This window comes from Streptomyces sp. ST2-7A, assembly GCF_021390475.1.
GTDB lineage: Bacteria > Actinomycetota > Actinomycetes > Streptomycetales > Streptomycetaceae > Streptomyces.
This window is the reverse complement of record NZ_JAJUWS010000045.1, coordinates 1-53,815: the sequence shown is the minus strand read 5'-3', so window position 1 is coordinate 53,815 and position 53,815 is coordinate 1. Positions and strand designations below refer to the sequence as shown.

46 protein-coding genes and 2 pseudogenes are annotated in these 53,815 nt (G+C 72.3%); 23 read left to right on the top strand and 25 right to left on the bottom strand.

Annotated features, from left to right (window positions below; translation table 11 throughout):
• Positions 1 to 80 precede the first annotated feature (80 nt).
• The 5 genes from LZF96_RS22255 (at position 81) to LZF96_RS22235 (ending at position 7,458) form a co-directional block, all read left to right on the top strand.
• Complete coding sequence (locus LZF96_RS22255) at positions 81 to 1,034, top strand: carbohydrate ABC transporter permease (RefSeq protein WP_233875847.1); 954 nt, start codon at positions 81 to 83, stop codon at positions 1,032 to 1,034.
• 236 nt (positions 1,035 to 1,270) lie between these two features.
• Positions 1,271 to 2,101, top strand: coding sequence for a carbohydrate ABC transporter permease (locus tag LZF96_RS22250; RefSeq protein WP_233875863.1), 831 nt, complete (start codon positions 1,271 to 1,273; stop codon positions 2,099 to 2,101).
• 8 nt (positions 2,102 to 2,109) lie between these two features.
• The gene (locus LZF96_RS22245) at positions 2,110 to 3,699 is read left to right on the top strand and encodes a glycoside hydrolase family 3 protein (protein ID WP_233875845.1); all 1,590 of its coding nucleotides are present in this window, start codon (positions 2,110 to 2,112) and stop codon (positions 3,697 to 3,699) included.
• Positions 3,700 to 4,165: 466 nt separating this feature from the next.
• Positions 4,166 to 5,191 (top strand): SIS domain-containing protein, encoded by a 1,026-nt coding sequence (locus tag LZF96_RS22240; protein ID WP_233875861.1) that lies wholly within the window; start codon positions 4,166 to 4,168, stop codon positions 5,189 to 5,191.
• 779 nt (positions 5,192 to 5,970) lie between these two features.
• Positions 5,971 to 7,458 carry a sensor histidine kinase gene (locus LZF96_RS22235; protein ID WP_233875859.1) on the top strand — a complete coding sequence of 496 codons (1,488 nt, stop codon included), beginning with the start codon at positions 5,971 to 5,973 and terminating at the stop codon, positions 7,456 to 7,458.
• Positions 7,459 to 7,702: 244 nt separating this feature from the next.
• Here LZF96_RS22235 and LZF96_RS22230 read toward each other — a convergent pair whose 3' ends face one another.
• A complete protein-coding gene (locus LZF96_RS22230) occupies positions 7,703 to 7,960 on the bottom strand; it encodes a WhiB family transcriptional regulator (protein ID WP_143622905.1) in 258 nt (85 codons plus the stop codon).
• Between the two features lie 330 nt (positions 7,961 to 8,290).
• A complete protein-coding gene (locus tag LZF96_RS22225) occupies positions 8,291 to 9,259 on the bottom strand; it encodes a diacylglycerol kinase family protein (RefSeq protein WP_233875844.1) in 969 nt (322 codons plus the stop codon).
• Between the two features lie 123 nt (positions 9,260 to 9,382).
• Between LZF96_RS22225 and LZF96_RS22220 the strand changes: the two genes are divergently transcribed.
• Positions 9,383 to 9,880: a hypothetical protein gene (locus LZF96_RS22220; protein ID WP_233875842.1), complete on the top strand. Its 498-nt coding sequence runs from the start codon at positions 9,383 to 9,385 to the stop codon at positions 9,878 to 9,880.
• A 108-nt stretch (positions 9,881 to 9,988) separates the two neighbouring features.
• Here the strand turns inward: LZF96_RS22220 and LZF96_RS22215 are convergent, their stop codons facing one another.
• The 5 genes from LZF96_RS22215 to LZF96_RS22195 form a co-directional block, all read right to left on the bottom strand.
• Complete coding sequence (locus LZF96_RS22215; protein WP_233875840.1) at positions 9,989 to 11,119, bottom strand: RNA polymerase sigma factor SigF; 1,131 nt, start codon at positions 11,117 to 11,119, stop codon at positions 9,989 to 9,991.
• Positions 11,008 to 11,421, bottom strand: a complete 414-nt coding sequence (locus LZF96_RS22210) for an anti-sigma regulatory factor (protein WP_233875838.1) — start codon at positions 11,419 to 11,421, stop codon at positions 11,008 to 11,010. Before LZF96_RS22210 ends, LZF96_RS22215 begins: the two co-directional genes overlap by 112 nt.
• 432 nt (positions 11,422 to 11,853) lie before the next feature.
• A complete protein-coding gene (locus tag LZF96_RS22205) occupies positions 11,854 to 12,855 on the bottom strand; it encodes a 1-aminocyclopropane-1-carboxylate deaminase/D-cysteine desulfhydrase (protein ID WP_233875836.1) in 1,002 nt (333 codons plus the stop codon).
• Positions 12,856 to 12,903: 48 nt separating this feature from the next.
• Entirely contained in the window at positions 12,904 to 13,869 is a 966-nt protein-coding gene (locus tag LZF96_RS22200) for a peptidoglycan DD-metalloendopeptidase family protein (RefSeq protein WP_233875834.1), read from the bottom strand.
• Between the two features lie 335 nt (positions 13,870 to 14,204).
• On the bottom strand, positions 14,205 to 15,347 hold the full coding sequence (locus tag LZF96_RS22195; RefSeq protein WP_233875819.1) for a hypothetical protein: 1,143 nt from the start codon (positions 15,345 to 15,347) through the stop codon (positions 14,205 to 14,207).
• Between LZF96_RS22195 and LZF96_RS22190 the strand changes: the two genes are divergently transcribed.
• The gene (locus tag LZF96_RS22190) at positions 15,319 to 15,552 is read left to right on the top strand and encodes a hypothetical protein (RefSeq protein ID WP_233875817.1); all 234 of its coding nucleotides are present in this window, start codon (positions 15,319 to 15,321) and stop codon (positions 15,550 to 15,552) included. The two genes, LZF96_RS22195 and LZF96_RS22190, sit on opposite strands and share 29 nt — an antisense overlap.
• Positions 15,553 to 15,861: 309 nt before the next feature.
• On the opposite strand, the gene LZF96_RS22185 is transcribed toward LZF96_RS22190, so the two are convergent.
• Positions 15,862 to 16,338 (bottom strand): NUDIX domain-containing protein, encoded by a 477-nt coding sequence (locus LZF96_RS22185; protein WP_267941238.1) that lies wholly within the window; start codon positions 16,336 to 16,338, stop codon positions 15,862 to 15,864.
• Positions 16,339 to 16,555: 217 nt separating this feature from the next.
• Positions 16,556 to 17,038 (bottom strand): peptidylprolyl isomerase, encoded by a 483-nt coding sequence (locus tag LZF96_RS22180; RefSeq protein ID WP_308294263.1) that lies wholly within the window; start codon positions 17,036 to 17,038, stop codon positions 16,556 to 16,558.
• Between the two features lie 718 nt (positions 17,039 to 17,756).
• Here LZF96_RS22180 and LZF96_RS22175 point away from each other — a divergent pair.
• A complete protein-coding gene (locus LZF96_RS22175) occupies positions 17,757 to 18,206 on the top strand; it encodes a VOC family protein (protein ID WP_233875813.1) in 450 nt (149 codons plus the stop codon).
• Here the strand turns inward: LZF96_RS22175 and LZF96_RS22170 are convergent.
• From LZF96_RS22170 to LZF96_RS22160, 3 genes are all read right to left on the bottom strand, one after another.
• Complete coding sequence (locus LZF96_RS22170) at positions 18,187 to 18,447, bottom strand: hypothetical protein (RefSeq protein WP_233875811.1); 261 nt, start codon at positions 18,445 to 18,447, stop codon at positions 18,187 to 18,189. The genes LZF96_RS22175 and LZF96_RS22170 overlap by 20 nt on opposite strands.
• A gap of 49 nt (positions 18,448 to 18,496) precedes the next feature.
• Positions 18,497 to 18,985, bottom strand: a complete 489-nt coding sequence (locus LZF96_RS22165; protein WP_233875809.1) for a hypothetical protein — start codon at positions 18,983 to 18,985, stop codon at positions 18,497 to 18,499.
• A 554-nt stretch (positions 18,986 to 19,539) separates the two neighbouring features.
• The gene (locus LZF96_RS22160) at positions 19,540 to 19,782 is read right to left on the bottom strand and encodes a hypothetical protein (protein ID WP_233875807.1); all 243 of its coding nucleotides are present in this window, start codon (positions 19,780 to 19,782) and stop codon (positions 19,540 to 19,542) included.
• A gap of 144 nt (positions 19,783 to 19,926) precedes the next feature.
• On the opposite strand from LZF96_RS22160, the gene LZF96_RS22155 reads away from it, so the two are divergent.
• Complete coding sequence (locus LZF96_RS22155) at positions 19,927 to 21,129, top strand: helix-turn-helix transcriptional regulator (RefSeq protein ID WP_233875805.1); 1,203 nt, start codon at positions 19,927 to 19,929, stop codon at positions 21,127 to 21,129.
• 327 nt (positions 21,130 to 21,456) lie between these two features.
• Positions 21,457 to 21,840, top strand: a complete 384-nt coding sequence (locus LZF96_RS22145) for a VOC family protein (protein ID WP_233875801.1) — start codon at positions 21,457 to 21,459, stop codon at positions 21,838 to 21,840.
• 22 nt (positions 21,841 to 21,862) lie between these two features.
• Here the strand turns inward: LZF96_RS22145 and LZF96_RS22140 are convergent, their stop codons facing one another.
• Entirely contained in the window at positions 21,863 to 22,645 is a 783-nt protein-coding gene (locus LZF96_RS22140; RefSeq protein ID WP_233875799.1) for a class I SAM-dependent methyltransferase, read from the bottom strand.
• Between the two features lie 179 nt (positions 22,646 to 22,824).
• Between LZF96_RS22140 and LZF96_RS22135 the strand changes: the two genes are divergently transcribed.
• The 6 genes from LZF96_RS22135 to LZF96_RS22110 all read left to right on the top strand — a co-directional run bounded on the left by LZF96_RS22135 (position 22,825) and on the right by LZF96_RS22110 (position 30,142).
• Positions 22,825 to 24,927, top strand: coding sequence for a SpoIIE family protein phosphatase (locus tag LZF96_RS22135; RefSeq protein ID WP_233875797.1), 2,103 nt, complete (start codon positions 22,825 to 22,827; stop codon positions 24,925 to 24,927).
• A 348-nt stretch (positions 24,928 to 25,275) separates the two neighbouring features.
• Positions 25,276 to 26,379 carry a sugar ABC transporter substrate-binding protein gene (locus LZF96_RS22130; protein ID WP_233875795.1) on the top strand — a complete coding sequence of 368 codons (1,104 nt, stop codon included), beginning with the start codon at positions 25,276 to 25,278 and terminating at the stop codon, positions 26,377 to 26,379.
• A gap of 96 nt (positions 26,380 to 26,475) precedes the next feature.
• Positions 26,476 to 27,252, top strand: coding sequence for an ATP-binding cassette domain-containing protein (locus tag LZF96_RS22125; RefSeq protein WP_233875792.1), 777 nt, complete (start codon positions 26,476 to 26,478; stop codon positions 27,250 to 27,252).
• Positions 27,249 to 28,502: a sugar ABC transporter permease gene (locus LZF96_RS22120; RefSeq protein WP_233875790.1), complete on the top strand. Its 1,254-nt coding sequence runs from the start codon at positions 27,249 to 27,251 to the stop codon at positions 28,500 to 28,502. The genes LZF96_RS22125 and LZF96_RS22120 overlap by 4 nt, the downstream gene beginning before the upstream one ends.
• A 12-nt stretch (positions 28,503 to 28,514) precedes the next feature.
• Entirely contained in the window at positions 28,515 to 29,729 is a 1,215-nt protein-coding gene (locus tag LZF96_RS22115) for an ROK family transcriptional regulator (RefSeq protein ID WP_233875788.1), read from the top strand.
• Positions 29,730 to 29,965: 236 nt separating this feature from the next.
• On the top strand, positions 29,966 to 30,142 hold the full coding sequence (locus LZF96_RS22110; protein ID WP_233875786.1) for a zinc-binding dehydrogenase: 177 nt from the start codon (positions 29,966 to 29,968) through the stop codon (positions 30,140 to 30,142).
• A gap of 162 nt (positions 30,143 to 30,304) precedes the next feature.
• On the opposite strand, the gene sodN is transcribed toward LZF96_RS22110, so the two are convergent.
• Positions 30,305 to 30,700, bottom strand: coding sequence for a superoxide dismutase, Ni (gene sodN, locus LZF96_RS22105; protein ID WP_233875784.1), 396 nt, complete (start codon positions 30,698 to 30,700; stop codon positions 30,305 to 30,307).
• A 241-nt stretch (positions 30,701 to 30,941) separates the two neighbouring features.
• Here sodN and LZF96_RS22100 point away from each other — a divergent pair.
• Positions 30,942 to 31,181: pseudogene (locus LZF96_RS22100) on the top strand (S24 family peptidase); the annotation flags it as partial.
• An 89-nt stretch (positions 31,182 to 31,270) separates the two neighbouring features.
• Here LZF96_RS22100 and LZF96_RS22095 read toward each other — a convergent pair.
• Complete coding sequence (locus LZF96_RS22095; protein ID WP_233875782.1) at positions 31,271 to 31,915, bottom strand: ABATE domain-containing protein; 645 nt, start codon at positions 31,913 to 31,915, stop codon at positions 31,271 to 31,273.
• A gap of 121 nt (positions 31,916 to 32,036) precedes the next feature.
• Between LZF96_RS22095 and LZF96_RS22090 the strand changes: the two genes are divergently transcribed.
• Positions 32,037 to 32,810 carry a trans-aconitate 2-methyltransferase gene (locus LZF96_RS22090; protein ID WP_233875780.1) on the top strand — a complete coding sequence of 258 codons (774 nt, stop codon included), beginning with the start codon at positions 32,037 to 32,039 and terminating at the stop codon, positions 32,808 to 32,810.
• Positions 32,811 to 33,179: 369 nt separating this feature from the next.
• Here LZF96_RS22090 and LZF96_RS22085 read toward each other — a convergent pair whose 3' ends face one another.
• A complete protein-coding gene (locus LZF96_RS22085; protein WP_233875855.1) occupies positions 33,180 to 34,346 on the bottom strand; it encodes an NADP-dependent malic enzyme in 1,167 nt (388 codons plus the stop codon).
• Positions 34,347 to 35,063: 717 nt separating this feature from the next.
• On the opposite strand from LZF96_RS22085, the gene LZF96_RS22080 reads away from it, so the two are divergent.
• The 3 genes from LZF96_RS22080 (at position 35,064) to LZF96_RS22070 (ending at position 37,989) form a co-directional block, all read left to right on the top strand.
• Positions 35,064 to 36,008 carry an ABC transporter substrate-binding protein gene (locus LZF96_RS22080; protein WP_233875776.1) on the top strand — a complete coding sequence of 315 codons (945 nt, stop codon included), beginning with the start codon at positions 35,064 to 35,066 and terminating at the stop codon, positions 36,006 to 36,008.
• A 281-nt stretch (positions 36,009 to 36,289) separates the two neighbouring features.
• Positions 36,290 to 37,177 carry an amino acid ABC transporter permease gene (locus tag LZF96_RS22075; protein WP_233875853.1) on the top strand — a complete coding sequence of 296 codons (888 nt, stop codon included), beginning with the start codon at positions 36,290 to 36,292 and terminating at the stop codon, positions 37,175 to 37,177.
• A gap of 59 nt (positions 37,178 to 37,236) precedes the next feature.
• Positions 37,237 to 37,989: an amino acid ABC transporter ATP-binding protein gene (locus tag LZF96_RS22070; protein ID WP_233875851.1), complete on the top strand. Its 753-nt coding sequence runs from the start codon at positions 37,237 to 37,239 to the stop codon at positions 37,987 to 37,989.
• 126 nt (positions 37,990 to 38,115) lie between these two features.
• Here the strand turns inward: LZF96_RS22070 and LZF96_RS22065 are convergent, their stop codons facing one another.
• A complete protein-coding gene (locus tag LZF96_RS22065) occupies positions 38,116 to 38,664 on the bottom strand; it encodes a GNAT family N-acetyltransferase (RefSeq protein WP_233875774.1) in 549 nt (182 codons plus the stop codon).
• A 219-nt stretch (positions 38,665 to 38,883) separates the two neighbouring features.
• Between LZF96_RS22065 and LZF96_RS22060 the strand changes: the two genes are divergently transcribed.
• Positions 38,884 to 39,846, top strand: a complete 963-nt coding sequence (locus LZF96_RS22060; protein WP_233875772.1) for a zinc-binding dehydrogenase — start codon at positions 38,884 to 38,886, stop codon at positions 39,844 to 39,846.
• Between the two features lie 193 nt (positions 39,847 to 40,039).
• Positions 40,040 to 42,913 (top strand): hypothetical protein, encoded by a 2,874-nt coding sequence (locus LZF96_RS22055; protein WP_233875770.1) that lies wholly within the window; start codon positions 40,040 to 40,042, stop codon positions 42,911 to 42,913.
• Between the two features lie 273 nt (positions 42,914 to 43,186).
• Here LZF96_RS22055 and LZF96_RS22050 read toward each other — a convergent pair whose 3' ends face one another.
• The 8 genes and pseudogenes from LZF96_RS22050 to LZF96_RS22015 form a co-directional block, all read right to left on the bottom strand.
• Positions 43,187 to 44,413 (bottom strand): PadR family transcriptional regulator, encoded by a 1,227-nt coding sequence (locus tag LZF96_RS22050; RefSeq protein ID WP_233875768.1) that lies wholly within the window; start codon positions 44,411 to 44,413, stop codon positions 43,187 to 43,189.
• A 1-nt stretch (position 44,414) separates the two neighbouring features.
• Entirely contained in the window at positions 44,415 to 45,314 is a 900-nt protein-coding gene (locus tag LZF96_RS22045; protein WP_233875766.1) for a DUF4097 domain-containing protein, read from the bottom strand.
• 243 nt (positions 45,315 to 45,557) lie between these two features.
• Positions 45,558 to 45,737 carry a DUF6104 family protein gene (locus LZF96_RS22040; RefSeq protein ID WP_233875764.1) on the bottom strand — a complete coding sequence of 60 codons (180 nt, stop codon included), beginning with the start codon at positions 45,735 to 45,737 and terminating at the stop codon, positions 45,558 to 45,560.
• 203 nt (positions 45,738 to 45,940) lie between these two features.
• Entirely contained in the window at positions 45,941 to 49,798 is a 3,858-nt protein-coding gene (locus LZF96_RS22035) for a multifunctional oxoglutarate decarboxylase/oxoglutarate dehydrogenase thiamine pyrophosphate-binding subunit/dihydrolipoyllysine-residue succinyltransferase subunit (RefSeq protein ID WP_233875762.1), read from the bottom strand.
• Positions 49,799 to 50,276: 478 nt separating this feature from the next.
• Positions 50,277 to 51,341 (bottom strand): ATP-binding protein, encoded by a 1,065-nt coding sequence (locus tag LZF96_RS22030; protein WP_374203306.1) that lies wholly within the window; start codon positions 51,339 to 51,341, stop codon positions 50,277 to 50,279.
• Between the two features lie 596 nt (positions 51,342 to 51,937).
• A complete protein-coding gene (locus tag LZF96_RS22025; protein WP_233875759.1) occupies positions 51,938 to 52,741 on the bottom strand; it encodes a response regulator transcription factor in 804 nt (267 codons plus the stop codon).
• Positions 52,738 to 53,628 carry a spermidine synthase gene (locus LZF96_RS22020; RefSeq protein ID WP_233875757.1) on the bottom strand — a complete coding sequence of 297 codons (891 nt, stop codon included), beginning with the start codon at positions 53,626 to 53,628 and terminating at the stop codon, positions 52,738 to 52,740. The genes LZF96_RS22025 and LZF96_RS22020 overlap by 4 nt, the downstream gene beginning before the upstream one ends.
• Positions 53,625 to 53,815, bottom strand: a pseudogene (locus LZF96_RS22015) (hypothetical protein); the annotation flags it as partial. The gene LZF96_RS22020 and the pseudogene LZF96_RS22015, both read right to left, overlap by 4 nt.

The window sequence follows — 53,815 nt, the reverse complement described above, 5'->3', positions numbered from 1 at the left end:
CGTGAGCCCGGCTGCGCCGCCGACCCCCCGCCGCGCCGGCGCAGCCGGGCTCACGACCGTCCGATCGCGAGGAAGACCCCATGACCACACCGGCCCGGGCAGCCGAGCCCGCGGCGCCGGCCGCCGCCACCGGCCGCCGGGTGCCCACCGGCTGGCTGCCCTACCTGCTCATCGCCCCGGCGCTGCTCTCCCTCGGTGTGGTCCTGGGATGGGCCCTGCTGAGGAACGTGCTGATCTCCTTCCAGGAGTTCGGGCGTCGTCAGCTGATCTCCCGCACCACCGAGTGGGCCGGCTTCGACAACTACGTCGAGGTCCTGAACAACCCCCGGTTCTGGGACACGCTGGTACGCACCTTCGTCTTCATGGCCGTCAACGTGGTCCTGATCATGGTGCTCGGCACACTGATCGGGCTGCTGCTCAACCGGCTCGGCAGGAGGATGAGGCTCACCCTCTCCATCGCGCTGGTGATGGCCTGGGCGATGCCGATCATCCCCAGCACGGTGCTGTTCTCCTGGATCTTCCACACCCAGTACGGCCTGATGAACTGGTTCATGGGCGCCCTGGGCTTCACCGGTTTCGAGCAGCACAACTGGTTCGGGACCGGTACCTCCACGCTGGCCATCGCCACCCTGCTCATCGTGTGGATGTCGATCCCCTTCGTGGCGCTGAACCTCTACGCCGGCCTGACCACCGTCAGCGGTGAGATCTACGAGGCCGCCCGCATGGACGGCGCCTCCGCCTGGCGGATCTTCCGGTCGATCGTCCTGCCGATCATGAAGCCGTTCTTCCTGATCACCACCTTCCTGGAGATCATCTGGGTCTTCAAGGCGTTCGCCCAGGTCTACGCCCTCAACGGCGGCGGACCCTCGCGCGCCTCGGAGACCCTGCCGGTCATGGCCTACATCGAGGGCATGGGGCAGCAGCAGTTCGGCGCCGCCGCCGCCATCTCCGTGCTCACCCTGCTCATCCTGCTGGGGGCCATGTCGTACTACTTCCACCTGATCCTCAAGCAGGAGAAGGAGCAGCAGTCATGAGCCAGGACACCACCGCAGCCGGTGCCGACGGCGGTTCCGGCTCCCCGGAGGTCAACGGCCCGGAGGGCCCCTCGCGCTCCACCGCCGCCGGACCCACCGGTGCCGCCGCCGGCGGGGTCGTCGGCCGCCTCGCCGAGGTCAACATCGCCGGCCCGCACGGTGCCCCGCCGCCCTCCGACCCGGTCCGGCAGACCGTCGCCGGCATCCCGCGCACCCCCGACGGGGGCCCCTCCCGGATGCCCTTCCGCCGTCGCTTCCAGCGGATCTGGCCCAACGCGGTGGCCCTGATCACCGCCGCCGTCTTCATCTTCCCCGTCTACTGGATGATCGCCAGCTCCCTCAAGCAGCGCGGCGACATCCTCACCCGGGACCCGGTCTTCCTCTTCACCCCCACCTTCGGGAACTACTCCACCGCGATGGGCGCGGACCTGTTCTGGACCTACGTCCGCAACAGCCTCGTCGTCACCGTCTGCGCCGTGCTGCTGGCCCTGCTGGTCGCACTCGCCGCCGGCTTCGCCATCGCCCGGATGGAGTTCAAGGGCCGTCGCGGCATGATCCTGGTGATCATGATGGCGCAGATGGCCCCGTGGGAGGTGCTCATCATCGTGATGTACCTCAACGCCCGGGACCTGGAGATGCTCAACAGCCTCCTCGCCCTGACCATCATCTACTTCGTGATGGCGCTGCCCTTCACCCTGTGGACGCTGCGCGGCTTCATCGCCGCCGTGCCCAAGGAACTGGAGGAGGCCGCCCTGATCGACGGCTGCTCCCGCACCCGCGCCTTCTTCAGCGTGATCTTCCCGCTGCTCGCCCCCGGCCTGATGGCCACCTCGATCTTCGGCTTCATCATGGCCTGGAACGAGTTCGCCATGGTCCTGGTGCTCAACAAGGCGCCAGAGGCCAAGACCCTCCCGGTGTGGCTGTCCAGCTTCCAGACCGCCTTCGGCAACGACTGGGGCGCCACCATGGCCGCCTCCACCCTCGTGACCATCCCGGTCCTGGTCCTCTTCCTGATCCTCCAGCGTCGGGTCACCGGCGGCATGGCCGCCGGTGCCGTGAAGGGATGACCCCCGACATGACCGCACCGACCACCGCGACCCGGGGGACGGACGGCCTCGAGCGCGACGCCCTCGCCGTCCTGCACCCCACCTTCCACGGCACCGACGCCCCGCCCGCCTGGCTGCTGCGACTCCTGGAGAGCGGCGGCATGACCGGTGTCGGCCTCTTCGGCCGCAACGTCGTCTCCGACGGGCAGGTCACCGACCTCACAGCCCGGCTGCACGAGGCCAACCCCGAGGTTCTCGTCGCCCTCGACGAGGAGGGCGGCGACGTCACCCGCCTGGAGGTGCGCACCGGCTCCTCCGTGCCCGGCTCCCTCGCCCTGGGCGCCGTCGACGACCCCGACCTCACCCGGGCGGTCGCCGCCGAGATCGGCCGCCGCCTGGTGGCCCGCGGCATCACCCTCAACTGGGCGCCGTCCGCGGACGTCAACTCCAACCCCGACAACCCCGTCATCGGCTCCCGCTCCTTCGGCGCCGACCCCGAACTGGTCGCCCGGCACACCGTCGCGTACGTCGAGGGCCTGCAGTCCGCCGGTGTCGCCGCCTGCGTCAAGCACTTCCCCGGCCACGGGGACACCGACGTGGACAGCCACCTCGCGATGCCCCGCATCGGCGTGGACCGCGACACCCTGACCGCACGCGAGCTGCTGCCCTTCCGGGCCGCGATCGCCGCCGGCACCCGCAGCGTCATGAGCGCGCACATCCTCGTCCCCGCGCTGGACCCCGAACTGCCCGGCACGCTCAGCCCCGCCGTGCTCAACGGCCTGCTGCGGGCCCCCGTCGCCGAGGGCGGCCTCGGCTTCGAGGGGGTCATCGTCACCGACGGCATGGAGATGGACGCCGTCGCCGCCCGCTGGGGCGTCGAGCGCGGCAACGTCCTCGCGATCGCCGCCGGGGCCGACGCCATCTGCGTCGGCGGCACCCCCTCCGACGAGGCCGAGGTGCTGCGGATGCGCGACGCCCTGGTGGACGCGGTGCGTGCCGGGGAACTGCCCGGGGAGCGGCTGCACGACGCCGCCGAGCGGGTGCGCGCCCTGGGTCGGTGGACCGCCGCCCGCCGCGCCGAGGCACTCGGGGCCGGGACCCCCGCCGGGGACACCGGGGCCGCCGGGCGGGACATCGGCGCGGAGGCCGCCCGGCGCGCGGTGCGGGTCTCCGCGCCCGCCGGCGCGCCGGCGTTCGCCCCGCTCACCGGCCCCGCGCACGTCCTGGTGCTCACCCCCACCGCCAACGTGGCCGTCGGCACCGAGACCCCGTGGGGCCTCGGCCCCGAGCTGACCCGCCTGTTGCCCGGCACCACCACCGACCGCCGGGACCGCACCGCCGCGACGGAGGTGCCCGCCCTGGTCGACGAGGTGCTGCGGGCGACCGGCGACCGGCGGCTCGTGGTCGTCGTGCGCGACGTCCACCGGCACGCGTGGATGGCCGGGGTACTCGACGCACTGGTCGCCGCCCGCCCGGACACCGCAGTCGTGGAGATGGGCGTACCGCAGGCCCCGCCGTCCGGCGCCCTGCACATCGCCACCCACGGCGCGGCCCGGGTCTGCGCCGAGGCCGCCGCCGAGGTGCTGACCGGTCGGTCGCCGGGCGCCGGCGGGGCCTGAGCCGGCCCGTCGGACCGGTCGGTACGGTCGGTTCCGGCAGCTCCGTCGGGCCGGCACCGGTCGGGGCCCGGGCCCCGACCGGTCCGTTCGGCTCGTCGGACCGGTGCCGAGCCGGCCGCCCGGTCCTCCGTGACGGCCCGCACGGTGTCCCGCCGGGCGGGGGCACCCTCCCGGACCGTCCACCCCGGTTCCGCGCCGGCGCCGGGGGGAGACCGCCGCCCGAACCGCCCGACCACTGATCCGGGCACCGGCCCGGAGCCGGTCCGGCCGGGCACCGCGCCGGACCCGCACCCCGGAGCGCCGGCCGTACCCGGTCCCGGATCGTCCGGCCCCCGAACCGGCCGGACACCGCCGTCCCGCCGCGCGCCGGTCGCACGCCGACCGCGCTCCCCGCAGCCCACATCCCGCAGCCACCCGCACGTCACACCCAGGAGGCCCCGTGTCCGCCGACACCCCCGGCCGGATCATGTCCCGCGAGATCGCCGAGCAGCCCGGGGCGCTGCGCCGCCTGCTCGAGGAGGGCGCGCCCCGCATCCGGGCGGTCGCCGGGGCGATCGCCACCCGCCGGCCCCGCTTCGTCCTGCTCACCGCCCGCGGCACCTCGGACAACGCCGCCCTGTACGCCAAGTACCTGCTGGAGATCCTGCACGGCCTGCCCTGCGGGCTCACCTCGATGTCCACCACGACCGCCTACGACGCCCGTCCGGACCTCACCGACGTCCTGGTGATCACCGTCAGCCAGTCCGGCGGCTCGCCCGATCTGGTGGCCTCCACCCGGGCCGCCCGGCGGGCCGGCGCGATCACCCTCGCCGTCACCAACAACGCGGACTCCCCGCTCGCGGAGGCCGCCGAGCACCATATCGACATCCTCGCCGGCCCCGAGTACGCCCTGCCCGCCACCAAGACCTACACCTCCTCGCTGCTGGCCCTGTACCTCTTCGTCGAGGCGCTGCGCGGGCACGACGGGGTGCCGACGGCGGCCCGGCTCCCGGAGCTGGCGGAGGAGATCCTGGCGCGGGGGGAGGAGGTGCGGGAACTGGCCGGCCGCTACCGCTTCGCCGAGCGCATGGTCCTCACCTCGCGCGGCTACGGCTACCCCACCGTCAAGGAGGCGGCGCTGAAGCTGATGGAGACCAGCTACGTGCCCGCCCTCTCCTACTCCGGCGCCGACCTGCTGCACGGGCCGCTGGCCATGGTGGACAACGTCTTCCCGGTCATCGCGGTGGTTCCCGACGGGCGGGGCGGCGAGGCGCTGCGCCCGGTCCTGGAGCGGCTGCGCGAGCGCGGTGCCGACCTGGTGGTCGTCGGATCGAGGGAGCGGGTGGCGGAGGCGTCGGCCGGCTTCGTGCTGCCCACCGAGGGGGTCGCCGAGGAGGTCCAGCCGATCCTGGAGATCCTGCCGCTGCAACTCCTGGCGATGGAGGTCACCCTCGCGCGCGGTCAGGACCCGGACGCCCCGCGCTCGCTGGCGAAGGTCACGGAGACCCACTGACCCACCGACCCACCGGTTCCGGCGGGCGGAGCGCGTGCCACGGCCGGCCCCCGCGACCCGGGGGCCGGCCGTGGCACGGGGGAGCGGAGAAGGTTCCGGCACGCCGGGGGCTTCGCGGAGACACCTCTCGCCGGAGCGGGAACCGAAGCGCCGGCCGACACCCCGGGAACCCCGGGTCGGCGGACCCCGGCGGACCCCGGCGGAACCGTGGGGAACATGGCGGGAAAGGCCCGGAAACACCCACGGGCCGCGGCACCGGGAAGAGACCCTCAGCCCTTCCGGCACCGCAGCCCGGAGCGACACGCGTCCGGGTGCCGTCAGGGCAGAAAGCGCCGCGGATCGCGCTCCACCCCTCTGTGCGGTGAGGGGCAGAAGATCGCGCACACGTGGTGTGCTCCTCCATTGTGGACCGGTCCGGCTCCTATGTCCATGCCGTGAACAAACCCGTGACCAACCTCGCGACGCGGACCCCGTGAACGTGATTCCGCCTTCATCCTCCGATGCCGGACCCCGCCCGGCGCCCCCGGGCGGGCCGGTGGGGGGATCCCGCCTTCGGAGGTCGTAAGCACCGGGCCCCCGGCCGATTCCACCGTCCGCTCCCGCGGCCCGTGGCGCGGTGGGCGACACGTTCGGCGGGTGTCACCCCACCCCACCCGTTTTCCGGCGCCGGCACGCCGGTGACCGGCGCGGGTCAGGGACCTCACGACAGCCCCGCCGCGCACCCCGCCGGCTCCCGGCGTCCCCGGTGGACGGGGAGGTAGGCTCGCGCCGTGCCCTCCATGAACGATCTGGTCCGTCTCCACACCGACCTGGACGAAGGCGACCTCGAGTGGCTGCACCTCCTGGTCTCGGAGTGGCAGTTGCTCGCCGACCTCTCCTTCGCCGACCTGGTGCTCTGGCTGCCGACCCGGGACGGTACCCGCTATGTCTCCGTCGCCCAGATGCGGCCCAACACAGGGCCCACCTCGCACCAGAACGACATGGTCGGCCACCTCGTCCCACGGGGCCGTCGGCCCCTCCTGGACGCGGCGCTGGACGAGGGGCGGATCGTCCGCGAGGGCGACCCGGAGTGGCGCGAGGAGGTGCCGGTCCGGGTGGAGTCCATCCCGGTGCGCCGGGAGAGCCGGGTACTGGGCGTGATCGCCCGCAACACCAACCTGCTCACCGTGCGCACCCCCAGCCGGCTGGAGCTCACCTACCTGCAGAGTGCCTCCGACCTCGCCCAGATGATCGCCAACGGCGCCTTCCCCTTCCCCGGCCAACAGGTCGGGATGGATCGCGCGCCCCGGGTGGGGGACGGCTTCATCCGCCTGGACACCGAGGGCACCGTCCTCTATGCCAGCCCCAACGCCCTGTCCGCTTACCACCGGTTGGGTCTGGCCACCGACCTGGTCGGACTGCGGCTGGGGCCCACCACGGCCGATCTGGCCCCCACCCGGGGGCCGGTGGACGAGTCCCTGGTCAAATTGGCCAGCGGGTGGGCGCCCCGGGAAGCCGAGATCGAGGGCGACGAATGCGTCATTCAATTGCGGGCGATCCCGCTCAAGCCGCGCGGTGAGCGCGTCGGTTCCCTGATACTCCTGCGCGACGTCACCGAATTGCGCCGGCGCGAGCGCGAGTTGATCACCAAGGACGCCACCATCCGGGAAATTCACCACCGGGTGAAGAACAACCTCCAGACCGTGGCGGCCCTGTTGCGCCTCCAGGCCCGCCGGATCGACGCGGCCGGGGACAACAGCGCCCGGGCCGCCCTGGACGAGGCGGTGCGTCGGGTCGGCTCGATCGCCATCGTCCACGAGACGCTCTCGCACAACCTCGACGAGCGGGTGGAGTTCGACGAGATCGCCGACCGGGTGCTGGCGATGGTGGCGGAGCTGTCGCCCGGCCTGGTCACCACGCGGCGCACCGGCCGGTTCGGCGTGCTGGACGCCGAGACCGCCACCCCGCTGTCCATGGTGCTCACGGAGGTCGTGCAGAACGCCATGGAACACGCCTTCGAGCCCGGCGGGCGCGGCACCGTGGAGGTCGCCGCCACCCGTGGGGACCAGCCGGCCCGGCGCGGGGGCCGGCTCCTGGTGACCGTCCAGGACGACGGACGCGGGTTGCCGGCCGACTTCGACCCGCACACGTCGGGAAACCTGGGACTGCAGATCGTGCGGACCCTGGTGGAGGGCGAGTTGGAGGGCCGTTTCGACATGGAGCGGGTGCCGGACGGGGGCACCAGGGTGGTGCTGGACCTGCCGCTGGCACCGGGGCGCAAGCGCTGAGACCGGACGGTCCGGCCCCGGCTCACGGCCCGGGTTCCCCCGGTCGGGGCCCCGTGACCGGCGCCGGAACGTGCGGGAGCCCCGGCCCGGCCGCCTCCCCGCCCACCGGGAATGTTCCGGTGGGGGAGTGCGGACCGGGAGCCGGGGCTCATCGGGTTCGCGTGGGTGCTGCGCGCTGCGCATCAAGGCACCCGGGCGGCGCCCCCGCCGATGGGCGGGCCGCCGCGGGTCGGGCACGGTGCGGTCAGGCGGTGGCCTTGCGGGCGCGGTTGCGGGCGGCGCGGCGCTTCATCGCGCGGCGCTCGTCCTCGCTCATCCCGCCCCAGACGCCGGAGTCCTGGCCGGTCTCCAGGGCCCACTGCAGGCACTGCTCCATCACGGGGCAGCGACGACAGACGGCCTTGGCCTCCTCGATCTGCAGCAGCGCAGGACCGGTGTTGCCGATCGGGAAGAACAGCTCGGGGTCTTCCTCGCGGCAAACGGCGTTGTGACGCCAGTCCATGTCTGCTCCATCTCCTGCGAATTGCGGTGGTGTTGCTTGTGAATGTGAACGCTTTCACGAACCCCCCGACAGGAACGAGCCGTCGCCCGGCCTCCGCGGGGGGAGGTCCGCGCCGTGGCCCGTTGGGGCGGTAGGGGGATTCCGGCTCTCAAGGGGCTAGTGCTTCTGCTGTCCCGATCGCCATGTAGAGGTTCGCAAACCCTGGCCGGCGGCACAACCCCTTCTGGAAAGTTTTTTTTGATTCCTTGGTGTCGTCTGGCTCACAGCCCTACTTCTTCGGGGTGGAGAGTGGGCTAAACGTTCGACTGTAAGGAGTTTTGAGGCTTCTGCTCACACAATCACACGCAGTGCACGTCGAACGCCTGTGAACCGTACGCCGGAGCGCACTCCCAGGTGGTCACCGTCCAGCTGAAATGGCAGGGGAACCTGCGAAAGCAAGGTGAAGCCCGTCACGTCGTGCAGGGCCACCACGTTTCCTCCCCGGGGCCCCCGTTCCGGGGAGGAACGCAACAACTGCGACGCGTAGCGGGTCATCGCGGGCACCGACATCCGGGTCAATCCCACCACGTCCAGGGCGTCGTCGAAGGAGGCCCGGGGTGCCGCGTACACCGGGCGATTGCCCAGGAACGTCCACGGCGCGGTATTGCAGACTATGGCCGTCGACAGGTCCCGCACCGGTTGTGAACCCGGCCGCTCCAGGGTGATCAGACCCCGCCCCCGATGCGGGTCCCGCACGAACTGCCGCACCATCTGCCGCACGTACAGCGAGTGCGTCGACCGCTTGCCCCGTTCCCGCTGCTGTTCCACGCCGCCCACCACCCCCGCGTCGAAGCCCAACCCCGCGCAGAAGGTGAACCAGCGGTCCGGCACCTCCTCATCCGGGGTGCCCTCCAGCCCGGAGGTCAGCCCCAGACCGATCTCCCGCTCCCTCCCCCGGTGGAGGGCGTCCAACAGCACGCCGGTCGCCTCCACGGCATGGTTGGGCAACCCCAGCGCGCGGGCGAAGACATTGGTCGAACCACCCGGCACCACCGCCAGGCGCGGCAGAGCACCGGGGTTCGGACCGTGCTGCAAGAGTCCGTTGACCACCTCGTTGACCGTGCCGTCGCCGCCGAAGGCGACCACCAGCTCGGCCGAGCCCGATTCCGCGGCCCGCCGGGCCAGATCCCGCGCGTGGCCCCGGCACGTGGTCGGCACCACCTCGAGTTTCACCTCGCTGGCCAGAGCCCGGGCGATCACCTCACGGGTCCGCGCGCTGGTGGTGGTGGCTGCCGGGTTGACCACGAGAAGTGCGCGCATGGGATGCAGCGTAACCGGGCCCGCGCGCCGTCCCCCCGCCGCCGGCACGCCCCGGCCCGACCCGGACGGAACCCCGTCGGACTCCCTCCCGGTCGGCCGGTGTCCCGGCGATACCCTGACGGGGTGAGCGACCCCACTCCCCCCGATGACCCGCGTCACCCCCACGACCCGGCCGGCGCCGACGGCGCCCGGGATTCCGGAGGTCCCGCCGGCCGGGCGGCGGAAACCGGTCCCCGGCCCCGCCGCATCGCCGTCGCCGCCGCTCTGACCCTCCTCCAGGGCATCGTCATCGCGGCCCTGGGCGTGATCATGCTGGTACTGGTGTTCACCGGCACCCCGGACAACGCCGTGCAGGCACTCACCGGCGGGGTCACCGTGCTGTTGCTCGCACTGTTCCCCCTCCTCGCCGGCCGGGGGTTGTGGCTGTTGCGCCGCTGGAGCCGGGGGCCATCGGTGATCGTGCAACTCCTCGCCCTGCCCACCGCCTGGCAGCTGTGGGGCATGGAGGGCGTCTGGCAGGCCTCGGCCCCGCCGCTCGCGGCCGTGGCGCTGGTCGTGCTCGGTTGTCTGATGAACTCCGTCGCAGCCGAGGCCCTGGGCGCCGTCCCCCGCGACGCCTGAGGCGCCCCGGGACGCGCCCCGACGGCCCGGTGGACACGGGCGCGGGACGCACGGGGCGTGCGGGGGAGTACGGGGCGGGGTCCCACCGGGTCGGCGGAACCCCGTCGCTCACTCCTCGACCAGCAGCTTCTCCCGCAGCTGGGCCAGCGTCCGCGCCAGCAGCCGGGAGACGTGCATCTGCGAGATCCCGACCTCCTGCGCGATCTGCGACTGGGTCATGTTCCCGAAGAACCGCAGCATGAGGATCTTCTTCTCGCGCGGCGGCAACTCCTCGAGCAAGGGCTTGAGCGACTCCCGGTACTCCACGCCCTCCAGCGCGTCGTCCTCGGCGCCCAGTGTGTCGGCCACCGCCGGCGACTCGTCGTCGGTGTCCGGCACGTCCAGTGACAGCGTGCTGTAGGCGTTGGCGGACTCCAGGCCCTCCAGCACCTCCTCCTCGGAGGTGTTCAGGCGTTGCGCCAACTCGTGCACCGTCGGAGCCCGACCGTGCTGCTGCGACAGCTCCGCCGTCGCGGCGCTCAGCGACAGCCGCAGCTCCTGCAGCCGGCGGGGCACCCGCACCGCCCAGCCCTTGTCCCGGAAGTGCCGCTTGATCTCGCCCACCACGGTCGGCGTCGCGTAGGTGGAGAACTCCACCCCGCGCTCCGGATCGAACCGGTCCACCGACTTGATCAGGCCGATCGTGGCGACCTGGGTCAGGTCGTCCAACGGCTCACCACGATTGCGGAACCGCCGGGCCAGATGCTCCACCAACGGCAGGTGCATCCGGACCAGCCGGTCCCGCAGCGCGGCACGTTCGGGGGACCCGTCGGGAAGGGAGCGCAGCGAGACGAACAGGTCGCGGGCCGCGGCCCGATCCCGCGGATCGGCGGACCCGCCCGCCCGGCGGGAGCCGGAGCGCGCGCCGGGCAGGCGGCGCTCGGTCGCTTCCGACGTGTCCGAGACGGCCGGCTCGGCCGTCTCGGACACGTCGGAAGGGCCGGTCGGCTCCTCCACCGGGACGATGGGATCGACCGGGTCGGTCGTGCCCGGGAAACCCGGGACGGCGGGTCCCGACATCCGCTCCACCTCGTTCACTTCCGCGTTCACTTCTGCCCCCTCCTCGGGTGGCGGTCCCACTCTCCCGCTCACGGCGCCCCGGGAGCCGCGCCGCGCTTCTTGTGCAGGCTGATGCTGACCGTCCGATCCTCGGCGACGGTCGACTCCACCTCGCCGGCCAACGCGCTCAGCACCGTCCACGCGAAGGTGTCGCGCTCCGGCGCGTGCCCCTCCGTGGTCGGGGCCGACACCGTCACCCGCAACGCGTCCCCGATCAGGGTGAAGCGGCACTCCAGCGTGGACCCGGGGGTCGCCTGCTGGAGCAGGATCGCGCAGGCTTCGTCGACGGCGATGCGCAGATCCTCGATCTCGTCGAGCGTGAAGTCCAGTCGCGCGGCCAGCCCGGCCGTGGCGGTCCGCAGTACGGACAGGTAGGCACCCGCCGCCGGCAGCCGAACCTCGACGAAGTCCTGCGATCCGTCTTCACCTGGGATCTCGGACACCCTCACCTCCACTGTGACTCCCACGACGCCGACGTCCCCCAACGTCGCCCGTGAACCCCTTGCCGGAATGTCGCGACCCGATGGTCACGGGCTCGCCCCGTGACGTTATCGCGTCGCACGGGGGACTGTCGCCGTATCACTCATCGTAAACCCGCAGGTGCGGGCCGTCGCAGTCGGGGCGCGACGAATTCGGATCGGAGTGGGGGATGTTGGACTTTTTCGGCCCCCCGGAGGGTATCCGGCCCATCGGCCGGTCGGCCGGTGGCGTTCCGGCGATGTTCACCGGCCCGGGAGGACCGTCGCGAAGGGGCGAACGGCATCGCCCCGCGGGCCCGCAGGCGCCCGGGGTCCGGGGTCCGGGGCGCCCGTCCGCGCCGGCGGGACGCCCCCCGTACCCCCGAACGCCGTCACTCCCGGGCGGGGCGGCGGAGGTCACCCGGTGATCACCGCGGCCAGCACCGTGCCCCGGCGGAAGGCCCTCTCGGCGGCCAGCTCCCGCAGCGCCCACAGCACCTTGGCCACGTACACCCGCTCCACCGTCGGCAGCCCGTGCCGGTCGGCGAAGTCGAGCGCGAACTCCTCCAGCTCCGCCGGCACCCGTGCGAAGCCGCCGTGGTGGAAACGGTCGTCCACCGTCCACCGTCCGCGTGGACCACCGAACGCCTCCTGTTGCAGGGCGCGCACCGCCTCGGCGTGGAAGCCGCCGCGCAGCACCGGAACACCGAGCGCCCGCATGCCGGGAGCCAGCCCCGCCGCCAGCCCGGCCAGGGTCCCGCCGGTGCCGCAGGCGACCGCCACCACGTCCGGGCGGGGGTCGGCCGCCGCCAGTTCCCGACCGGGCGCGACGCAACCGCGCACCGCCGCCGTGTTCGTCCCGCCCTCCGGCACCGAACGGAACGGTCCGAACCGCTCCCGCAGCCCGGCGATGAAGGCGGGATCGGCGCGGCGCCGGTAGTCGGACCGGCTGACGAAGTGCGGACGCATCCCATCGGCCAGGCAGGCCGCCAGGGACGGGTTCGGTGGACGGTCGGCCAACTCCTCCCCGCGCACCACGCCGATCGTGGACAGGCCCAGCAGCCGCCCGGCGGCGGCGGTGGCCCGCAGGTGGTTGGAGTGGGCGCCACCGAAGGTCAGCAGGGTGCGGTCACCGGTCGCCACCATCTCCCGCAGGGTCGGCACCAGCTTGCGCCACTTGTTGCCGACCACCTCCGGGTGGAGCAGGTCCTCGCGCTTGAGGAGCAGCCGCACCCCGTGGCGGGTGAAACGCTCGTCGTCCACCTCGGTCAGGGGGGACGGCGAGCGGTCCCGCAGCAGCTCGGTGGCGCCCCGCCCCGGGAGACCCCCGGGTCCGACCACGCCCTCACGGCCGTCACCGATGCCCGCGTGCCGCGTGCCGCGCGTCCTCTCCCCGCCGTCTCCCGGCCCGTCGTTCATCCCGCCATTGTCGGGTTCGCCCCGGCGGTGACGGGGCGGGCCCCCGGCTCAGGAGTCCTCGGCCGAATCCCGGGCCGGGTCGGAACCCGCCCCGGCGCCGCTCCTCCCGCCCCCGGCATCGTCGTCGACACCGCCATCGACGGTGTCCGGGGCGGCCGATCCCGCGCGTTCCCGCTGTTCCACCGGTCCCCCGGTGTCCGCCGGGGTGAAGTGGGTCAGGTCCTCGGGCACCCCGACCCGGGCCCTCCCCTCGTCGTCGCGGTAGTGCCATTCGAAGGGCAGGCCGCGCGCGGTCGCGGGGTCCGGACCGTCCATCAGCTGGACGTGCAGGTGCGGTTCGGTGGAGTTGCCCGAGTTCCCGCACTCCGCGATCGGTTGTCCCGCCTCCACCCGGTCGCCGGGGGCCGGCAGCGGCGAACCACGCCGCAGGTGCGCCAGGCACGCGTACACCCCGTTCCCCAGGTCGAGCACGACGTGGTTGCCCAACAGATGGCGGGAGCGCCCCATGCCGCGCACGAAACTCTCCAGGAGCATGAGACCCAACCCCGGCAGCGAGGTCCGGGAGAGGTGGTCGCGCTGCCCGTCGACCGCCCGCACCACCACGCCGTCCCCGGGGGCGAGGATCGGCCGACCGAACGCCGGGTACTCCTCCGGCCTCCGGAAGGCCGGGAGGAACCAGCGGAACGGGGGAGTGGCGGCGTCCTCCCCCTCGTCGGTCCGGGGGTGGTGGGTCAGGTCGATGGCGTAGGTCTGGGCGTGACGGTGCGTGTGGCTCGGCACCTTGCCGGCCGGACCGTTCAACGCGCGCCAGCGACCGGTCACGGGGACCCGCGTCGGCACCGGGGGGTGGTCTCCGCGCGGCTTCTGGTACATCGACAGGACGGTGTTCCCGAGCAGGCCGAGCATCAGCAGGGTGACCCCGGTGATCCACAACGGGCCCACGCCCCGGCCGTTGACCAGGATGCAGAGCACTCCGATGCCCATGGTCACACCGTGGTACTTCAGCGCGAGCACCGGTAGGGGCTTCCTCGTCCGCGGCGATGACGGTGAGGACGGCGACGGGGCCGGCGGCGGTGGGGACGGGGTTCCCTGCGTCATGGTGGTGGTCGTACCTCGTTTCCCCACCCGGGGTGTGCTCGACACGGTCGTCATCCCGCTTCCGGCGAGGGGCCCCGGCGGGTGGTGGGGACATCGGGCCGGGGGCCGTCCGGTGTCTTCCGGCCCGAGTGGCCCGGGGCCGCCCGGTGCGGCCCTCCGCAGGCCGAATGCCCGCCGCCCGGCCGTGCCATGCCTGCCGGGCCCGGCAGGCCGACGATCATCCGCACGCGGTCCCGGGCCGGGGCCGGAGGTCAATCGCCGCCACCGCCACCGCCACCGCCCCCACCACCGTCGCCGCCACCGCTGTCCCCGCCGGAACCACCGCCGAAGAAGCCCCAGCCGCCCGAGGAGGAGCCGCCCCCCGAGGAAACACCGGAGGAACCGCCGGAGCCCTGTGGGTCGCCACCTTCCCAGTCCCCGTCGACTCCGCCGTCCCGGTCACGCCTTCCACCGGATCGGCGCCCGGCGGCGAGCACCCGCCAACAGAGCACCGTCGCCACGATCGCCGACACCAGCACCGCGGCCAGGGACACCAGCCACAGCACCCCCTGGGCGGACTCCGTGAGCGACTCGTACGTCCGGTTGTCCCGGAACGGATGATCCAGCGCGGGCACCAGACTCACGACCAGCAGTGCCATGGCCGGGGGAACGGCCCCGGGCGCACCCCGACCCCGTCCCGCGAGCAGCACCGTGCCGAGGACGACCAGGACCACCGAGATCACGAACTCCTCGAACATCATGCCCGCCTTCAGCACACTGCTCATCGGGAAGTAACCCGGCACGAACAGGTCCTGCAGGAAGGTCCCCCAGCCCACGTCGGGAATCTTCCCGTAACGGTTGAACTGCAGGTACAGGGTCCACCCCACCATGAGCAGTCCCGGGAGCGCGGTGAGGACACCGGCCCACCGCCGGGCCGCCGGAACCGCGCGGGGCCCGTACGGGTCGAATCCGCCGCCCGCCGAGTCCTTGCCGCTCGCCGTCCCGGCACGCGCCCTGCCTGCGGCGATCGCCACCACGGCGACGCAGAGGCCGAACACCAGGACGTGCAGCCCGAAGCGGCCGGGGTCGGAGAAGTGGTCGTGGTGTACGCCCCCGGCCCTCGCCAGGTAGGGCCCCGCCACCAGGCGCAGGGAGAAAAAGCCGAGCAGCCCTCCCAGCACGATCGCCGGACCGTTCGCCGCTCGTCGCCGCGCCATCAGCAGGACGCCCACGGGCACGGCGAGGAGCGCCCCCATCCACTGCAGGACGTTCAGCATCATCGGGAACGGCCATATCTGGTACTGCCACAGCATCCGGGCCGTCTCCGAGGCCGTCGCCGAGGACCGCGCGAAGTCCGACATCCCCAGCCCGAGGAGGAGCAGGGCGATGACCAGGAGCAGGATCCCGTTCACCACGTACACGGCGCTCTCCCGCGCCGGTGCCCGCCGCAGGCCCGGGGCGTCCGCCGCCGGAGCAGCCCCCGGTGGCATCCCCGGCGGCGGAGCCGTCGGCCCCCACGACCCGCTCCCCGCGATCGGCGGTCCGAAGACGCCCGGCGGCGGACCGAACGGCGACGCCGGCGCCGTCGGCGGCCCGAAGCCCGTCGACCCCGATTCCTGATGCCCGGATGTCGTCATCCCCGTCAACCCCTCCGTCCCGGGGGCTCGATGCCCCGGGTCGCTCCGGGCGGCCCCGACGGGGCCGCCGTCCCCCCGCGCACGCACGGGACGCTCCGCACCACCATGGCCCGGGCCCCGGCTCCGGGGGTACGGGAGGTGGGGGGCTGTTGCACGCTTGTTGCCCGACTCGAACACGCCGCCCCGGCCCGTACCCGGCGCGCCCGGGGGCACCGCGCCGCGTGCCGCGAACCGGGGCCCGCGGCCAATGCCGTCGAGCGGCGCGAGGACGCCCGGGAACGGCCCGGTCCGCTCAGCCCCAGCCGTGCAGGGACACCGCGGCCGGATCCCGCTCCGCGCAGGCGGCCAGGATCCGATCGGTGGAGAACACCACCTCGCCCGGTATCGCCCCCACCGGTACCCACTCCACCCGGTCGTGTTTGGTCGGCTCGCGGTTCACCGGCTCCCCCTCCCAGCGCCCGGCGGTGAAGACCACCGTCACGAACCCGTCCGGACCCTTCGGCGCCCGGGCCCCGTGCACCACGTGCGCCAGGCGCAGATCCTCCTCGGCGACCCGGATGCCGGTCTCCTCCCACAGCTCCCGGACCGCCGCCGCGCTCACCGATTCGCCCCGCTCGGTCTTGCCCACCGGCAGGTCCCACAGGCCGGGCGCGAACCCCACCTCCGGCCCGCGCCGCACCATCACCACCCGGCCCGCCGCGCGGTCGTGCACCACCACCGCCGCGCACAACACCACCAGCGCCCGCGTCCCGGTGTCGGCCCCGGGCATCACCGTCGTCTCGTCCACGCCCCATACGTTACGAGCCGGCTCCGACAACCCGCCGGCCGTTATCCACAGCCCCTCTCGTTCATCGGACTCGTCCTACCGGTCGGGGCGTTGGCCGGTACCGCCGGGAACGACGGACGGGCCGCCGCGACCACCCCGTCGGGGTGTGGCGCGACGGCCCGTCCACGACCGCTCCCCGGGCCGGGGAGCGCGACCGGGATCAGTTGATCTCGATGCCCTCGATCACCACGTCCTCTGCCGGCTTGTCGTTCGGGCCGGTCTCGGTGGCGGCGATCTCGTCCACCACCGCCTGGCTGTCCGGGTCGGTGACCTCGCCGAAGATGGTGTGCAGCTGGTTCAGGTGCGGGGTCTCCTCGACCGTGATGAAGAACTGCGAACCGTTGGTGCCCGGACCGGCGTTGGCCATCGCCAGCAGGTAGGGGCGGTCGAAGACCAGCTCGTCGGTGAACTCGTCCTCGAACCGGTAACCCGGGCCGCCCATGCCGCTGCCCAGCGGGTCGCCACCCTGGATCATGAAGCCGTCGATCACGCGGTGGAAGATCGTGCCGTCGTACAGCGGCTCGTCCCCCTCCTGGCCGTCCCACTCCTGGGTGCCGGTGGCCAGGCCGACGAAGTTCGCCACGGTCACCGGGGCCTCGTCCTCGAAGAGCACGACCTCGATGTCACCCATGCTGGTGCGGATCGTCGCGGAGGACGCGGTCTCGGTGACGGTCGGGCCGGTGAGTCCGCCCTCCTCACCGCCCTCCTCACCGCCGGGCTCGGTCTCCGGCTCGGCCCCGTCATCGGTTTCCGTCTCCGCGCCGGTGTCGGTGCCGTCGGCGGTGGAGTTCCCCTCCCCGTCATCCGAACCGCAGGCGGTGACCAGCCCCAGACAGAGCATCGAGGCCAACAGCGGGGCAACCAGACGGCGACGCGTGCGGATCACGGGGGACAGCCCTTCTCTCGGAGTGGGGGGAGGACCCGCGCACGGGTCCCCGAACGGGCCCATCATGCCCCACCCGTCCCTTCCTGCCACCCCCGTGCCGGCCCGCTTCCGGGCGCATCTCCATCGCTTTCCGGCCGGTATTCGCACCAGATCGTTTTCGTCGGCATCCCGTCCACCGTCGCCACCGTCACGCCTCCATCGCGCGGCCAACGCGGCCACCAGTCCCACCCCGTGTCCGGCGGTTTTCCCCGGGGCGGGACGCCGGGGGACGGGCAACCGATCGGGCCGCCCGTCGGAGACCTCCACCCGCACCGGGCCCTCCCTCGCCGTCCCCTCGGCGGCCCGGGGCGCCTTTCTCGCCCGACCCGATCCGGGCGGGGCGCGTGGCGACCACTCCCGGGAGTCGGGGCGGGGCGCGGGAGGAGGAGGTGGAACCCGGTGGCATCCCGCGGGAGGACCTGTGAGGCTCGCGCGCATGGTCTCAATGGTGCAGAACGTGGCGATCGATTGTGCGGGTGCCTATGAATTGGCCCTGTTCTGGAGCCGTGTGACCGGCCGTCCGCTGCGTCCGGAGGACCGGCCGGGGGATCCGGAGACGCGGGTGATGTTGGCGGAGGGGCCGGTGCTGTACTTCAATCAGGTGCCCGGACCCAAGACGATCAAGAATCGGATCCATCTGTGCCTGCGTCCCGAGACCGCGCGGGAGGAGGAGGTGGAACGGCTGATGGGTCTCGGTGCCGACTTCGTCACCGACCACCGGAACCCCGATGGCTCGGGCTGGGTGATCCTCGCCGACCCCAACACTTCTCACTGCCAGTTCTGGCATACCGGCAGCTCAGCGGGCACAACAGAGCCCCGCCCGCACGCCACGTGGGCAGCGCACGGACGGGGCGGGTTGCGGGTGTTCAGTCGTTGGGCGGGATGATGAAGCCCCGGCTCGGGCCGTTTCGTTGAGCCTTCGGGGCAGGTGGCGACGCGTCCGCCCCGAGTGCCTTGGTGACGCTCACGAGCGTGCGAGCCGTCATGTCCGTACGGGAGTCGGGGTCGGCCTGGTCGTAGACGCGCCATGGTCCGGCAGGGTTGTCCGGGTCTTCGGGCGCCACCACTCCGGGCAGTCCCAGACGCCGTAGCACGGCATCGATGTACCGGGCTTCTTCCGCGTCCATGCGGTCACCTCTCCTCGTGCTCGTCCCGGGAAGGTTAGTCGTCCCCGCCCTACCCTCCGCTTCCGCCGGAGCAGTGCGAGGCGCAGTTTCCCGGGTTGATGGGGCCGCATCCGCCGGGGGCCGGCGTGTGGGAGCACTCGGCGGCCACGGCTACCGGAGTCCTGGTCGGGCCGGTCCACAGTTCCGGGTCTGCGCTGTACCCGGCTTCCTCGATCAGGGCTACCGTCCGGGTGAGCGCTGCCGGGTCGTGTCGGGACCGGTCGGGGCGCTCCGGGTAGTGGTGGACGAACAGGCCCAGCCGATCGCAGAGTTTGGCGTACATGGCGGTGTGCAGGATCAGGGCGTGCCAGCCCTCGTCCACCACGCGTGAGGGCTGGATGTAGGCCTTCGGGAACTTCGCGGCGGCCGAAACGAACTTCAGTGCTTCGGTGACCACGCGACCGGCCGTAGGCTCGTCCATGCCGGGGTTGTTGCCCATGACTGTTGCGGCGACATCCCCGAACGCGTCAGGGGTGAGCAGTTCTCGTACGTCGTGCACGTGCGTACCTCCCTGGTGTCGTTCATCTGGCGGCCCGCCCCGGTCGCTCGTGCTGTCCAGGTCCGTCCGACCGGGGCGGGAGTCTTCTTCGCGCTGCGGTGCGCTGGTGCTGCGCCGCATCGATCGCCGAAGCGACTCCGGCGAAGTGGGTGGGTGGCGCTCTCACCGCACGCAGTGCGGCACCCCGGTGAAGGGGCGGACCGGAGCGGGGAGCCTGAGCCCGTCAGCTCGGTTCGGGGCACGTCTGCCCGCGCTCCGGGGCTTGTCCGGTCGGGAGCGCCACCCGGTTCCCGCCCCGGGGCGGGTGCGTGCCCGGGGCGGGAGTCCGGTGGTGGTGCGGAGTGCGACCCTGACCCGTATCGGTCGCCATGGGGTTGTGCTGTTGTTCCGTTTCCCGCCGGATGACCGCGAGGCTGTGACCACTTCCCGGGGGAAAGCGGGAGTTCATGCGGTGGACCAGGCAACAGCGAGCGTGAATCCCATTCCGAAGCCCACTGCGAAGATGAAGAGTGGTCCGGCCAGCGCGAGTACGCGGTTTCGCAGACGGCGGATCATCACCCCGCACACAGCCTGGCCTCCCTGCTCCGCTCGTTCGCCGCCCGCACCTTCGGCCGCAGGGCGTCGCCGGTGGTGGCGGGGCGAAGGTCTTCGGGACTTACGTCCCACTCCCGGCCCCCGCCCTCCGGCCGAAGCTGCACATAGGGGCCGGTCTTGCCCATCACGACCCCCACACGGTCCCGTTTGGTGTCCACCGCCGGCGTTCCCGGGCCGGGGATGTCGGGCGTAGTCTCTGTCATGGCTGCCTGCTTCCTTCAGGTGGTCCACGCCCCCGGGCCGCTACCACGGTCGCGGGGGTCCTTCCTGGCATCCTGACTCTGCCGTCTCGGAGAGCAATCGCATAGTGGCCCGCTGTAGGCCAACTGTCGGCCACAATGGAGGGCATGAGCGGGATCGGGGCCAACATCAAGCGCCTACGCGAAGATCGCGGATGGAGTCAGGGGCGCCTTGCACGTGAGGTGTGCCGTCTGGCAGGGGTCGGCGGAGAGCCGATCGGACGGCAGGAGATCAGCCGCTACGAAACGGGAAAGCGGACGCCCCGTGAGTGGCTGCCGTTCCTGGCCCATGCTCTTGGTGTGGACGTGGAAGACATCAAGACGCCCCGGGCAGCTCCGGAACCACCGATGCCAACACTCGCCGACTTCTTGCCGGTTGGTGATCCGCTGGCCCCACTCCGCGCCCGCACAGGACGCCGTATCGGTACTGACACAGTGACAGACCTCGGCCGGCGCGTACACGGCTTAAGGCTCGCCGACGACGTAATCGCCGGACGTGATCTGATCCGGCCCGCGCTGCGGGAACTCCGTGTCGTGGTCAAGCTGTACCGGGAAGCGAGCTACAGCCAGGAGGTTGGGCGCGAACTACTTATTAAGATTGGCGAGTTGGCACAGATCGCCGGTTGGATCGCCTCCGATGCGGGACAACACGAAGAGGCGGAAAGGATCTACCAAATAGGGATCAGCGCAGCAAGACAAGCGGAAGACTACACGCTTGCCGGAAATCTTGCTGGATCGCTTGCATACCAGCACAGCAATACCGGCCGCGAAGATGAAGGAATCGTACTGGCGCAAGCCGCTGTTCACGATGCCGGGAGCAAGGCACCGGCGAAAGCGCGTGCCCTCTATCACGATCGTGTGGCATGGGCACACGCGAAGCGCGGTGAGGCACAACTGGCAATGCGGGCGCTTGGCGAGGCTGCCGAAGCTCTTGGGGAAGACAGCGCCGACAACGCATCACCAAGCTATCTCTACTGGGTGGACGCCGGAGAGCTTCGCGTAATGGAATCTCGTGTCTACACGGAGTTGCGCCGCCCATTGCGAGCCGTCCCATTGCTACGTGATGCCCTCAGCGACTACGAAGCCACACATACGCGAGAGCTAGCACTCTATCTGTCGTGGCTCGCTGTTGCTCTCGCTGACGCTAACGAACCAGAAGAAGCGGCACACACAGCCGAGCGGGTTATTGCCCTTTCCTCGGCGGTGGCGTCCGAACGGACAGCGGAACGCGTGCGGGTTGTGCTCAACCGATTGGAAGAGTTCTCGGATACCCCCGAAGTCTCCTCGGTGCTGACTCAGCATAAGATATGATCATGGATACGCCGCCACGGTGTCGTTCGATGATGTCGGGGCGCGGCCGGGAAACCGACGCCGCCGCGCGCCCTACTCGTCCGGTCCGCTGAGGGCGGCGATTGCGTCGAGGTGGCCGGATTGCCCCTCTGCCGTTCACGTCCGGGACTCCAAGGACCCCCTCGGGCCCTCTCTCACCCTCCCCCCTCGGCGGCCCGGGGCGCCTTTCTCGCCCGACCCGATCCGGGCGGGGCGCGTGGCGACCACTCCCGGGAGTCGGGGCGGGGCGCGGGAGGAAGAGGCAAAACCCGGTGGTATGGCGCGGGAGGACCTGTGAGGCTCGCGCGCATGGTCTCAATGGTGCAGAACGTGGCGATCGATTGTGCGGATGCCTATGAATTGGCCCTGTTCTGGAGCCGTGTGACCGGCCGTCCGCTGCGTCCGGAGGACCGGCCGGGGGATCCGGAGACGCGGGTGATGTTGGCGGAGGGGCCGGTGCTGTACTTCAACCAGGTGCCCGAACCCAAGACGATCAAGAATCGGATCCATCTGTGCCTGCGTCCCGAGACCGCGCGGGAGGAGGAGGTGGAACGGCTGATGGGCCTCGGTGCCGACTTCGTCACCGACCACCGGAACCCCGATGGCTCGGGCTGGGTGATCCTCGCCGACCCGGAGGGCAACGAGTTCTGCGTTCTGCGCAGCGAGTCCGATCGGGTCGCGATGAATTCCTGACACCCGGGCACCGTTTCGGCCGCTACGCGCACTGTCCCTTCGGTCCGCCGGTTGACGGCGGCACCTCGACGACGAAGAACATGAAGCAGGTTCGGGTCGCCAGGTCATCGAATTCCTCGGGGAACAGTTCACGGGCGGCCGGGTCGGGCCGCGGCTCGTGGATCCCGGTGAGGCGGAAGCCGGCGGTGGTGAAGGCGTCGACCATCGCGTGCAACGGCCTGCGCCAGAACCTCATCGGGGTGGATCGCCCGTCGATTCTCCAGTCGGAGGTGTAGTCGGTGGTCGCGAAGTAGTCGGGCCGGGGGTCGCTGATCGTGTAGGCGACGAAGGGGTGGTCCAGTGATGCGATCAGCCGGCCGCCGGGCTTGAGTACCCGTCGCAGCTCGGCCAGGGTCGGGCCCCAGTCCTCCAGGTAGTGCAGGACCAGTGAGGCGACCACGTCGTCGAACGTGCCGTCGGGGAACGGCAGGGGGTCGCGCAGGTCGGCCACGCGCAGGTCGGCGTCGTCGCCGAGCCGCCGCCTCGCCAACGCCAACATTCCGGCACTGGCGTCGATGCCGGTGACGATCGCGCCGCGCTCGCGCAACGCGGCGAGCAGGGGGCCCGCGCCGCAACCGGCGTCCAGGATCCGCCGACCCGACACCTCCCCGGCGAGGGCCGTCATGGCGGGCCGCTCGTAGTGCGCGTTCACCAGGTTGTTCTCGGTATCCGCCGTGTACGCCTCGGCGAAGCCGTCGTAGTCGTTCACCCGAATGGGTTCCGCAGGCCGGGCGGAGCTCCCGGATAAGCCGGTTGAGTGGTCCATCGTCGCAGCGTAGTCCCCCGGGTCGCTCGGATGGCCGAATCGGGCGGACCCCCGGGAAGCAGTGGTCCCGGCTGCCCGTTCGGGCAGGTGGGGCGCAGTCGGCCGGCGGGCGGCCCGGTGAGGTGGTGTCCTGGCAGGGTGGACAGTGCTGTGAGGGTTGGCGACGGCCGGGGAGCGCCATGACCGGGAGCGGCGGACCGTGGGGCACGGCGGAGTGGGAGCAGCCGGCCCTGCTGGTGCTGGACGGTGAGGGCACCGTACTGACCGCGACCTCACCGGTGGTGGATCTGCTGGGCGGCGGTATCGAGGCGGTGCGCGGGGTGGGCATGCCCACCTTGTTCGAGGAACGTTCGGTGTGGGCGGGTCTGGTCGAGGAGGCCCGCGAGGAGCGCCGCAGCGCTGGGCGCGCGGTGCTGCGGCGTCCCGCCGGCGGGCGGGTCGCGGCCGATGTGAGTGTCTCGGTGCTCCTGGCGGGCGGCTCGGCGCGGTTCCTGGTGTGGGTGGTCCCGGTGGCGGGGGCGGAGCTGCGGGACCGGTTCGGGATGCGGGTGGCCACGGCCGGCGGTGGTGGCGTGCTGGTTTCCGGTCCGCGTGCGCAGCAGCGGCTGGAGCTGCTGCGCACGGCTGCGGGGCGGATCGGCGGGTCGCTGGATGTGGTGCGCAACACGGAGGAGCTGGTGGGGCTACTGGTGCCGATCTTCGCCGACCTGGGTGCGGTCGATCTGACCGAGGCGGTACTGGTCGGGGAGGAGGTCGGGCGGTTCGGCCCGGGAACGCCCATGCGGCGGGTGGCGGTGGCCGCCGGGCGGGGGCCCTGGCCCGCGGAGGTCCACCAGCGGGGGGAGACGTTCCTCCTCGGGGATGTCGAAGCCGAGCACGTGCGGCGTGGCGTCACGGGGTTCATGCCGGACATGAGGGCACTGCGGACGACATCGGCGCAGGCCCCGGAGCGGGCGCGGCTGAATCTGCCGGATGCGGCCACCTCGTTCCTGGTGCTTCCGCTGTTGGCACGCGGTGTGGTGCTGGGAGCGGTGCCGCTGTGGCGCACCGGCGACAGGGCCCCCTTCGACGAGGCGGATGTCCACCTGGCGGAGGAGATCGGCTCCCGTCTGGCGCTGGGGCTGGACAACGCCCGGCGCTACACCCGGGAGCGGCGCACGGTGGAGGCGCTGCAGCACAGTCTGCTGCCGCGGCTGTCGGCGCGGCTGAGCGCGGCGCGAACCGCCGGGGCATATGTGCCGGCCGGTACCGCCGCCGGCACCGGCGGCAGTTGGTACGACGTGATCCAGCTGTCGGGCACGCGGGTGGCGTTCGTGGTCGGTCGGGTGGCCGGGCACGGGGTGAACGCCGCCGGGGCGATGGGACGGTTGCGCTCGGCGGTGCAAACCCTGGCCGATCTCGACCCGGCCCCCGACGAGCTGCTGAGCCACCTGGACGACCTGGTGCTGCGTTTCGCGGAGGACGAGGGGAACGAGGGTGAGCCCGGAGCCGGTTCCCTGACCGGAGCCACCTGCCTCTACACCACCTACTGCCCGGTCACCCGGCAGTGCCTGGTCGCCAGTGCCGGCCATCCCCCGCCGCTGCTGGCGGAGGTGGGTCGCGGGGAGGTGGCGCCCGTGGCCCTTCGGCCCGGGCCGCCGCTGGGCGGTGGCGGGGAGCCCTTCGAACCGATCGAACTGTGTCTGACGCCGGGTGATGTGCTGGCCTTCCACAGCGGGGAGCCCGGCGACGGCGACGGTCGGGATCCGGCCTGGCTGCGGGAACTGGCGCGGGCGGCCGCCGAGGTCGGCGAGCCGCCGTCCGACCTGGCCCGGCACGTCCTGGCCCGGCTGCGCGGGCGGCACCGCGCGGAGGATCTGGCGGTTCTGCTGGCCGGGGTCCGGGCCGTGCCCCCCGGACGCACGGCCTTCTGGGAATTGCCGGCCGACCCCGGCCAGGTGGCCCGCGCCCGTGCCCTGGCCTGCGGCAAGCTGACCGAATGGGGCCTGGCGGACCAGGTCTTCGCCACCGAGCTGATCGTGAGTGAGCTGGTCACCAACGCCATTCGCTACGCCGGCGGCCCCGTCGGACTGCGCCTGATCCGCGACCGGCGGCTGATCTGTGAGATCTCCGATCCCAGCCGGACCCAGCCCCACCTGCGCCGCGCCCGCCTGTCCGACGAGGGCGGACGTGGCCTGTTCCTGGTCGCACAGCTCGCCAACCGCTGGGGCAGCCGCTACACCCCCACCGGCAAGACCATCTGGACGGAGCAGGGAATCGGGGACGCTGCGACCGGGGAGTAGCGCCGAGGGCTTTCGAGGCCCCGTACTCGCCCCCGGTCGCCGGGAAATGGGCCTGCCCGGAGCCTGCCGGAGGGTTTTCGCGGGTTTGGGCGGAGGCGGGCGGCTTTGTGCTCGAGATCTCCGTGCCGGAGCGTCATCCGATTGTTATCGCTCCCAACAAATTTTCCGTGCCCGGGGCTGGCGCGGCCGCTCCGCACGGCAATACGTTCCCGCTCACAACAATCAGCCGGGTGGATCGGTCACCAACCCGCAGTTCGGTCAAGTGCGCACTTGCCACTCATTTTTCTCGCCGGCGGAGCCTCCGTCGGGCGGTCGCTCTCCGCGTACCCCTCAGAAAGGACCCTGCCCATGCGCAAGGGAATCCTCCTCACCGTCGCCTCCGCGACGCTGCTCGCCTCACTCACCGCCTGCGGGGACTCCTCCTCGGACAACGGCAACGGCAACGGCGCCGGCTCGGACGACGCGGCGCCGAAGATCGGCGTGATCCTGCCGGACAGCAAGTCATCGGCCCGCTGGGAGACCGCGGACCGCAAGTACCTCGCCGAGGCGTTCGAGGCCGCCGGCGTCGAGTACGACATCCAGAACGCGCAGGGGGACAAGCAGGACTTCCAGACCATCGCCGACCAGATGATCACCAGCGGTGTCACCGTCCTGATGATCGTCAACCTGGACAGTGGCACCGGCAAGGCCGTCCTGGACAAGGCCAAGTCACAGGGTGTGGCGACCATCGACTACGACCGGCTCACCCTCGGCGGCTCCGCCCAGTACTACGTCAGCTTCGACAACACCGAAGTCGGCAAGCTGCAGGGCGAGGGCCTGGTGTCCTGCCTGGAGGAGAAGGGCGTGGAGCAGCCGCTCGTCGCCACCCTCAACGGCTCCCCGACCGACAACAACGCCCTGCTCTTCGCCGAGGGTTACAACGGCGTGCTGGACCCGAAGTACGACTCCGACGAGTACACCAAGGGCCCCGACCAGTCCGTCCCCGACTGGGACAACGCCGAGGCCGCCACCATCTTCGAGCAGATGCTCACCAGTGAGCCCGGCATCAACGGGGTGCTCGCCGCCAACGACGGCCTGGGCAACGCCGCGGTCGCCGTGCTGCGCAAGCAGAACCGCAACGGCGAGGTGCCCGTCACCGGGCAGGACGCCACCGTCCAGGGCCTGCAGAACATCCTCGCCGGCGACCAGTGCATGACGGTCTACAAGGCGATCAAGAAGGAGGCCGAGGCGGCCGTCCGGCTCGCCGTGTCCCTGGCCAAGGGCGAGGAGGCCGAGACCAACGCGACGGTCCACGACCCGGAGGCCGGCCGGGATGTGCCGTCCGTGCTGGAGAGCCCGGAGGCCATCTTCCGCGACAACGTCAAGGACGTCGTCGAGGACGGCTACGTCACCAAGGAGGAACTGTGCACGGGTGACTACGCGGCCCTGTGCGAAGAGGCCGGCATCAACTGACACCCCCTCCGAACGCCGGGACACCCCCGGCACGCCGCGGGTCCCGTCACCGGGCCCGGGACCCGCGGCCCCTCCACGACCCGAGGAGCCTCCCCCATGACGGTGACCCCGATCCTCGAACTGCGCGGGATCGACAAGAGCTTCGGACCGGTCCAGGTCCTGCACGACGTGGCGTTCAGCGCCTACCCCGGCGAGGTGACCGCCCTCGTCGGAGACAACGGTGCCGGCAAGTCCACCCTGGTCAAGTGCATCGGCGGCATCCACTCCTTCGATGCCGGCGAGTACTGGTTCGAGGGCAGCCGCGTCCGGGTGAACGGACCCCGGGACGCGGCCGCGCTGGGCGTCGAGATCGTGTACCAGGACCTGGCGCTGTGCGACAACCTCGACATCGTGCAGAACATGTTCCTGGGTCGGGAGAAGCGCAGCGGCCTGATCCTGGACGAGGCCACCATGGAGGAGATGGCGGCCCAGACCCTCGCCGGGCTCTCGGTGCGGACCGTCAAGTCCGTGCGCCAGCAGGTCTCCCACCTGTCCGGCGGCCAGCGGCAGACCGTGGCCATCGCCAAGGCGGTGCTGTGGAACGGCAAGGTCGTCATCCTCGACGAGCCGACCGCGGCCCTCGGCGTCGCGCAGACCGCCCAGGTCCTGGAACTGGTCCGGCGGCTGGCCGACAACGGCCTGACCGTCGTGCTCATCTCCCACAACCTCAACGACGTGTTCGCGGTCTCCGACCGGATCGCGGCCCTCTACCTGGGCCGGATGGCGGCACAGGTCAGAACGACCGATGTCACCCAGTCGCAGGTCGTCGAGCTCATCACTTCCGGCCGCAGCGGGGATCTGGGCCTCGCCACCACCAACGGAGCAACCGCATGACCACCGCCGTCCACCCCGAGAAGACCGCCGAGCAGCCCCCGGCGGCCGCCATCGGCCTGCGCGCCGTCGGCCGCGACTACCTGGACCGGCTGCGGGGCGGGGAACTGGGCTCGCTGCCCGCCATCCTCGGTCTCGTCGCGCTCTGTGTGATCTTCGCGATCATGCGCCCGGTCTTCCTGTCCAATCTCAACTTCGCGAATCTTCTCACCCAGAGCGCGGGCAGCATCGCCATCGCCATGGGCCTGGTGTTCGTGCTGCTGCTGGGCGAGATCGACCTGTCCGCGGGGTTCGCCAGCGGCGTCTGCGCCGCGGTCCTGGCCGTCCTGCTCACCGATCAGGGCTGGCCCTGGTACGGGGCCGTGCTCGCCGCGGTGCTCACCGGCATGGTCATCGGTCTGGTGCTGGGAGTGCTGGTCGCCAGGATCGGCATACCATCCTTCGTGGTCACCCTCGCGGCCTTCCTCGCCTTCCAGGGCATCGTGCTGATGCTGCTGGAGGAGGGAACCAACATCTCCATCAACGACCCGGTGATCCTCGCCATCGCCAACGACAACCTGTCGCCCGTCCTGGGCTGGGCGTTGCTCGGCCTCGGCGTCGGCGGGTTCGCGGCGGTTCAGTTGCGGCAGGTACGCAACCGCCGGCGGCGCGGCCTGGCCGCCGCGCCCCCCGTACTGGTCGCGGCGCGGATCGGCGGACTCGCCGTCCTCGGCGGACTCGCCGTCCACCTGCTCAACCAGGAGCGCAGTCGCTCCCTCCTCGTCGACTCCGTCAAGGGCGTGCCGATCGTCGTGCCGGTCATCGCCGGGCTGCTCGTCATCGGTACCTTCGTGCTCCGCCGGACCTCTTTCGGCCTGCACATCTACGCCGTCGGCGGCAGCCAGGAGGCGGCTCGCCGGGCCGGCATCAACGTCACCGCGATACGGGTCTCCGCGTTCGTCATCTGCTCCTCGCTGGCAGCGGTCGGCGGCATCATCGCCGCCTCCCGCGGCCACTCCGTGGACCCCAACACCGGAGGCAGCAACGTGTTGCTGCTGGCGGTCGGCGCCGCCGTGATCGGCGGAACCAGCCTGTTCGGCGGCAGGGGCCGCCTGATCAACGCCGTACTGGGCGGTATCGTGGTCGCCGTCATCCAGAACGGCATGGGACTGATGGGGTACAGCTCCGGGGTCAAGTACGCCGTCACCGGTTCGGTGCTGTTGGTCGCCGCGGGTGTGGACGCGGTCTCCCGCCGCCGTGCCGTACGACGATGAGGGTGGAGCATGATGAAGGCCGGTCCCTCCCAGGAGGAGATACGCCGGCAGAATCTCAGCGCTCTGCTACGGCACATCCACCTCGGCGGCCCCGCCTCCCGGGCCGTCCTCGCGGACCGCATGGGGCTCAACCGCAGCACCATCATGGCGCTGGTCACCGAGCTCGCCACGGCCGGTCTGGTCCGTGAGGAGTTGCCCCGGGAGACGGGCCGGGCCGGCCGGCCGTCCCTGGTCGTCCGGCCCGAGACCGTCAGCCGCTACGTGTTCGCCTTCGACGTGGGCGTCGACTATCTCGCCGCCGCCCGCATCGGGCTCGGCGGCGTCTTCCTGGACCATCGGGAGACGGTCGCCCCCGGGATCGGCCTGCATCCCGGGGAGACCGCCGCCGTTCTGGCCGACTGCGCGGCGGAAATGCGGGACACGGCACCGCCCGGCGCCGTCTGTGTCGGCGCCGGGGCGGCGGTGCGGGGCATGGTCCGCCACCCCGACGGCCTCGTCCGCTCGGCCTTCAACATCGGCTGGACCGAAGAGGAGTTCGGCGAGGACCTCACGCGTCGCCTCGGCCCGGGCCCGCCCGTCCTGCTGGACAACGAGTCGAACCTCGGGGCCCTCGCCGAGCACCGCCGTGGTGCCGGGATCGGCTGCCAGGACCTCATCTACCTCCACGGCGACATCGGCATCGGCGGTGGCGTCATCTCCGGCGGCCGGCTGCTGCGCGGGCACAGCGGCTACGGCGGCGAGGTCGGCCACATGCTGGTCAACCCCCGGGGCGGCAGGCCCTGTGCCTGCGGCTCCCGCGGCTGCCTGGAGGCGGAAGCCGGCCAGAACGCGCTCCTGGAGGCCGCCTGCCGACCCGCCGGCGCCACCACCGGCCGCGCCGGGATTCGCGGTGTCATCGACGCCGCCGACCGTGGTGACGTGATGGCGCGCACCGCCCTGCACACCGTCGGGGACTGGCTCGCCGTGGGCATCGCCAACCTGATCAACCTCTACAACCCGGCCCTGATCATCTTCGGCGGCACGCTGCCGGAGATCTACCTCGGCGCCGCCGCCCACATCCGCAGCCGTATCAACACGCACGCCCTGGCCGCGTCCCGGGAGGTCACCCGCTTCCGGGTCTGCCGACTCGGTGACCGCACCCTCCTCACCGGCGCGGCCGAACTCGCCTTCACCCACCTCCTGGCCGACCCCCTCGCCCACGCCCTCCCCCCTTCCGGCGGCAACTGAACCGGGGCGGGGCAGGGCGTGAGCCCGGGCGCGGGAGGCTTCCCGGCGGACGGCTTCCCGGAAGGCTTCACGGCTGTCGCCGTGGAATCGGATCGGGGGCCGTGGCACTCGGCGGCGAGGGCGGTGTCCCGGACCCCGACCGCCCGCCCCCCACGACACCGTCGAGGGGGGCGGGACACGCGCGGGTCTCCTCGTCGTAGTGGGCGGGGCAGGGCTCGACGCTGACCCGACAGCGGTTGGGCGGACTGGTCGCCGTGGACCGGGTGGAGGACCCGGGGTACCTGACCGGTCTGATCGAGGCGGGGAAGGTCACCCCGGTCATCGGGCGGACGTACCCACTCGCCGAGACCGCCGAAGCGCTGCGGTACCTCGGCACCGACCACGCCCCGGGCAAGGTCGTCCCGATGGTGTGACCCGCCGTCGGCTCGAGGGCCGCGCCTCCCGGCCGGGGGGCGCGTCGGGGCGGCGACATTCCGTCTCTCGCCCACACGCACCGGAGCGCCCGGCCCCGGGTGTGGGGTCGGGCGCTCCGGCACGTTCCGCGGCCCGGGTCGTGACCGGTCGCGGTGAGGGGCTCAGCCCTGCTTGGTCTCCCAGAAGATCTTGTCCACCTGCGCGATGTGGTCGAGCGCCTTCTGGCCGGTCGCCGGGTCGGTGGACCCCTTGGCGGCGCTGAGGGCCTTGAGGGTGTCGTTGATCAGCTGGTGCAGCTCCGGGTACTTCTCGAAGTGCGGGGGCTTGAAGTAGTCGCTCCACAGCACGGAGACGTGGTGCTTGGCCAGTTCGGCGCGCTCCTCCTTGATGGTGGTGGCGCGGGCCCGGTAGTGCGGGTCGTCGTTGGCCTGGTACTTCTCCTGGATGGCCTTGACGGACTCGGCCTCGATACGGGCCTGGGCGGGGTCGTACACGCCGCAGGGCAGGTCGCAGTGGGCGCTGACCTCGACCGTGCGGGCGAAGAGACGGGAGAGCATGGGCGTCCTTCCCTTCCTCGTGATCGTCGTGATCGTCTTCTCAGATGGGAGGTTACTCCGTGCGGCGGCGCTTTTCCCGACCGGACCCGGCACGCGCCGCCGGATCGGTCCAAAGTCGGAGGCCCCGGGGCCGGGCGACCCGGGACCGGCGCGTCGTGATCCACGGCCGGGGTAGCGTCGCGGGGGAGGGCGCGTCCGACCGGTGGCCCGGACGCGGGGACGCGGGGAAGGGGCGACGACGATGGGCGGAGGCGGGAACCGGGAAGGCGGCGGGCCGCGCCGGGGATTCGCCAGGGTGCGCAACGGCTCGATGCTGCCGACGCTGCGGCCCGGTGATCGGCTGCTGTTGAACTGGGGGGCGCCGGTGCGGCCCGGGGACGTGGTGGTGGCGCGTCACCCGTGGCAACCGGGACTGCTGATCGTCAAGCGGGCGGTGGAGCGTCGCCCGGACGGGTGGTGGCTGGTGGGGGACAACCCCCGGATCGCCGACGACAGCCGGTCCTTCGGCGCCGTTCCGGCGGAGGAGGTGCTCGCCCGGGCGGTGCTGTGCCTGCGCCCGCCGTCCCGGACTCAGCCCTCCCGGCTCCGTTCGGCGCTGGAGTGGGTCGGCTCGGCGGTGCGCCGGACGGGGCGCTCCGGGGGGCGGTTCGCGCGTTCGAGGCGTTTGCGGGCGCGGTGGGCGGCGACGTTGGCGCGGGTGGCGCACCGGTCGGAGCAGTAGCGCTTGGACCGGTTGGTCGAGGTGTCGATGTAGGCGTTGTGGCACGGCGCGGCCTCGCACAGTCCCAGGCGGTCCACGCCCAGGTCGGTGAGCTGGACGGCCAGTCCCATGCAGGCCATGGCCGCGTAGGCGGCGGTGACGTTGGTGGGGTGTTCGGCGAGGTGCATGTGCCAGCGCGGTCGGCCGGCGTCGTCGAGATAGTCGTGGCCGGAGATCTGCGGGCTGACCGGATATTCCATGAGCAGGGCGTTCAACAGGTCCACGGCCCGGGTCTCCTCGCCCTCGGCTGCTGCACCGAAGACGGCCCGCAGGCGGGCGCGGACGCCGCGCAGGCGGGTGATGTCGGCCTCCACGGCCCGGCGGGCGACGGCGGGTTGGCTGGGGCCGAAGAGCGCGCGCACGGCCTCGACATCGGTGAGGACATCCGTGCCACGGGTGGGCTCCTCGGTGTTGACCAGTCGAACCGCGAGGTCTGCGTAATAGGTCAATTCCACTAGTGATCCTTACGCCGCCGGGCTAGGGTCTGCACTGTACTAGGTAAGGGTTGCATATGATTAGCATCCCTTACCCATGGTGATTCGGGCCCCCGGAACGGGGCCGGAAAGGGGAACGGCGATGGTGGACTGGCAGGAGTGGCAGCGCGGCTGGGACCGGCAGCAGGAGTGGTACATGCCCGACCGGGAGGAGCGCTTCCGGGCCATGCTCGACACCGTCGAGGCACTGGTCGGCGACCGCCCCCGGGTGCTCGACCTGGCCTGCGGCACCGGCAGCATCACCGCCCGGGTGCTCAAGCGCTTCCCCGGAGCGACCACCGTGGGGGTGGACCTGGACCCGGCCCTGCTGACCATCGCCCGGGGCACCTTCGAGGGGGAGGAGCGAACGACCTTCGTCACCGCCGACCTGCGCGACGCCGGGTGGGTGGACCGGGCCCTCGCGGCCGGCGCCGGTGGCCCCTTCGACGCGGTGCTCACGGCCACCGCCCTGCACTGGATGCGCACCGCCGACCTGCGGACGCTGTACGAGCGGTTGGCCGGTGGCGTGGTGCGGCCCGGCGGGGTCTTCCTCAACGCCGACCACATGCCCGACCCGGCCACCCCGCGGATCAACGAGGCCGTGCACGCCCTCGATCGCGCCCGCCGGGATCGGGAGAAGGCCGCCGGCACGCAGGACTGGGCCGACTGGTGGGCCGAGGTGGCCCGTGATCCGGAACTGGCCGACGCGGCGGCTCGACGGTTCGAGATCTTCGGCGACCCGAGGGAGGGCGACCACTCCGACGGCGAGGTCCAGGCCCCCGGCGAGCACACCGCGATCCTGCTCGGCGCCGGCTTCGCCGAGGCCCGCGCGGTGTGGGCCTCCCCCTCCGACGCCATGGTGCTCGGCCTGCGTTGATCCCTCCCCCCTCACCCGTCCCGACCGCGCCCCGCCAGGGCACCGGCGCCCCATCCCGCCGGCGCCGACCCGTTCCCGGGGTCTCGTCGGTGGGGGAGGCGCCGGGCGGGGACGTGTCGGGGGAGGGGCGCCGGGGCTCCCCGCCGGGAGAAACGGGGCCCTCCCCCGGTCACGGGAGGGCGGGATGGGGGCATCCACCCGTGGCGTCCCGGAGGTCCGGAGGCCCCACACACCGGTGGGGCCACACACCGGTGGGGCCACACACCGGTGGGGCCGGTGGACGGCGGCGCCGCGTGTCGCGACGCCCCGTTCGCCGGCCCCACCGGTCGGTACCCCACCGCCACCCGCTGCCGGGGCGGCGCGTCCGGCTCAGCGCCGGGCGACCCCCTCGGCGCGCGCCGCCGCCGCGACGGCCGCCGCGACCGCCGGCGCCACCCGCTCGTCGAACGGCGAGGGAATCACCCGCTGCGGGGTCAGCTCGTCGGCGACCACCGCCGCCAGGGCCTCGGCCGCCGCCAGCTTCATCCCCTCGGTGATCCGCGCCGCCCGCACCTGAAGGGCGCCGGCGAAGATGCCGGGGAAGGCGAGCACGTTGTTGATCTGGTTCGGGAAGTCGCTGCGCCCGGTGGCGACGACCGCCGCGTGCCGGGCGGCCACCGTCGGGTGGATCTCCGGGTCCGGGTTGGCCATCGCGAAGACGAACGCGCCCGGTGCCATCCGCGCCACCGCCGACTCCGGGACGGTGCCGCCGCTGACGCCGATGAAGACGTCGGCCCCGGCCATGGCGTCCTCCAGCGAGCCGGTCAACCCGGCGCGGTTGGTCAGCCCGGCGATCTCCCGCTTGACGTCGGTGAGGTCCGTCCGGTCACCGGAGACCACGCCGCGGCGGTCGCACAGCGCGACGTCACCGATGCCGGCACCCAGCAGGATCTTCGCGATCGCCACCCCGGCCGCGCCGGCGCCGGAGATGACCACCCGCAGCTCGTCGAGGCCGCGTCCGGTCAGCCGGGCGGCGTTGCGCAGCGCGGCGAGGGTCACCACGGCGGTGCCGTGCTGGTCGTCATGGAAGACGGGGATGTCCAGGCGTTCCTGGAGCCTGCGCTCGATCTCGAAACAGCGCGGCGCGGCGATGTCCTCGAGGTTGACGCCGCCGAAGGAGGGGGCCATCCGGACCACCGTCTCCACGATCTCGTCGGTGTCACGGCAGTCCAGCGCGATCGGGATGGCGTCCACCCCGGCGAACTGCTTGAAGAGGATGGCCTTGCCCTCCATGACCGGCATGGAGGCGGTGGGGCCGATGTCCCCCAGGCCGAGGACGGCGCTGCCGTCGGTGACCACGGCGACGACCTGCGAGGTCCAGGTGTAGTCGTGGGCGAGTTCCGGCCGCTCGGCGATGGCGGCGCAGACCTTGGCGACCCCCGGCGTGTAGGCCAGGGACAGATCGTCGGCGTCGCGCACCGGGACGGTGGCGCGGACGGCCATCTTGCCGCCGCGGTGCAGGGCGAACGCCGGGTCCAGCCCGGCGGCGGCGCCCAGCCGCTCCGGATCGGCGTCGGTATGGACGGGGGAGGGATTCCGATGAGGGTTCGTCGTGGAGTTGACGGTCTCCGATGCCACTGTTCTGACCCCTTTATCACATGGCTGGTCGAGGGTGACCGCTCCCTGGTGGGGGAGCGGGCGGGTACCACGTCCGCCGCCCGTTCGGCGGTTGGGCCGCCGTCGGGGAGGTGCTGCGAACGCCGGACGCGCCGCACGCACGTCCCGGGTCCCCGGGTGAGGGGTGTAACAGACCGTTCTACCGGATCACCCGGAGCCGGGACGAGTGGGTTGTCACGGTGCCGAGCGAAACGCCGGGTGAATCGAGCCGGTGCGCGCCCTCCCGACCACACCCCCCGCGCCGCCCGCACCCGGTACCACCTGTGAGGACGGAGCGGCGAGGGATGGTGGACGGCGGGCCGAAATGCGGTCGTGATCCTCGTCTCATCACGCGGGTCGGGTGCTCCGGTGGCCGGGGTGCCGGGCCCCGGTCGGCGGCCCGCCGTCGATCCGACCGGGTGAACCACGCCGGCCGAAAGCGTCCGTTATGCGGTCGTGACGCAGCGGTGAACGCACGTCATCCCTCCGGATGGCAGGATTCGGCCCATTGGCAAAAAGTCGCGACACTCGAAGACGTGTGCCCGGCTTCCCGTGGAAACCCCCTCCACACCCGCCCTCGTCACACTCCCCCGCACCATCCCGCAGGAGGACACCGCGATGACCCCCTCTTCCCCTCGTCCGTCCCTCCGCCGCCGTTCCCGGCTCCTCGCCACGAGCGCGCTGGTCACGGCCGGTGTGCTGGTGCTCGGCGCCTGTGGCTCCGACGACGACGGCGGCGATGGTGACACCGGCGCCGGCGCCGTGAACACCGACGCGCCCCTGTACGACCAGCTGCCGGAGGACATCCGGGAAGCCGGGAAGATCACCGTCGGCTCGGACATCGCCTACGCCCCCATCGAGTACTACGACGAGAACAACGAGGTCACCGGCATCGATCCGGCCATCGCCGGAGCCATGGCCGAGCAACTCGGTGTTCCGATGGAGTTCGTCAACGGCACCTTCGACGGCCTGGTCCTGGGCATGAACTCCGGCCGCTACGACGTGATCATGTCGGCGATGACCGACACCCGCGAGCGGCAGGAGGGCCTGAGCGAGGACGCCGAGGGCGGCGCCGACTTCGTCAACTACTTCGAGGCCGGGTCCGCGCTGTTGGTCTCCGCCGACAACCCCGCGGGCATCGGGACCCTCGACGACCTGTGCGGTCTGACCGTCGCCTCCCAGCGAGGCACCTCCAACGAGGCCCTGGTCGAGCGGCAGCAGGAGAGCTGTGACGAGCCCATCGAGATGCTCGTCAACGACACCGACGACGAGTCGATCACCCAGCTCCAGAGCGGTCGTGCCCAGGTCGTGGTGACCGACTTCCCCGTCGCCCTCTACAACGCGACCACCGCTCGCGACGGTGAGCTGTTCGAGGTGGTCGGTGAGCAGATCGACGCCGCCCCCTACGGCATCGCCGTCCCCAAGGACAACGCCGAGCTGCGGGACGCCCTGCAACAGGCCCTCCAGGCGATCATCGACGACGGCACCTACCAGGAGGTGCTCGAGGAGTGGGACGCCGAGACGGGCGCCATCGACTCGGCCACCGTCAACGCCGGCGAATGACCTCTCCACCCGGCGGCCGGTCGTGAACCACGGCCGGCCGCCGGGCCCCGGAGATCCGCGGCCCCGTGTCACCCGCGGCGTGCCCGCCCCCGGCTTCCGGCCCATCGGCCCGGAGCCGCACCACCCCACCCGACGGCAGTGAAGGCGTAGAACCCGTGCCCGACGACGTCCCGCCCCCCGGGGAACCCGGCCCGGGGGGCCGGAAAGCCGCCCCGTCCGCCTCCGCCGAGCAGGTCGGCGCGACCGCCGCCCCGCCCCCCGGCGACGGCCCACCGCCCGAGATGATCAAGGCGATCCCGGTCCGTCACTACGGACGCTGGGTCGGCGCGGCCGTCGTCATGGGCCTGCTGGCCCTGCTCGTCCTCGCCTTCGCCAACGCCGACGTCAGCTGGACCGTGGTCGGGGACTACCTCACCCACGAGACCATCCTCGCCGGCGCCTGGAACACCCTCCAGATCACCATCTACGCGATGCTGCTCGGTGTCGTCCTGGGCACCGTCCTGGCGATCATGCGGCTCTCCTCGAACCCGGTGCTCTCCGGCGTGGCCTGGGGCTACATCTGGTTCTTCCGCGGCACGCCCGTGCTGGTCCAGCTCTTCCTCTGGTACAACCTGGCGCTGATCTTCCCCGTGGTGAACCTCGGCTTCTGGTCCGAGGACATGAACACGGTGATGACGCCCTTCCTGGCCGCGCTGCTGGGCCTGGGACTCAACGAGGCCGCCTACATGGCGGAGATCAGCCGCGCCGGCATCCAGTCCGTGGACCGGGGCCAGACCGAGGCGGCCCACGCCCTGGGCATGTCACCGCCCCGCACCATGCGGCGGATCGTGCTCCCGCAGGCGATGCGGGTGATCATCCCGCCGACCGGCAACGAGTTCATCAACATGCTCAAGACCTCCTCGCTGGCCTACGCCATCCAGTACCAGGAGCTGTTCCTCGCCGGCCGGAACATCTCCTCGCGGACCCTGGCCGTGATGGAGATGCTGATCGTCGTCTCCATCGTCTACCTGCTGCTCACCACCGTGTTCAGCGTCGGCCAGTACTACCTGGAGCGGCACTTCGCCCGGGGCACCGACAACGCTCCCCGCCCCGAGGGCCCGCTGACACGCCTGCGCGCCCAGCTCACCGCGTTCCGGGTCCGCAGCACCGTCGGGAGGGAGAGGGTATGAGCGACACGACGGGCACCGGGGCGGCCCCCGCCCCCCTCGGCACGGGGGGCCCCGGCCCGATGGTCCGGGCCGAGCGGGTCCACAAGTCCTTCGGCCTGGTCGAGGTGCTGCGCGGCATCGACCTGGAGGTCCGCAACGGAGAGGTCTTCTGCCTGGTCGGCCCCTCCGGCTCGGGCAAGTCCACCTTCCTGCGCTGCATCAACCACCTGGAGAAGATCAACGCCGGCCGGCTGTGGGTGGACGGCGACCTGGTGGGCTACCGCCAGAAGGGCGACAAGCTCTACGAGATGCGCGAGCGCGAGGTGGCCCGGCGGCGCCGGGACATCGGCATGGTCTTCCAGCGCTTCAACCTCTTCCCCCACATGACGGCGCTGGAGAACGTCATGGAGGCCCCCGTCCAGGTCAAGGGGAAGTCCAGGAAGGCGGCCCGCGAGCAGGCCGAGCGGCTGCTGGAGCGGGTCGGCCTGGCGGACCGGATGCGCAACTACCCGGCGCAGCTCTCCGGCGGCCAGCAGCAGCGGGTGGCGATCGCCCGCGCCCTGGCGATGGAGCCCAAGCTCATGCTCTTCGACGAGCCGACCTCCGCCCTCGACCCCGAACTGGTCGGTGAGGTGCTCGACGTCATGCGGCAGCTCGCCGAGGAGGGCATGACCATGATCGTGGTCACCCACGAGATGGGCTTCGCCCGCGAGGTCGGCGACTCGCTGGTCTTCATGGACGCCGGCATGGTGGTCGAGGCCGGCAGCCCCCGGGAGGTACTGACCAACCCCCAACACGAACGCACCCGGGCCTTCCTCTCCAAGGTGCTCTGAGCGGGCACGGTCCGGGCCGGCACGAGCCGGGCGGCGCGCTCCGGACCGGCCCCGTCCGACCCGGGCCCGGGCGCCCCACCCGATACGGGGTGGGGCGACCGGGCCCGGGTCGGTTCCGGGGAACCCTCAGCGGTCCATGCGCAGGCTCCACGCCTCCAGCGGGCCCGCGTCCCCGCGCGGCATCAGCAGACCGGTCTTCTCCCACCCCCACACCCCGAAGGTGGCCCGGGCGTCGGCGTCACCCGGATCCAGCAGCGCCACCGCCACCGGCGTGCCCACCCGTGACAACAGCTGGTCCAGCAGCCGGCCGCCGACCCCCCGCCGCCGGTGTTCCGGGCGCACCATCAACTCCGCGACCAGGAACAACTTCCGGGAGCTGGTCAGCTCGGCCAACTCCTCCAACTCGTGCGGCACCGTCGAGAAGCGGTCCAGCCAACTGCCGTGCCGGTCGATCCGAAAGCCGTAGGCACAGCCGACCAACGCCGGGTCGCTCGCGATGACCATGTCGAACTCCGGCTGTTGGATGTGGTCGGCGAAGCGCTCCAGGAAGTCCTCGCGCTCCCGCTGAATCGCCTCCGGCTGATCCCGGTAGGCGTTCTCGTGCAGGTCCGCCAGCGCCGCGCGCTGATCCTCCGCCTGCCACCGGCTCAGGCGCCGCAGGAAGACCTCACCCATCGTTCACTCCTTCCGCCCCACCCCCGTCTGCGGCGGTGCGCCGGCAGCACGTCGGGGAACCTTCCCATTCTCCCGCTTCGAGGGCGCCGACGGGAAGTGCGACGCGACCGCCGTGCCGCCCCCGGTCCTTCCCGAAGCCGTCCCGGCGCGTCGGTGATGTGGATCGCTTACGGCACGTCCCCCTGGCCGCTCCTCCCGGCCGCGGTTAGCTTGGGGATCATGTTTGCCGTTTATGCCGCGCGATTCGACCCCGGGAACCCCCTCGACGCCCTCGAACTGGGCGAACGACCGGAACCGGAGGCCCCGCCCCAGTGGACCACCATCGATGTCCGGGCCGCCTCCCTCAACCACCACGACCTGTGGACCCTGCGCGGTGTCGGCCTGTCCGAGGAATCGCTGCCCATGATCCTGGGCTGTGACGCGGCGGGTACCGACGCCGACGGCAACGAGGTCGTCGTCTATCCGGTGATCGGGGCCACCGGTCACGGTGTGGGCCCCCGCGAACAACCCACCATCCTCACGGAGAAGTACCAGGGCACCTTCGCCCGGCGCGTGGCGGTCCCGCAGTGGAACGTGTTGCCCAAGCCCGCCGAACTGTCATTCGAGGAGGCGGCCTGTCTCTCCACGGCCTGGCTGACCGCCTACCGGATGCTGTTCACCAACGCCGGCGTGCGGCCCGGTGACAGTGTGCTCGTGCAGGGGGCGGGCGGCGGCGTGGCCACCGCCGCGATCGTGCTGGGCGCGGCGGCCGGCCTCCGGGTCTTCGCCACCAGTCGGGACGAGGCCAAGCGTCGGCGCGCCGAGGAGCTCGGCGCGGAACTCGCGGTCGAGCCGGGCGCCCGTCTGCCGCGCCGGGTGGACGCGGTCATCGAGACCGTCGGCGCCGCCACCTGGTCCCACTCCGTCAAGAGCCTGCGGCGCGGCGGCACCATGGTCATCTCGGGTGCCACCTCCGGCCCCAACCCGCCCTCGGTGGAACTGCAACGCGTCTTCTTCCTGGAGCTGAAGGTGGTCGGTTCCACCATGGGGACCAAGGAGGAACTGGCCGGCCTGCTGAACTTCTGCGCGACCAGGGGGGTGCGGCCGGTCATCGACTCGGTGATGCCGCTCGAGCGGGCCCGTGAGGGCTTCGCGCGGATGGCCTCCGGCGACCTCTTCGGCAAGGTCGTCTTCACCCTCTGACGGTGAACCCCCACCCGGCGGGTCGGGTCGCCACCCCGGGATGGCGCCCCGACCCGCCGGGATCCGTTCGGCACGGGTCCACCACCGGGCCCGGTACGGACTTCGACACCGGTTCGATACGTGGTGTCACCATACGGTAACGGAAGAGGCCGATGGGGGGTGGGCGGCCGTTTCTCCGGGTGATGCTTCCCCCATGGAGTCGTCACGGCAGGAGAAGCCCTTACCCGCCTGGCCCGGGGCGGACGAGCTGATCAGGGCCCTGGACGGGGTGATCAACGATCCGACGCGCGGTCCCGCCGTGCTGCTCGCGGTCGAAAAGGCCTCCCGGGGGGCGGCCGGTGCCGCCTTCCTGGAGGGACTGCGTGAGCGTTGCGCGGGAGAGGGGACACACCTCGCCCCGTGCGCGCTCGTCCACCTCTCCCCGCCGATCTCCGACACGGGGTCGGAGCCGTTCTCCGCGGGCGAGGGGGAGCCGGTGGCGACCATCGCCTACGAGCTGCGCACCGGAATGCCGCCGAACACCGGTCGGCTGCGCCTGCCCACTCTCGACCTCCTCCTGGACACGGTGCGGGCCGAGGAACTGCGTGGGATCCCCCGCGACCGGGGCCGTGAACTGCGCCGTGTGCTCTACCAGCACCCCCGACGGCGGCGTGACGCCGGCTTTCCCGACGTGCTCAGGGGGGAGGCGGAGGCCGCCGGCGGAACCCTCCCCGCCCGGGCGCTGCGGCTGGTGGTGCGGGCGTGGACCGCCGGCGTGGGCGAGTGGTGGTTCGGGGTCCGGGTCAACCGACGGCTCTTCGGCGACGGAGGATGGTTCAAGGGTTGGGTCAAGGGGCGCGGGGGTTCGGACTCCGACTTCTTCGAGGCCGCCCAGCGCCTCGCGCCGGGGGCGCCCGCTCCCTTCGACCGTGATCAGGCGCTGTTGTGGGCCCTCCTCGACGACCTGAACACGGCGCTGCGGCGTCGTTTCCTCTTCCCGGCCCGCTCCCGGCGCCCCCGCTTCGTCCTGCTGCTCGACGCCGTGGCGAAGGAGGCCGACGGCCCGGTGGCCGATCGGACATGGAAGTTTCTCGGCACCCTGCGCGAGGCGATGCGCGCCCTCGGCACCCGGGGCGTGGTGGTCGTGGCACACCTTCCACCGGAGGTTCGGCGCGGAGCGGGCCTTCCGGAACCCCTTCCGCCGGAGCAGGCGTCCCGGGCGCTCACCCCCACCGGCCGGACGGACGCCCCGCCCGGTGGTCCGCCGATCGAGGTCGTGATCCGGGCGCCGGAACCCGACACCCCCACCGCCCATAACGTCAAAACCTTCCTGGACAACCACCCCAAGCTTCCCCCTCGGTCCGGCCCCCGCCACGGACCGCGCACCTCCCTCCTGCTGCGGGTCGGCGCGCTTCTCGCGGCCCCGGCGCTGCTGATCGGTGGATGGGTGGTGGCCGACCTGCGGGACGACGGGGGCGGCCCCTGTCCCGAGGGGCAGTGGGAGACCGCCGGTGGTCTCAGCTGTGTCGGCCTGAGCGACGGCACCGAACCCTTCCGGGGGGTCTCCGACGAGTTCGGCCCACTGATCGGGCTCATCGCGGAGAACAACGCCCGGGCCGAGGAGCACGGCGAACGCGGCTGGCAGGTGCGCACGGTCGTGCACCTGGCGCCGTACACGGCGGCCCTGCCAGGCCCCGGTGTGGTGCAGGACAGCACCCTGGCGGAGCTGCACGGGATCGCGCTGGCCCAGCGCGTGTTGCTGGAGGAGGTGGGCCGGGACGCGGCCCGCGACCGGGTCGCGCTGCGGGTCCTGCTCGCCAACGCCGGTCCCCGGTTCTCCGAGGGGGCCCGGGTCGCGGGCACGATCCTGGAGGAGGTGGACGCCGAGGGGATCATCGGCGTCACGGGCCTCGGACAGAGCCGGGAGGACACCTACCGCACGATGGAGGTGTTGGACGCCGCGGGCCTGCCGATGATCGGCACGACCGCGACCGCCGACGGCATGTTGGAACGCGGTGCCCGGCAGTACTTCCAGTTGGCCCCGACCAACGACCGGCAGGCCCGGGTCGCGATCTCCTTCCTGGCGAACACCCCTTTGCTGCCCGTTCCGGAGACCGGAACGGATCCGGGGACCGGCGACGGCGACGGCGACGGCGACGACACCGGCGAAGGTGTCGGTCCCGGGACGGACGGGGACCCCGCCGCGGACGAGCCCGTCACCGTCCCGGCGGACGCGGCGGTGATCGTCTACGACGAACTGGACATCTACAGCGAGAACCTGGCCGCCGCCTTCCGCGACCACTTCCACGCGGAGATCGGGGACCGGACCACCGACGTGCGGTACCGGCCGCGGGAGGGCGTGCACGGGGAGGCCGAGGGCGCCTACTCGCCGGACGCGCTCCGTTCACTGGGCGAGGTCGCCGAACACGTCTGTCGTCACATGGCCCCGAATCGCTCCACGGTCGTCCTATGGGCCGGTCGTGAGGGTGACCTGGTCGGCTTCCTCGACGATTTCAGCCGGGTGGAGGGCTGCGACTCGCGGTTGACCGTCCTGGGCGGGGACGCGGTGGCCAACGCCCTGGTGGGGGAGGTGAACCCGGTGATCAAGCACAGGGGCCTGACCCTCTACTACCTGGTGCACGCCATTCCAGGGACGGACCCGCGCACGGAACGGGCCCGACTGTTCAACCGAACCCTGGACACCTGGACCGAGGAACAACGGCGCCGGGGCGCCGCCCCGGCCCCGGCCACGGCGGAGGTACTGGAGTCCGGGGGAGCCTCGCTGGGGTGGGACGCGATGGACATCCTGGCCACCGCCGCCGGCATCGCCCACCGCACCGAGGGGCGGACCGGGGAGTTCGACCGCTCGGCGGTCTCCACCGTGCTCAACACGGGGAACGTGAACATCCAGGGTGCCACCGGACTGTTGACCTTCCGCGACCGGCGGGTGCCGGCGGAGAAGCCGGTGTACGTGGTCCGAGCGGGTGAGGAGGGCACGGAGATCGTGCTCAGTTGCGGACGGTTCTCCGCCGGTGTCGAGGACACCGTGTGGGGTCCGGACGAGGTGCCCTGCCCCCGGGACGACTGAGAATCCGGGGGTGGGGCACGGAGGCGGACCCGCCCGGCCATCGGCCGGTCGGGGACGGAGCCCGCCCCCGTGGTCCCGGCGAACCCGACACCGGCCGCCCGACACCGGGGGTGCGGTCTCGGGCGGCCGGTGTCGGGGCCCCGGTAGAGAAACGTCCCGGGCCCCCGGCATCCGCACCCCCGGGGAGGGGCCCCTGCGAAGCGGGCCTCCCCGGGGTCCGGGACCGGGCCCCGGGGAGGCCCGGGCGGGGACGCCCCGGCCCCCCCCGGGGCGTCAGCGCGACCGCTGGTGGGCCTCCGGGTCGCGCAGCAGCGCGCCCAGGTGCGCCGAGGTCTCCGAGAGCAGCCGCCGGGCCTCGCGCAGCTGACCGGGGGAGACGCCGTGATCGCGCCCGGCGTCCCGCACCTCGTCGCGCAGGTCGTCCAGCAGCCCCCGCAGCTCCCGCAACCGCTCGGCGGCGGCCTCCGGGGTGTCGGGTTCCTCCTCGGCACCGGTGTCGTCACCCGCCCGGTGCCCCTCGTGATCGTCGCCGGTGGCGCGGCCGCTCGGGTCGTTCGCCCCCGGGGCGTCGGTGCCCCGGCGCTCCTGCTCGTACGCCGGCTCCTCCGCCTCCTCGGCGGTTCGGTCCGCCGGCCAACCCGGCCAGGGCATCGTGTAACCGCCGGCCCGGCTCCAGGCGCCGAACTCGCGCCCCAGGCCCTCCAGGCCCTCGCGGACGGCGCTCTGCCAGTCACCGCCGACGGCGTGCCGCTGGACCCGCTCCTGGATGCGGCGCGCGGCCTCCTCCCAGTGCTCGCGGGCCTCGCGACCGGCCTCCTCGTACCGGGCCCGCCACTCCGTGCCCCCGCCGGTGTCGGGACCCGGGGTGTGGTCGTCCGTGCGGTTCCCCGCCCGGTCGGCGGGGCCGCGATCGTCATCCGGCCTGCCCTCACCCCGCCGACCGGGGTCGGCGGTGGGCTCTTCCGGGTTTCCGCCGAAGGGGCCACCCGGGCCGAAGGGGCCACCCGGGCCGAACGGGCCGCCCTCGCCGAAGGGCCCACCGGCGCCCCGGCGATCGGGGCCGCCCTTGCGGAAGCGAGCCGACCCGGCGGCACCACCGACGCCCGCTTCCCGCCGGGCGCGGTCGGCGGCCCGGCGCATCTCCTCGCGCAGGGTCCGCGCGGAGCCGTGCACGTCCTCCCGGAGGTCACCGGCCAAGGCGGCGAGGGAGTCGTGGATCTCCCGCTCCAGGCGGGTCAGCTCCTGCTCCCGCGCGGCGAGCTCGGCCCGCCCCTCCGGGGTGAGGGAGTAGACCTTTCGCCCGCCCTCGGTGGTGTGGGTGACCAGACCCTCCGCCTCGAGCTTGGCGAGTCGGGGGTAGACGGTGCCGGCCGAGGGCGCGTACAACCCCTGGAAGCGCTGTTCCAGCAGACGGATCACCTCGTAGCCGTGACGCGGGGATTCGGCGAGCAGCTTGAGCAGGTACAGCCGCAGGCGGCCGTGACCGAAGACGGGGGGCATGTCAGACGTCCTTCCGCAGGGTGCCGGCGGTTTCGGTCTCCTCGGGGCCGGCGGGCCGACGGAGCAGGGTGATCGCCCCGGAGACGGTGGACAGGCGCACCGAACCGGCGCCCGCGCCGAGGGTGCCGGTCAGGCGGCGCGACCCCCACTGGTTCTCGGCGGTGAGCGCCTCGAACTCGCTGGAGAGGGAGCCGGCGGCGGTGTGCGCGCCGACGACGGCGCCCGGCTGATCGGGGAGGCGGACGGCCAGCTCACCGGAGACGCTCTGCAGCCGGACCTCGCGCGGACCGGGAACGGGGGCCAGGTCGAGCAGCACCCCGCCGGCGACGGAGTCGGCGCGGACCGACGCCCCCTCGTGGCCGACCAGGGTGAGGTCCCCGGAGACCGTGGTGAAGCGCAGGTCGCCGGTGAGCGACTCGGCCTCCAGGGAGCCGGAGACGGTCTCGGCCCGCACGGCCCCGGCGAGGCCGATCAGGGTGACGTCCCCGCTCACGCTGCGCACGCAGGTGTCCCCGGCGAGGCCGGAGATCACGGCGGGGGCGCCGACCACGCCGATGTTCAGCCGGGCGGTCGCGGGCACCGAGAGCGAGACCACCGCGCGGCGCTCGGGAACGCCGCGATCGAAGAAGCGGAGGAATCCCTGCCAGGGCACGTCGTCGTAGCCGATGACCAGTCGGGTGCCCTCGCGGGTCACCCGCAGGGGCGCGCCCCGCACCTCGGAGATCTCCAGCGCCGCGCCGGAGGAGCCCGGCACACCATCGGCGCCCCCGGCGCCGACGATGTTGACCGCGCCGTTGACCAGCCGGAGCTGGACCTCCTCGACGGGTCCGTCGAGATCGAATGTGGCGGGCTCCTCGACCAACCGGCCGTTCGCCCACTCCTCACCGGTGTCGCCGGTCATGGATCCTCCCGCACGCTGGACAGCCCTGACGATGGGGGTGACGCGGCAGCGCCACCCCCAATCACGATATATCGCGTGTCGGGTTTGTCAAGCTATCGGGTATCGCGTTGTGCGGGATGGGCGCGCGAGTGGTGCCGCACGCCCCGGCTCGGGGCCGGGCGGTTCCGAGCCGTTCGGACCACCGCGCCGAGCCGGCGGCCGGCTCGTGGGCCATCCGGTCCAACCGGGCCATCCGGGCCGGGACTACTCGTCGTCCTCGTCGTCCAGGCGCGCCAGCCACGTGGCCAACCGCTCCATGGGCACCTCGAAGTCGGGGTTCAGATCCACGAAGACCCGCAGTTGCTCCGCCAGCCAACCCAGGGTGACCTCCTCGTCGCCCCGACGCCCCTCCAGCTCCTCGATCCCTCGATCGGTGAAGTACACGGTGTGCTCCCGCTCCGCTCGCTTCCCTCAGCCGCTGTTCGCCGCTGTTCCTCTTCCGGCCCGTGTCCCGTACCCACGGGCTTCCCCGCCCCGCCCACGGCGATGGGCCGGACCCCTGATCGCGGGGTCCGGCCCATCGCCGTGGCGTCACCGGTGCCGGGGCGCGGGCCGGTCGTACACCGCACCGCGCCTCCGACCGTCGGTCAGATGTCGAAGACCTCGTTGACCAACGCCCGCTGCTCCGCCTGGTGCCGCTTGGCCGAGCCCACCGCCGGGGAGGAGGAGGACGGCCGGGACACCCGGCGCAGCCGGTCCGCGTTCGGCACCGGGTCCGAGCCGATGATCAGGTCCAGGTGGTCCACCAGGTTGAGCGCGATGAACGGCCACGCGCCCTGGTTGGCGGGTTCCTCCTGGGCCCAGATGAACTTCTCCGCGCCCCGGTAGCGACCCATCTCGGTCCGGATCTCCTCGCTGGGCAGCGGGTACAGCCGCTCCAGCCGGATCAGGGCCGTGTCGGTCGCGCCGCGCTTCTCCCGCTCGGCGGCGAGGTCGTAGTAGACCTTGCCGGAGCAGAAGACCACCTTGTTGACGCCCGCCGGGTCCACGGTGTCGTCACCGATGACCGGACGGAAACCGCCGGTGGTGAACTCCTCCGCCGTCGAGGTCGCCGCCTTCAGCCGCAGCAGCGACTTCGGGGTGAAGACGATCAGCGGCTTGTGGTGCGGGTTGTGGACCTGCCAGCGCAGCAGGTGGAAGTAGTTCGACGGCAGGGTCGGCACCGCGACGGTCATGCTGTCCTGCGCGCACAGCTGCAGGAACCGCTCGATGCGGGCCGAGGAGTGGTCCGGACCCTGCCCCTCGTAGCCGTGCGGCAGCAGCAGCGTGACCCCGGAGGTCTGCCCCCACTTCTGCTCGGCGGAGGAGATGAACTCGTCCATGGTGATCTGCGCGCCGTTGACGAAGTCGCCGAACTGGGCCTCCCACATCACCAGCGCCTCGGGACGGGCCAGCGAGTAGCCGTACTCGAAGCCCATCGCCGCGTACTCGCTCAGCAGCGAGTCATAGACGTTGAACCGCGACTGGTCCTCGGAGAGGTACAGCAGCGGGGTGTACTCGTCGCCGTTCTTCTGGTCGATGAGCACCGAGTGCCGCTGGGCGAAGGTGCCGCGCCGCGAGTCCTGGCCGGCCAGCCGCACCGGCGTGCCCTCCAGAAGCAGCGAACCGATCGCCAGCGCCTCGCCCATCGCCCAGTCGATCGTGCCGTCACCGATCATCGCCGCGCGCCGCTGGAGCTGCGGCAGCAGGCGCGGGTGCACGGTGATCCGGTCGGGGATGTTGACCTGCGACTCGGCGATCCGCTTGAGCACGTCCTGGCTGACGCCGGTCTCCACGGTGACCGGGAAGGCCGGACGCGGGGCGGGCATCTCGGCGTTGCCCGGCGCGTCGGTGGCCTCGCGGACCTCCTTGAAGACCTTCTCCAGCTGCTGCTGGAAGTCCTGGAGGGCCTGCTCGGCCTCCTCGACGGTGATGTCGCCGCGACCGATCAGCGACTCGGTGTAGAGCTTGCGCACCGAGCGCTTCTTGTCGATCAGGTTGTACATCAGCGGCTGGGTGAAGGCCGGGTTGTCGCCCTCGTTGTGGCCGCGACGGCGGTAGCAGACGAGGTCGATGACGACGTCCTTGTTGAACGCCTGCCGGTACTCGAAGGCCAGCCGGCCCACCCGGCACACCGCCTCCGGGTCGTCGCCGTTGACGTGGAAGATCGGTGCCTCGATCATCCGCGCCACGTCGGTGCAGTACATCGAGGACCGCGAGGAGTCCGGCGGGGCGGTGTAGCCGACCTGGTTGTTGATGACGATGTGCACGGTGCCGCCGGTGCGGTAGCCGCGCAGCTGCGACATGTTCAGGGTCTCGGCGACCACGCCCTGCCCGGCGAACGCGGCGTCGCCGTGCAGCAGGATCGGCAGCACGGTGAAGTCCGAGCCGCCCTTGCCGATGATGTCCTGCCTGGCCCGGGCCACGCCCTCGACCACCGGGTTGACCGCCTCCAGGTGGGAGGGGTTGGCGGCGAGGGTGACCTTGACGTTCTCGCCGCCCAGGCCGGTGAAGGTGCCCTCGGTGCCCAGGTGGTACTTCACGTCACCGGAGCCGTGCATCGACTTCGGGTCGAGGTTGCCCTCGAACTCGCGGAAGATCTGTGCGTAGGACTTGCCGACCACGTTGGCCAGCACGTTCAGCCGGCCGCGGTGGGCCATGCCGATGACGGCCTCGTCCAGGGACGCGCCGGCGGCCTCGTCGAGGATCGAGTCCAGCAGCGGGATGACGGACTCGCCGCCCTCCAGGGAGAACCGCTTCTGGCCGACGTACTTCGTCTGCAGGAAGGTCTCGAACGCCTCCGAGGCGTTGAGCCGGCGCAGGATCCGCAGCTGCTCCTCGCGCTCCGGCGCGGTGTGCGGGCGCTCCACCCGGTCCTGGATCCACTTGCGTTCGCTCGGGTCCTGGATGTGCATGTACTCGATGCCGGTGGTGCGGCAGTACGAGTCGCGCAGCACGCCGAGGATGTCGCGGAGCTTGAGCATCGCCTTGCCGGCGAAACCGCCGACCGCGAACTCCCGCTCCAGGTCCCACAGGGTGAGCCCGTGCTCCTTGATGTCCAGGTCGGGGTGGCGGCGCTGCTTGTACTCCAGCGGGTCGGTGTCGGCCATCAGGTGGCCGCGCACGCGGTAGGAGTGGATCAGGTCGAAGACCCGCGCCGCCTTGGTGACCTCGTCGTCGTGGCTGACATCGATGTCCCGGTGCCAGCGGACCGGCTCGTAGGGGATGCGCAGGGCCTCGAAGATGCTGTCGTAGAACTCGTTCTCGCCCAGCAGGAGGTTGCTCATCACCCGCAGGAACTCACCGGACGCGGCGCCCTGGATGACCCGGTGGTCGTAGGTGCTGGTCAGCGTCATCACCTTGGAGACGCCCAGGCGGTTGAGGGTGTCCTGGGAGGTGCCCTGGAACTCCGCCGGGTACTCCATGGCGCCGACACCGACGATGACCGACTGGCCCGGCATCAGACGCGGCACCGAGTGGACGGTGCCGATACCGCCGGGGTTGGTCAGGGAGGCGGTGACGCCGCTGAAGTCGTCCATCGTCAACTTGTTGGCGCGGGCGCGCCGAACGATGTCCTCGTAGGCCTGCCAGAACTCGAAGAAGGTGAGGGTCTCGGCCTTCTTGATGGCGGCCACCACGAGCTGCCGGTCGCCGTTCGGCTTGACCAGGTCGATGGCCAGGCCCAGGTTCACGTGCTCGGGCTTGACCAGGGTGGGCTTGCCGTCCCGCTCCGCGTAGGAGTGGTTCATGGCCGGCATGGCCTTGAGCGCCTGCACCATGGCGTAGCCGATGAGGTGGGTGAAGGAGACCTTCCCGCCCCGGGCGCGCTTGAGGTGGTTGTTGATGACGATGCGGTTGTCGAACAGCAGCTTCACCGGCACCGCGCGCACGGAGGTCGCGGTCGGCAGCTCCAGCGAGGCGTTCATGTTCCGCACCACGGCGGCGGAGGGGCCGCGCAGGACGCTGTACTCCGGGCCCCCGCCGGCGTCCCGGTCCTTCTTCCCGCCGGCGGGCGCGTCCCGGGGGGTGCGGGCGGCCGGGGCCTTCGGGGAGGTCTCCTCGCGCGAGGGGGTCTCCTTCTTCGGGGCGGTCTTCGCGGGCGCCTTCGCCGGCGCCGCGGACTCGGCGGCGGAGGCGGCGGCCGCGGGGGCCTTCGCCTCCGTTTCGGCGGTCTTCGGGGCGGCACCGCCGCCGGCCGGCTCCTCGGTCACCGCGGGTGACGGCGCGTCGGTGCCCGACGGGGTCTTGGCGTCGGGGCGCTCCTCACCCTTCCCGTTGCCCGAACCGGGACGGTAGTCGGCGAAGAAGTCCCACCAGGCCCGGTCCACGGAGTTGGGGTCCTGGAGGTACTGCTGGTAGATCTCGTCCACCAGCCATTCGTTGGCGCCGAACCCGGCCGCGGGGCCGTTTCCTGATCCGGCCTGGTCGGTGGAGACACTTGACGTGTTCGGGGACTGTGGCGACACGGCGGCAACCGCCCTCTTCCGCTTCGCAAGGTGATGGGACAGCGGGAATCAAGGCTACGCCTTCCGGCTGCCCGGGCGCAGTCCCAACGGCCCAGTCGTCGCGTACATCACACTCGCAGGTGGTGCCTGCCGTGTTTTGACCCGGGAAACGACGGGAAAGAAGCAGGGTTTGGTCGCATCCGGATCGCTTTCGGGAAGGACCGGGCGCGACTGCGACAGGGCGTCGGCGCAGCCTTATCCGCACGGAGGGTGACCCGATGGGGTCTCCTGTTCGACCCTTACCCGATGGCACCCGGTGTACGCGCACCGATCACCGGGCCGGCCCGCGGGTGGCCGGTCGGCGACGAACCGGTGCCGCCGGCGGGCCCGCCACACCGCCGGCGGGCCGTTGGGAACGACCGGGATCGGCGGGGCGACGGCGCCCCCGGCAACCCGGGGACACCGGGCGGGTCGGACCGTCCTCCGCCGCGACCCTATGTCACCCCGCGGCGCCGTGATCACCCGGGAGGGTGACGCGGATGCGGCAACCCCGCTCCGACTCCGCCACCCCGATCGTGCCCCCGTGCAGGTCCACCGCCCAGCGGGCGATCGCCAGCCCCAGGCCGGTGCCGCCGTCGCGCGCCGGACCGCCCGGTCCCGAGCCGCGCCCGAACCGCTCGAAGACCATCTCCCGCTGCTCGCAGGGGATGCCCGGCCCCTCGTCGAGCACCTCCAGTTCCAGTCCGCCGCGCTGCCGACCCGGTCGCGCCCGCACCGTCACCGTGCCGCCCTGCGGGCTGTGCTTGATCGCGTTGTCCACCAGATTGGCCACCACCCGCTCCAGTCGCTCCGGATCGGCGTGCGCGACCAGTCCTCCCCGGCCGTCCCCGTGCTCCGCGCCCGAGGGGCCGACATCCAACTCCAGTCCCACGTCCGGGCGCGCGTGACCACGACCGAAGGCCACGTCGGCGTCCCGCAGCAGGTCGCCCAGGTAGCGCTCGATGTCCAGTGCCCGGGGGCGCAGCGCGACCACGCCGTTCTCCAGTCGGGAGAGGTCCAGCAACTGCTCCACCATGCGACCCAGCCGCTCGGTCTGCCGCAGCGCGCCGGCCATCGTCTCGCGGTCGGGCTCGCAGACCCCGTCCACCACGTTCTCCAGCACCGCCCGCAGACCGGCGATGGGGGTGCGCAACTCGTGCGAGACGTTGGCGACCAGGTCACGACGCTGCTGGTCCTCGGCCTGGAGGTCGGCGGCCATCCGGTTGAAGGCACGGGCCAGCTCGCCCAACTCGTCGCGCCGGCGCACCCGGACACGCCGACCGTACTCGCCCCTGGCCATCGCCCGCGCGGCCGCGGTCACCTCGCTGATCGGCGCCGCCAGCCCCTGCGCCACGAACTGCGTGATCAACAGGGAGGAGATGACGGCGATGACCGCGATGATCCGCAACTCCAGGGAGGAGCGGTGCGCCAAAAGGATCAGCACAGTGGTGATGGTGACCGAGGAGATCACCAGCCAGCCGAGGGCGGCCTTCACCGAGCGCAGCGGGTCCACCGGGCGCAGCACGGCCCACAGCCGGCGCGCGGGGGAGCGCCGGGGTGCCCCACGGGCGGGTCGCCGTTTCCCGGAGCCGGCTTCCCGGTCGGAGCCGGCTTCCCGGTCGGGACCCGCCCCGGCCGGAAGGCCGGCGGGGAGTGGGGGAGCGGGCCGGTCGGGTGGTGACGGGGCCCCGGGGCCGGCGAGACCCGTGCCGGTCTTCCCCGGGGTGTCGTTTCCGGAAGGGCGGGGGACACCGGTGCCGCCCGGGCCGGTCTCCGTCGCCGTGGCGGGAGCGTTCCCGGGCCCCTCGCCGGCGATCGCCGGTTCCCCGGCCCGTTCGGAGTCGGGCGCGCCGGCGCCCTCCCGCCCGTCCGGTTGGCGGTCCCGCCGGGGTGTCTCCGGACACCGGTACCCCGGGTGGTACCGGCCCCGGAACCCCCGCGGGTCCCGGCTCCGTCGGACCGTCGGACGGACCGGGGCCCGGTGGGCCGGCGAGGATTTCGGGCGCCCCGTGTCGTTGCAGGGGCACCCGTGGTGGTGTGATCGGGACCCGGTCCCCCGGGCCGGTGCCGCGGGCGGCCCCGCCTCGCCCCGGCCGACGCGGACGCCCCCCGGTCACCCGGTCAGCTCCCCTCGGAGAGGGCGCCGGTCTCCAGCGCGTAGCCGACCCCGTGCACCGTGCGGATGCGTTCCGCGCCGATCTTCCGACGCAGGGCCTTCACATGGCTGTCCACGGTGCGGGTACCGGAGGCGTCCGCCCAGTCCCACACGTCGGCGAGCAACTGCTCGCGGGTGAGCACCGCGCGGGGTGTGCGCGCCAGGCACAGCAACAGGTCGAACTCGGTGGGGGTGAGGTGCACGTCCTTGCCGCCGGCCCGCACCCGGCGCTGGGTGCGGTCGATCTCCAGGTCGCCGAGCTGCACGCTGCCCGGTCGCGGCGTCGCGGCCACGGCGGTGGCCCGCTCCACCCGACGCAGCAGGGCGTGGGTGCGGGCGACCAGTTCGCGCAGCGAGAACGGCTTGGTCATGTAGTCGTCGGCGCCCACTCCCAGGCCCACGAGCATGTCCGTCTCGTCGTCGCGGGCGGTGAGCATGAGTACCGGCACCGGCCGCTGGGCCTGCACGCGGCGGCAGACCTCCAGGCCGTCGTAACCGGGCAGCATCACGTCCAGGACCAGCAGGTCCGGTTGGAACGCGGCGGCGGTCTCCACCGCGGCCGGTCCGTCCGCGGCGGTCTGTGCGACGAAGCCCTCCGCGCGCATCCGCGCGGCTATCGCGTCGAGGATGGTGGGGTCATCCTCTACCACCAACACCCGGCGTTGGGCGCCGGGGGTGGTGGCCGGGCCGGTGACATGGCCCGGCCGGTCCGCCGGCGACGGCGGTGGTTCACCGTTCGTCGGGTGGGTGGTGGTGTCCGTCTCGTTCATGGTGGTCCCGCCCCAGGGAGGTGTCCGGAGCCAGCCGGCTGGTGCTGGCTTTCCTTGACTGTTGGGAGCAGCGTAGATCCCCGGTGGGGCCGGGGCCACGCCGCTCGGGCCGCGAGGTGCACCACGTCCGGGACACCCCGGGCGACCGGCACCTCCACGGTGCGCACCGCGTCGAACCCCGCTGCGCACAGGGCCGCTTCGAAATCCGCGGACGGCTGTGCCGACCATACGGCAAGCACACCGCCGGGGGTGAGTCGGTCGTGGCACTCGGACAGGCCGCGTGGTGAGTACAACCGGGAGTTGTCCGGACTCACCGTCCAATCGGGCCCGTTGTCGATGTCCAGGCACATCGCGTCCCAGGGGGCGCCCGGGGCGCGCAGATGCGCCATCAGATCCGCGTGCACCAACGAGGTGCGGCGATCGGCCCGGGCCCGTTCGGTGAACCGCCCCAGGGGCCCGTCGCGATGCCACTCCAACACCGCCGCCTCGCGCTCGACGACGGTGATCGAACCCCACAGCGGATCCGCGGCGGCCTCGTCCAACGAGAAGCCCACCCCCAGACCACCGATGAGCAGGGCCGGAGCCGCCTCCGCCGGCGGCGTTCCGGGCGGAGCACCGGGGCGGGCCCCCTCTCCGCGCCTCCCGACGAGCAGGTCACGGGCGGCGCGCACCAGCAGGCGCTCGGAACGTCCGTCGGAGGTATCCATCAGGAAGCAGCCGTTGGCGATCACCTGGAGCAACTCGCCGTGTCGGCGCAGGACGATCTCACCGAGGGCTCCGACCCGGCGGTCCAGCACCTCCGGCCCCGGGTCAGGGGCGGGTGACCGGGGGGTCCCGGTGTCGGCGGCGCGCGCGGCGGTGGGCGGCTCGACCGGCAAGCGGTTCATGGCCGCACACCGTACTCCCGACGGTCGGCCGGCGCTCGGGTTTTCGGCCGGTTGACGGGATCGGCGGCGGCGGTCGGGAAGCCGTCCGGCGCGTTGCGCAAACCCTCCAGGAACGCCACCCGCTCGGCGGCGACCCGTTCGCGCGCCCGGGCCCGGCAGGTCTCCAACCGGGCGTCGTGCACCGGCC

Excerpts from the sequence above, each read along its gene's own strand:
- LZF96_RS22255 (WP_233875847.1), top strand. The coding sequence starts at position 81 with ATGACCACACCGGCCCGGGCAGCCGAGCCCGCGGCGCCGGCCGCCGCC.
- LZF96_RS22250 (WP_233875863.1), top strand. The coding sequence starts at position 1,271 with ATGCCCTTCCGCCGTCGCTTCCAGCGGATCTGGCCCAACGCGGTGGCC.
- LZF96_RS22245 (WP_233875845.1), top strand. The coding sequence starts at position 2,110 with ATGACCGCACCGACCACCGCGACCCGGGGGACGGACGGCCTCGAGCGC.
- LZF96_RS22240 (WP_233875861.1), top strand. The coding sequence starts at position 4,166 with ATGTCCCGCGAGATCGCCGAGCAGCCCGGGGCGCTGCGCCGCCTGCTC.
- LZF96_RS22235 (WP_233875859.1), top strand. The coding sequence starts at position 5,971 with ATGAACGATCTGGTCCGTCTCCACACCGACCTGGACGAAGGCGACCTC.
- LZF96_RS22230 (WP_143622905.1), bottom strand. The coding sequence starts at position 7,960 with ATGGACTGGCGTCACAACGCCGTTTGCCGCGAGGAAGACCCCGAGCTG.
- LZF96_RS22225 (WP_233875844.1), bottom strand. The coding sequence starts at position 9,259 with ATGCGCGCACTTCTCGTGGTCAACCCGGCAGCCACCACCACCAGCGCG.
- LZF96_RS22205 (WP_233875836.1), bottom strand. The coding sequence starts at position 12,855 with ATGAACGACGGGCCGGGAGACGGCGGGGAGAGGACGCGCGGCACGCGG.
- LZF96_RS22190 (WP_233875817.1), top strand. The coding sequence starts at position 15,319 with ATGACCAGGAGCAGGATCCCGTTCACCACGTACACGGCGCTCTCCCGC.
- LZF96_RS22185 (WP_267941238.1), bottom strand. The coding sequence starts at position 16,338 with ATGCCCGGGGCCGACACCGGGACGCGGGCGCTGGTGGTGTTGTGCGCG.
- LZF96_RS22175 (WP_233875813.1), top strand. The coding sequence starts at position 17,757 with ATGGTCTCAATGGTGCAGAACGTGGCGATCGATTGTGCGGGTGCCTAT.
- LZF96_RS22170 (WP_233875811.1), bottom strand. The coding sequence starts at position 18,447 with ATGGACGCGGAAGAAGCCCGGTACATCGATGCCGTGCTACGGCGTCTG.
- LZF96_RS22160 (WP_233875807.1), bottom strand. The coding sequence starts at position 19,782 with ATGACAGAGACTACGCCCGACATCCCCGGCCCGGGAACGCCGGCGGTG.
- LZF96_RS22155 (WP_233875805.1), top strand. The coding sequence starts at position 19,927 with ATGAGCGGGATCGGGGCCAACATCAAGCGCCTACGCGAAGATCGCGGA.
- LZF96_RS22145 (WP_233875801.1), top strand. The coding sequence starts at position 21,457 with ATGGTCTCAATGGTGCAGAACGTGGCGATCGATTGTGCGGATGCCTAT.
- LZF96_RS22140 (WP_233875799.1), bottom strand. The coding sequence starts at position 22,645 with ATGGACCACTCAACCGGCTTATCCGGGAGCTCCGCCCGGCCTGCGGAA.
- LZF96_RS22135 (WP_233875797.1), top strand. The coding sequence starts at position 22,825 with ATGACCGGGAGCGGCGGACCGTGGGGCACGGCGGAGTGGGAGCAGCCG.
- LZF96_RS22130 (WP_233875795.1), top strand. The coding sequence starts at position 25,276 with ATGCGCAAGGGAATCCTCCTCACCGTCGCCTCCGCGACGCTGCTCGCC.
- LZF96_RS22125 (WP_233875792.1), top strand. The coding sequence starts at position 26,476 with ATGACGGTGACCCCGATCCTCGAACTGCGCGGGATCGACAAGAGCTTC.
- LZF96_RS22120 (WP_233875790.1), top strand. The coding sequence starts at position 27,249 with ATGACCACCGCCGTCCACCCCGAGAAGACCGCCGAGCAGCCCCCGGCG.
- LZF96_RS22115 (WP_233875788.1), top strand. The coding sequence starts at position 28,515 with ATGAAGGCCGGTCCCTCCCAGGAGGAGATACGCCGGCAGAATCTCAGC.
- sodN (WP_233875784.1), bottom strand. The coding sequence starts at position 30,700 with ATGCTCTCCCGTCTCTTCGCCCGCACGGTCGAGGTCAGCGCCCACTGC.
- LZF96_RS22090 (WP_233875780.1), top strand. The coding sequence starts at position 32,037 with ATGGTGGACTGGCAGGAGTGGCAGCGCGGCTGGGACCGGCAGCAGGAG.
- LZF96_RS22080 (WP_233875776.1), top strand. The coding sequence starts at position 35,064 with ATGACCCCCTCTTCCCCTCGTCCGTCCCTCCGCCGCCGTTCCCGGCTC.
- LZF96_RS22075 (WP_233875853.1), top strand. The coding sequence starts at position 36,290 with ATGATCAAGGCGATCCCGGTCCGTCACTACGGACGCTGGGTCGGCGCG.
- LZF96_RS22070 (WP_233875851.1), top strand. The coding sequence starts at position 37,237 with ATGGTCCGGGCCGAGCGGGTCCACAAGTCCTTCGGCCTGGTCGAGGTG.
- LZF96_RS22065 (WP_233875774.1), bottom strand. The coding sequence starts at position 38,664 with ATGGGTGAGGTCTTCCTGCGGCGCCTGAGCCGGTGGCAGGCGGAGGAT.
- LZF96_RS22060 (WP_233875772.1), top strand. The coding sequence starts at position 38,884 with ATGTTTGCCGTTTATGCCGCGCGATTCGACCCCGGGAACCCCCTCGAC.
- LZF96_RS22055 (WP_233875770.1), top strand. The coding sequence starts at position 40,040 with ATGGAGTCGTCACGGCAGGAGAAGCCCTTACCCGCCTGGCCCGGGGCG.
- LZF96_RS22050 (WP_233875768.1), bottom strand. The coding sequence starts at position 44,413 with ATGCCCCCCGTCTTCGGTCACGGCCGCCTGCGGCTGTACCTGCTCAAG.
- LZF96_RS22045 (WP_233875766.1), bottom strand. The coding sequence starts at position 45,314 with ATGACCGGCGACACCGGTGAGGAGTGGGCGAACGGCCGGTTGGTCGAG.
- LZF96_RS22025 (WP_233875759.1), bottom strand. The coding sequence starts at position 52,741 with ATGAACGAGACGGACACCACCACCCACCCGACGAACGGTGAACCACCG.
- LZF96_RS22020 (WP_233875757.1), bottom strand. The coding sequence starts at position 53,628 with ATGAACCGCTTGCCGGTCGAGCCGCCCACCGCCGCGCGCGCCGCCGAC.